Source organism: Psychrobacter sp. FME6 (assembly GCF_014861365.1).
GTDB lineage: Bacteria > Pseudomonadota > Gammaproteobacteria > Pseudomonadales > Moraxellaceae > Psychrobacter.
The window spans coordinates 1-57,671 of the sequence record NZ_RRYW01000006.1; the positions used below are offsets into that span (position 1 = coordinate 1).

Here is a 57,671-nt window from a genome sequence, read left to right on the forward strand (position 1 = left end):
TGTCATCCAAGATGTTGTCAGTGACTCTGGAAACCAAGCTGCTTGAGATGTCGACGTCGTAGATGTCCTTGATGGTTTCGACAATCTCAGTAGTGGTTTGACCTTTGGCGTAAAAGCTGATGATTTTGTCATCAAGACCTGAAATACGGGTTTGATGCTTACTGACAAGTACAGGCTCAAAGCTGCTATCACGGTCTCTGGGGGTGGAGATCTCAAGCTCGCCTGTGTCGCTACGGACTCTCTTTTTAGTGTGCCCATTGCGCTTATTAGGCCTGTCTGCCTTTTCATGCTTGGGGTAGCCGAGATGCTCTTCCATTTCTGCTTCTAAGGCAGTGTCGATGAAGGACTGCATGAGCTGCTTTTGAAAGTCTTTGATGTCATCGAAGCTTTTCATGCTGCTGGCCATTTGCTCAGCCAGTTTCTTGATGTCAGATTGAGTAGTCATTGCTTATTCTCCTGTTAGTGGATTATAAGCAGTTACACAGAGTTTGGGAAACTCCCCCCATGGCTCAGCTTTTTTTCTATACTATAAAATTAACCCAGATAAATTACTTAACTTAATGGCACACCAATACGCTTAGCGACTTCTTCATAGCCTTCGATCACATCACCTAATGACTGACGGAAACGGTCTTTATCCAGTTTTTTCTTAGTGACTTTGTCCCAAATACGGCAGCCATCTGGTGAGAACTCATCACCTAGGACGATACGATCGTGGAACACGCCAAACTCTAGTTTGAAATCGACCAATATTAAATCGCCTGCATCAAATAGTGCTTTTAGTACGTCATTGACTTGATAGCTCAGCTCTTTCATTCTCGCCAGCTGTGCCTCATTAGCCCAATCAAGAGAAATAGAAAGTGATTCATTGACCATCGGATCGCCAAGCGCATCATCTTTATAGAACAGCTCGTAGGTAGGCGGCGTCAAAGCCTGCCCTTCTTCTACACCCAAACGACGCACCAAACTACCAGCAGCAAAGTTACGTACCACGCACTCAACCGGAATCATCTCTAAACGTTTGACCAAAACTTCATCATCAGACAATTGCTTTTCAAAATGCGTCTCGATGCCAGCATCCGCCAATTTTTGCATGATAAACGCATTAAAGCGATTATTGACGACGCCTTTGCGTGCCAACTGCTCGATACGTTTGCCATCAAGCGCTGAGGTATCATCGCGAAAGTGTAGAATCAGCAGATCGTTGTCTTCTGTTTCATAAACGGATTTGGCTTTGCCTTTATACAGCAGTTGTTGCTTTTGCATTATCGGGATTCCTGTTCGTTCAAGCTTATGTGGTAAAAACGCGCAGATATCACTGGATCTGATAATACAGTATTAATGATATATGCATTAGTGACCGTGAAAACCAGCGATACAAATAGAGAAATGGATTTAATTTGAGGTAGGGCTTACCGTACGCTGAGGCTTCGGCAATTGATACTGGCTGCCTGATTCGTTTTGTAATTTGAGCGTATTTGCACCCGCGTTAGGGGTTTGATATAAAGGCACAAAAGGGGCTGTTTCTTTGGTAGCTGGCAGCTCTATAGGCGCCAATTTTTTGCTTTGTTGGTATTCTAGGCTACCGTTGTCACGCTTACCCAGTAAGTTTTTAGCAGTTTGGCAGCCGCTCAATACTAGGGTGCTGCCCAAAACTAAGGTTAGCATCGCGGGGAATATCTTTGTAGTCGGTGATGATGTTTTCATCATGTTATCTCTCTAAGTTAGCAATTAACACTCATTTGGGCAACTGGCGTATTATTTTACCAGACCTTATAGCAGCTACTAAGCCTATTTATTAATAACTGGCTTAGCCTCTATAACGCTTGGTTTTATAATAATCTTGCGCGCATCTATAGTAAGTTTGCACGCACCAAGGCTTCATCAATCGTCGCATGATGTTGTTCTGCTAGCCAAACCAATGGCAAGCGGATACCGTTATCTATCATGCCCATTTTATATAAAGCATATTTAACAGGAATAGGGCTGGACTCGATAAATAAGTCACGGTGTAAGTGTTTGATGACATCATGTGCTTTATTAGCCGTGTCAAAGTCGCCGCGCAAGGCTGCGGTAAAAGTTTCGCTCATGGCTTTTGGTGCCACGTTGGCAGTCACCGAAATATTACCTTTGCCGCCTACTTTCATCAGCTCAAGCGCGGTACCATCATCACCAGATAGAACAACCAATCTGTCACCAACAGCTTTAATTAATTGCTCACCGCGTCCGACCGACCCTGTTGCGTCTTTAATCGCTACGATATTGTCTATATCTGCTAAGCGCTCAACCGTTTCTTGGGCGATATCAACGACCGTACGTCCTGGTACGTTGTAGAGCATCTGCGGGATGTCCACTGCTTCAGCGATGGTTTTATAATGCTGGTATAAACCTTCTTGCGGCGGTTTATTATAATAAGGCGCGACCAATAACGCACAGTCTGCACCCGCATCGGCAGCGTCTTGGGTCAGCTTAATCGCTTCGGTCGTATTGTTGGCGCCTGTACCAGCAATCACTGGCACACGGCCTTTGACATGCTGCACAAAATAGCGAATCACCTCGCTGTGCTCTTGCATAGATAACGTCGCTGATTCACCAGTGGTGCCAACGGCGACTAGGCAATGTGTACCTTGTTCAATCTGCCAATCTATGAGGTCTGCCAGACGTTTATAATCGACCTTACCGTCAGGGTGCATGGGCGTTACCAAGGCTACCATTGAGCCTTGTAGTCGGGTTTTGATTTCGTCGTATGCTGTGCTCATAACCGTGCCTTACTGTATTATCCTAGCTTTTATTAAAGCTGTCACATGATAGGTCGTTTGCAAGTGCCTTTTAACTTAAAGCTCAACGTTTAATAAAAATAACGTAAAAGGCAATATCTTGCGTGATGTTAATACTATTTATTTATCTCTTCTAAAGTCATTAACGCTATTTTTATCGGCTGCCACTGTAATTGGCTGATAGCAATAAAAACGCCTGTTAGTGTAGCATATTTTACTTTAACCGCTATCAATCAATTGAGATGCAATATCTAAATTGAGCGCCAAAATACGCCTACTTTCTCTCGCCGCATCTCATCAACATTCGGCTCAAGCCTTATTGCCAAGTAGAATATTCGCTTAACAGTCAGTTTAGCGCAATGCATCAGCACTGATAAGTCTTTTAGATAGTATTAACGAATCGTCAACACATCGATAGTGGGACGATACAACCGAAAAGGCAATCCTCGAGTACCAATACCGCTACTAACAAATATCTGCGCACTACCGTGCTGATATAAACCGCGCTGCTGACCCATACGGCTGCTATTTAACAAGGTTGACTGCTCACGACTACGCTCGATATCTTTTTGTTTTTGTGCCAGCCATATATTTTTTTGCGTTGTTTTTGCCGCGCCAGTAATCAATAGTGGTCGCGGCTGCAAGGCTTTTGGTAAATCTCTAATACTATCGAATCGTGAAGCCAAAATAATGACTGGCTTGGTAGCAGTCGCAATTTCTGCCCCTAGAGCGGCCTTACCTGTTGCATTGGCATCCTTAATATCAGTGAATTGCTTCGGCACATCCTGCCAGCCGCAGAGCGCTGCGACAATGGAGTTGTCTTGCAAACTCTTATTGGCAGACCCAGCACATTTCAGTGGTAACGAGGTACATTGCTGTCCGATATAACTGATATCGAGCACATCAAAGGTACTGGCCAAGGTGTCTTCTAATAGGGGCTGTCCCTGCTTGGTGGTGTTAATCGATTGATAGCGTAAATCCGAGGTGCTCATCACCGTATAAACAGGTTTATTAACCCCTTTAAACAGCATCAATTGTCCCACCAAATCTGCGCTTGGATAATATAACCAATCACCCGTAATCAATACCGCATCTGCTTGTAGCGCATTAATAGTGGCAACAAGCTTGCGAATATGGCGCGGCTTTCCGCTATATATTCCTATGCGTAAATCAGCCAGTACAGCGACCGTGAGCGGTGTTGATAAGTCCAAATCAATCGCCTGATGCGCTAAGCGTAGACGGTTGGGCTGCACCACCACGGTATAAAAGTATAGCCCCATTACTAGTGAAATCATCAGCACAGATAATAAAGATAACTGCGCGAGCATCGGTGACACTGCTTGCAACCAACCGATGATTAATAGCACAACCCAAACAGGCATGGTATAAGCCGCGTAATATAACGCTAACTTAAACCAAATGCGCATAAAACGCTTGGTAGGATTGGCATTGAAGGTTTGTAATCCTGACCACAGTACGATATACGCGAGCAATGCTGCTGCCGTAGAGATACTTAGCGTATAAAAAGCGTGGTCATCAATCATAATTACCTGATAATTATATAAGGGTACAAACCAATTAAATGGCTCACCCTATGTTAGAACGTATTGAACAATAAATAAATCACTCAACGAATAAATTAAAAGATGCCCTACTAATAACAGTCATAAAAACGGGATAAACATCAGCCCATTCAGATAATGATCGTTTAAATTGAGAACATACCCTGATCATCGGATAACAACAACCACCTGATTAAAATAGACATCTGATAAAAAAATCAGCCATTATAGAGGTCGACCTCTATGATAAACAAGTACAATTATCACTAAGGCATATTGTGACGTACTTGTTTTTGAACGGGCTATTTGTGACTGGCTATCTATAACGGCTACTCAATACGTAAGCCGATAATACCAGGAATCCCCTGACGCATAATCTCAATGGTCACCACACCTTTTTCGGGTAATGATGAAACAGCACCAGAAAAGTCATTGACGGTTTTAATTGATTTTTGATGCAGGTTGGTAATAACGTCACCCGCCAATATGCCCGAGCGCGCCGCTAGCCCTGTCGGCTCGACAGCAGTGACTAATACGCCAGTCTTATTATCAGAAGCCAACTCTATTTGCTCCTCTGAAGTTAGATTACGCAGTGCCAACCCTAAGCTTATCTCGTTATCTTGCTGAGCACGTCCTTGTGATTGCATATTATTGGATGCGTTACGAAGCTTGCCAGTGATAATCGATTGCTTGCCATCACGCTGAATCTGCACACGAAACGCATCATCAGGACGTGCCCGATTAATCAGGTTCAATAAATCTGACGCCTCCATAATCTGCACATTGTTATATTGCAAAATAACATCCCCTGATTTTAATCCCGCTTTTTGAGCCGGCGAGTCGGGGGAAACACGAGTCAATAACGCCCCTTGCGGACGCGCTAAATTATAAGCCTCTGCCAGATTGCGATCGATATCTTGCGGATAAATACCTAAATAGGCGCGAGCCACTTCACCATTGGTTTTTAGCTGCTCGTAGATATCCATCGCTGCATCAATCGGAATAGAGAACGACAGTCCCATATAGCCGCCAGTACCACTAAAGATACGCGAGTTAATACCGATGACTTCACCACGCTGATTAAATAAGGGGCCACCTGAATTTCCAGGATTGAGTGCCACATCGGTTTGGATAAATGGCACACTGGTCTCACGTGAAAAATTACGCGATTTGGCGCTGACGATACCCGCCGATGCTGAATAATCAAAGCCAAATGGCGAGCCAATCGCCAGTACCGGCTCCCCTACTTTTAGGCTATTTGAATCGCCAATAGGCAACGCAGGAAACGTGGTACCTTTTATTTTTAGTACGGCCACATCTGAGCGCTCATCACTACCTACCAAGGTCGCATCCAGCTCTGTGCGGTCATTGAGGGTGACAGTAATGGTGTCAGCGCCTTCGACCACATGATGATTGGTGAGCATATAGCCATCTTTGGTGATAAAAAAAGCCGTCCCATAAGCGTGCTCAATCGCGGGTGTCGCTGCCTGCTCAGGGATACGCAAGCGATCACCAAAAAACTGCCTCAATAACTCAGCAGTTTGAGCCTTGGCAAGTTCCGCTTCGCTGACAGTTTTGGTGACATTGACGCGGGCGACTGCTGGGGTGACTTGTTGAACTAAGCCAGAAAAATCTGCCGTAGTGACTGCTGCTTCAGCGGTCGGCATGGTAGCGACATTAATACTGGCTACCATCGCTGTGCCAATGGCAAGCGCTAATGTACTATGCTGCAACCAATGCTGCATTTTAAAATTGGATTGTCCTCTAAACATATTAATAGGCATATTTCCCTCCATATAAGTGATAATTATTATTGTTGAGATAGTCGATACTACATAAATAAATACACAGTATTATGACGCAGGACTGGTACAAAGCTTGCTTGCTTGCTTACTTGCTGTGCCTGTGCCAACAACAGAGGCCATAAAAAATCTATACCAGTCCCATGTATCTCTTTTATATTGACCTGATAAATCTATTAGGTTACTGGCTTTTATAAATTTTTGCCATCGACCATTTATATTTATGGATTATACCCTTTAACACAGATTGTCATAGTCGTGACGTGCATGACAAACGCGGCTACTGTATGATAAATAAAAAAGCGCTAATTTGCTGTAGTAATAATCAAGGATAGGTCACGGCACAGTTATTGCTTACTTGCTTTGCAAAGCATTACTACTTATCGAGGCTATCTGAAAGAGGTAACATCGATAAGGACGAAATAAAACCATGCTATGATAGCAAGCCAAATAATTTCATAAGCAAACAAAAGTCATATTTTAATAATATTATTGACTATACGTTAGTCATATTGATTAACATCACCCTTATTTGCATTTCTAATGATTTAGGAATGCTTTTGTCTATACTTATTTGTAGTAGTTATATCATACCTAACTCATGTGGTGATTTATGCTGTGATACATAGCGGCTACTCTTAGCGACCAACACTATCGCTCAGCTGTTCATGTTGCTTGCATCAACCCATAAATATGCTGCCTATAGCAACTGCTCTATAGTGGCTATTGATAGGTATGAAATATGACAAGATTATAAAAGGATTAATTTATGGATACCGCCCTACTGCTATCCGGCGTGGTTGGGATTGGCATCGCCGCCCAATGGTTGGCTTGGTATTTAAAGCAACCGTCCATTTTATTTTTATTATTGATTGGTATTATCGTTGGCCCTGTGCTCGGCGTATTTGACCCCGACTTGGTATTAGGCGAGCTGATGTTCCCCTTTATCTCCTTGGGGGTGGCGATTATCCTATTCGAAGGCTCGCTAACGCTCGAGTTCGATGAAATCAAACAACACGGTACCGTCGTGCAGATGCTGGTGTCCGTCGGCGTCCTTATCACCATTGCCATCGTCGCGTTATCGACCTATCTATTATTCGATGTCGACCCGCTGATAGCTTTATTATTCGGTGCGCTGGTGTGCGTGACGGGCCCAACGGTGATTATGCCGCTACTGCGTAGTGTGCGTCCCAATAAAACCATATCCAACATCCTTAAATGGGAAGGGATTATCATTGACCCGATTGGCGCTATCGCCGTGGTTTTGGTCTATGAGTATATTATCTCAGGTGGCGAAGCCAGTAGCATTTTGCTATTTGCCAAAATCGTAGTATTGGCGACTGCGCTTGGCATGGCGGGTGCTTGGGTATTGGCATTCCTCATGCGCCGTCATATGATTCCTGAGTTTTTGCGCAATGTCTTTACCCTTGCTTTTGTCTTAGTCTTATTTTCAGTATCAAACCATTTAGAGCATGAATCGGGTCTATTGACGGTTACGGTATTGGGCGTTGCTCTTGCCAACTGGCCAAAATTCCCGCGTGAGACGATTTTAGAGTTTAATGAATCGTTAACCATTTTATTAGTCTCGGTATTGTTTATCATTCTTGCTGCCCGTGTTGAGCTTGAAAGTCTGCTTAGCGTGGGCTTTGCAGGATTGGTATTGCTAGCAATCGTGATGTTTGTCGCACGCCCCTTATCGGTGTGGGCATCTTCTATTGGCTCCAACTTAAAGACCAATGAAAAGCTGATGATTAGCTGGATTGGCCCGCGTGGTATCGTTGCGGCTGCTATCTCATCGCTGTTTGCTATTCGCTTGCAAGAATATGATATTCAAGGCGTTGAACTGCTAGTGCCATTAGTATTTTTGGTCATTATTGGTACAGTAATGATTCAAGGTTTGGGCGCAAAAATGGTTGGTAATTTCTTGGGCGTACGTGAGCCTGAAACCAACGGGATTCTTATCGTTGGCTCAAACCCTATTGCCCTGTTGGTAGCCACCTCGTTAAAGGAGCAGGGCTTCGATGTCATCGTCGCTCATAATAACTATACCAATATTGCCCGCGCACGCATGAGCGGTCTACGCACTTACTTTGGCAATCCCATCTCAGACCATGCCGACCATCATCTTGATCTTATCGGTATTGGCCGTTTATTTGCCATGAGTATGGACAAAGAGATGAACACCTTGTCTGAGATTCATTACCGTCATGAATTTGGCGAGCGCAAGTTATATCGTCTCAAATTCAGTGATGAAAAAGTTAAAAGTGAGCGTGATGATAAGCAATCAAACTTCCACTCACAATGGCTGTTTGATGATGCCACTTATACCAAGCTTGCCAGCATGCTATCGAAAAAAGCCCGTATCAAAATCACTAACATCACTGACAGTTATAGCTTTGAGCAATATAAAGCTGATAATAAACAGTTTGTTCCGCTCTACACTATCGACAAAGAAGGCAAGCTACACGTCATCACGAATAAGTTCGATGGGACAGTACCCCGTGATCGCAAGCTCATTTCACTGGTCGTGGAAGATGAAGTACAACCAAAGCCAGTCGATGTAACGCCTAAGCAAGAGCAGGCGCGTATGGCTGCCGATGCCAATTTTGAGTCCAAATCAAAAGCACCTGATAAGCGTAAAGAAAAGGAGTTAAGCGACGATAACGCTGACGTAGCAGAGCAAGACCCTGCAACAGCGACCGACAAAGATAATAACCCTGAAACAGACAATGAGCAAAAGGTCTCAAGTGACTCATCAACCAGCGCTAATGATAGTTCCTCGTCTGAATCAGCGCCAGCCAAGCCAACAACGGCTAACGATAAGGGTGCAGAATCAAAGTCTGAACCTGCTAACACTGTTGATAAAGGTGTAATGTCAGCCAATTCGACCGCAGAGTCAAAGACCACTTCTAAGAGTAAGCTATCTAGCAATACCAACGGTGATGGTAACGCCCCTAAAACTAAAAAAGGCTCACTTGATCCAAATCGTCTGCCAGACTCTGGTCAAAACAATGCGACTAGCACTGGCGCTGATGCTAGTTCTGATGCTGACGCCAGTAAAGACGTTGTGCAGAAAGATCTAGATAAGAAGAAGACAGGTAAAGAATAACTGCTGCTTTTTTAAAATTAGTCTATAAAATACAAAAGCCCCAACGGACAGTTGGGGCTTTTTTCTTCAGAGCTATAGGCTCTAAATAAAATCGATACGATTGTAATAAAGTAAATAGCCACGTGCTACTGTTATAAATTTTTCTTGCTTGCTGTTCACAAGCGTGACAGAGGCTGCGAAAAATTTACTCCAGTAGCACTCGTATCGGTTTTAAAGCGTATCAACTCAGCTCAAACCTGTCCTGAACCGCTTGCCATATACGTGCGCTAACCTCACTAGCCGTGCCAGTTGCATCAATACGCTGTATACGCTCGGGGTACTCGGTCGCCAGCGTGCTAAAACCTTTATGCACCCAAGTAAAAAACTCTGTTGCTTGTTGCTCAAAGCGGTCGGCTGCGCTACGTTTATTGGCGCGCGCCATACCTTCTAATACGGGCAAGTCTAACCACAAGGTCAGCTCAGGTAATTGCGTCAAAAACTGCTCGATAAGCAACTCAATCTTGGCACGTACTGCTTCATCACCATGCGCCCGCCCAAACCCTTGATAAGCAATGGTCGAATCAGTAAATCTATCACATATCACCCATGTGCCGCGTTGTAGCGCTGGCAATATCACTTGCTGCATATGGTCACAGCGTGCGGCAAACATTAATAGCAATTCTGTATCATCATTGATAATCGTCTCAGGGTCTAACAGGATAGCGCGCAAACGCTCCGCAAACGGACTACCGCCCGGCTCACGAGTACGCAGATAATCAATACCACGCGCCTGCAAATGTGCGCATAACTGCTCGATAGCGGTGGTTTTACCCACACCTTCAGTGCCCTCAAAACTGATAAAGCGCCCTTGAGTCGGTGTAGTGGTGTTTTGAAACAACGGTGTTTGGGTGGATGCTGACATGCTATGACCTTATGTCATTGATGAGCGTTATATTTATAATGATAACGCTCAATAAACGAAATGCTCAATAAACGATAGGCTTCTTATTTAACAACAAGCTAAAGAAACCACTTACTGCGCCGGTGTTTGGGCTTTCTTTTCACGCATGACGCTGAGATATTTTTTTACCGCTTGATTGTGCTCACTCAAGCTGCTGGTAAATTTATGTCCGCCGTTACCGGTCGCCACAAAGTATAGTGCCTCACTATCAGCAGGATGCAAGGTCGCTTCGATGGAAGCCGCAGACGGTAGGGCGATTGGTGTGGGCGGCAAGCCATCAATTTGATAGGTATTATAAGCAGTTTTTTCATCGATGTCTTTACGGCGGATATTACCGTCATAGCGACTGCCCATACCATAGATAATGGTCGGATCGGTTTGTAGGCGCATGCCTTTATTGAGGCGATTATTAAACACTGCTGATACCAAAGGACGCTCTTCTACCACGCTGGTTTCTTTTTCGATGATAGATGCCATCACCAGCGCTTCATAAGGTGTTTTATAAGGCAAATCAGGCGCACGGTTTTCCCACGCGTCGGTCAGCGCTTGCTGTTGACGCTTATACAAGTCAGTCAGCACTTTTTTATCACTGGTGCCTTCACCGTAATAATACGTATCTGGGGCAAACCAGCCTTCAAGGTTATGATTGACGATAGCATCATCACTGCTGGTCACCGCATCGGGCAATATACCTGCCAAATCCAATGTCTGAGCAATACTGGCATTGTCGTTATCATTGCCACTAGCGTCGGTCAGTGCCTCTTTTATGATATTGTCATTATCGCGTAACGTTTGATATAAATCCTTCGAGGTTTTGCCTTCGATGATTTGTACCTTGACCATCGCCGCTTTTGCCCCTTGCCCCAGCACTTGTAGTGCTTCAGCAATGGTGGGATTTTCTGGTAATTGATAGATACCCGCATGCAGTGGGCCATCGACTTGCGACTTGATATACAGCTTGGCGATACTGGCAGAAAACAGCGGAATCTGCTGTTGCCATTGCGGCAATAATCCATAATACGTCTGACCCTGCTCAATCGTGACCATCTGCTTTGGCTGCTCAACACGTCCAAATAATGTCTGATAAACCATCACTAGCAAAAATGCAGCTATGAGCCCCAGCACGAGTAGCACCTGATAGCCACGCTGCATAAAAAACGATTGATTGTCCGCTTTATACTCTCGCGGCTTACTGTCTCCACTGATGAGTGAGACATCCGTTGCTGGCGGCTGCTCTACCTCATCGACCTCTGGTTGTGTATCCGCCAGCGTGGTATCAACCGTATCGACACGCTCGTCAACAGTGCCATCTTGCTTATTCGATGGCGTATCATTAGGACGTTCAGGAGGCGTTTCAGGTGTGGGCTTGCTCATGGCAACTCGCGAGGCAGAAGTTTGCTAGAATTTAGCACTGAACTGTGTGATTTTCAATGGTATTTGCTTAGCTTATGCATTAACTTGGTGTTTATAACAAGTTATATCGCTATATCGCTTATTAATAATTTTAAATTTTAATTCTGATAAGAAAATGGGTTATGAATCTACATTTTAATCAAAGTCTTGCCAAAAACTATAAGTCTGAACCTCAAAGGATTAGGGTACTAAGTGAAGATTGGGTCGCTAATCAAGGCTATTGCCCAAATTGTAATGCCGAACCATTGGTTGAATTTGCTAATAACCAACCTGTCGCTGACTTTTATTGCGGATATTGCAGCGAGGAATATGAGCTAAAAAGTAAAAAGGCAAAGTTGAGTAACGTTATTAATGATGGTGCTTATAACACCATGATTGAACGTATCAGTAGCGAAGATAATCCCAGTTTTTTCTTTTTAACCTACTCTCAAGAATATACAGTCAATAACTTTTTAATCATTCCAAAACAGTTTTTTAAACCAGACATGATTATAAAACGCAAACCTTTATTAGCCACTGCCAAACGCGCAGGTTGGGTTGGCTGTAATATCGATTTGCGTAAAGTGCCCGAATCAGGGAAAGTATTTTTGGTCAAAGACCAGCAAGTTATACCACGCGATAATGTCACCGAACAATTTCAAAAAACCTTGTTTCTACGTAAGCAATCTACAGCTTCGCGTGGTTGGACGCTAGATGTGTGGCAATGTATCGATAGACTAGAAGACAGCTTTTCTCTCAATCAAGTTTATGCGTTTGCTGACTTATTAAAACTCAAATACCCTGAAAACAACCATGTTAAAGATAAAATCCGTTAGCAATTACAAGTATTACGCGATAGAGGCATTATTGAGTTTTTGGGTCGTGGACATTATCGAAAATTATATTAAGTTTGATTATCATCCCAAAGAGGCAAATAAGCGCTTGCCACCAATCGTTCATAGAACTTGTGCGGAGGATAGTCCATCTCCAACCCATCATTTACTTTAAAAAAAGTGTCCATATTATCCTTAATGCATTTAGAAGATTTATTTTTTACATGTTTATTCCAGCCTACTAATAGTCCTAATGGCGTACGAGAAGCTTTGGTAAAAGCTTGTCTTTTTACGGTAAGCGCACACATCACAGGTTCATCATGAAACAGTTTGTCTACGCCTTGCTCTATGACTTCTTGACGTATATGCGCATACTTAAATGTCCCACCAAATGCTGTATATTTTTTATCTTTTTCAGAATAAATAATATTGAATGCTATCTTTGAATAACCCGCTAAGTGAACGACTTCATCAGGATATTTTTTTGCTTTACGACATATTTCACTAAATAGCATTAATCGGCGGATTTGTAGTGGGATACGTTTTTCTTCATAGGTAGTACGCATTTATTATCTCCTGTTAAATAATATTTAATAAAATACGATCAATTTCTAAACACCTTAAATTATATTAAACGTTTCTCATTAAAGCGTTCAGGCCTCGGTTGTCCTTTATTATCACGGTATACGTCTGCGATTAACTCCTCTCTATCGTCCCATAAAGGTAAACGTGCCGTTGCAACGAGACGGTCATGAAACTTATGCGGTGGGTATTCTGATTCAATTTCATCATTGATTTTAAAAAAGTGTTCTTCACGATAATCGACGTAAGCGTGCATTCTATTTTTAACATAGTTATTCCAATACCAAACCAGCTGGATAGCTGTGCGCGCGGGCTGAGTAAACTGCTTTAAATTGACTGTTAGCGCCCTTGTTACTGGCTCATCGTTAGGGAAAACTCTAATACGTTGCTCGATAACTTCTTCTCTTGTTTCTGCATACTCAAACACACCACCAAACGCAATAAACTTTTTAAAGTCTTTCAGATACATAACACCGAGCGATAACTCAGTAAATCTTGATAAGTGAATAATTTCATCAGGTTGTTTCTTTGCTAATTTGCAAATCTCATCAAAAATTAATAGTCGACGGATTTGTAGAGGTATTCGTTCATCTTCGTAGATGTATTCCATAGATTTCCTTCCTTATCAAATCACTATAATTGATCGATTTTCCTTATCGCACAAGGCTACGTAACAAAAGACGATCACTTCTTTTTGAGCGCCCTTGCTAATCTAGCGGATATAACTACTAAAGAAATTTTGATAAGCGTATATCGGGGATAGTAAGGATGAAAACAGATAAGAAATTAAAGAAAGTCTTTCAGATAGAGATTGTCGAGACGTTGAGTAATATCGTAGAAGTTGGCGCAGAGAACGAGCAAGAAGCACTATTAAAGGCGCGGGTAGGTATCGCAATGAGGAAGTTATTTTATATGCTGATGATTTTATTGACACTAAATTTAATATTTTTAAATACGATTAAAATCACTTAAAAACCTACCACTTCACCCGATAATAACGTCAGACTATTCATCGGCATGACCCCGCGCAGCGCATTGCAAAAGAACAGTTGGCTTAACTGTGATAAATCTTCGTCTTTTAATGACCTGATAATGACAGGATTTTTGCTATTCGACAATGTATCGATAATGACTTGTCGCATCACGCCCGCGACGCCCGATTGTGCCATAGACGGCGTGTACCATTGTCCTTGAGTTAAATAATTCGAGTCATGTTTATTGAGGTCTAAAAGGCTGTCGGATTGTGAGGATTGCGGCTCTAGCAATTGTGAGTCTGATAATTGATAAAACACATTGCTCATCGTGCCTTCAACCCAGCGCCCGCTCATATCACGCAGCAAACCTTCGCCAACACTAGCACTGTCTAGCCCTGCATTAGACGCTAATCTATGAGCCTTGATGGCTTGAAGCTCGCCACTTGCCAGCACATTATCCAGACGATTAAGGCTTTTGAGTCCTGCTAATGGCGGCGGTAGGCAGGCGAGCTGTGAAGACAAGCAAACGGCAGTACTGACAGGCTGCATGGGGACTAAACGCTCACCAGATAAGCGCAACTGCTCAGCCGTGCCAACGAGCATCGTAGAAGATTTTAGCCAAATCTCGCAAGCGCTACCAGAGGCGCTGGGCGTATAACCATAACCACCAATATCTTGCGCGGCACGGGAGACGATGAGCTTGAGCATACCTTGTTGTAGCTGCTCGGCGTGCGTTTGCAAGGCCACTAATAAGAGCTGGCTATCTAAATCGAGATGCAAAGAGCTGGCGTGAGAGTCAAGCCGCTGCTGATGATAGTCCAACCACAATATCTGACCATCGATGACGCCCATGGTAGTAAAAAAGCCATCACCGTATGCCAAACCGCGATTGTCTAATGAGGTAGTTACTGCTGTAACATCTGTACTGTTGCCTTGTGAGTTTAGGCATAACCAGCGGTTAATCGGCGACATCATCGTTACTATGGTTCCTACAAAATAGTTATCACAAGCTTAGCTATCGTCTGGCTGGACAGCGGTTTTATTGATGATCAGCATACAGCTATAGAACTCACATTTTGCCAGTTCTACTTTGTGTCCACCGACGACTTTATTTTTAGCAATTTGACCATTAAGCATATCAGCGATTAGTCTACCACCCTCTTCACCCATCAATTGGCGCGACAGTTTATAAGCCTTTTTGGCATGATTTTGACTCAGCTCTTTTTCTTTGTCAGAATCAGTAGGATTAGCAAAGTACCAGCCAAGCTCGAGATATTTTTCAGAGTCAATCACATCCAAATAAGGCTCATCCGTATTCATAAAGCGATATTTGGCTGCTGGATTACTGGCATAGTCTAGGCTATTTTCATCAGTACTCCGCACCTTCCCAAAAGATGATTTAATACCCTCTAACTCAGTTATATTGAGCGACTTTACCTTATCAGTACCCCAAGCCGATACATCATATTTCACTTGTGTGCCTTGCTGAGCAGTCGCGCCATCCAAGTCAGCATTAGAGGCAGCATTGTCCTGCACTGGCGCATTATTCTCTGTTTGCTTGCTGTCGTCTACAATTGTTTCAGCATTGGTATCTGATTTTTGGAGATCGTCTTTGCTGCTGTCACAGCTACTCAACGATACTCCAACTGCCATAACCATACCAACCACAAAGGTTTGTAGCGTGCTATTCCACATGGGCGATTTACTCACAGTTTTAAGTTAGTCTCAGGATAATATCAACGTGCTGGCAAATATAGCGCTGATAATGAAAAATTTTATTAATAAAAAGCGTGGTTAATAAAAGCTATAACCCAGCAATCATTAGAGTAGATTGATAGAGTGTTTTACTATTATATAGTTTACCGAACTGCTTAACACTTGACCACCCTTTACGTTACGGATAACACTCCAAGAGGGTACAGATTTGTTAAAGACCTTTTTGGATAAAAAACCTGCTTAATGAAAGGCTTACTGTTCAAGCATCAAGTTTGTTAATCGCCATGTTATCCCTTATGATGATTGGGTTTTGATGATTGCATTATCGACTGTTTTATCGATTTTTTATTCTTAGTTTATTGCTTCCTTTAGCCAGTGGACCCTTTATGAACCAACACTTTATCGTTATCGGCAATCCGATTGCCCACAGCAAATCTCCTGAGATTCATCAGCAATTCGCCGCACAAGTCGGTATCGATATCTCGTACGAACGCCAATACTGCCCCGATGAGGCCACAAGCTTTACCGCCGTGATAGAAGCGTTTTTTCATGGTGGTGGCATCGGTGCCAATGTCACAGTGCCGTTTAAGCAAGTCGCTTATGATGACTGTGCGGCGCGCGGTGGTTTATCCGAGCATGCCAAAGTTGCTGGTGCGGTCAACACCCTGCTGTTAAATAGTGAAATGTTGAAAAATGGCGCATCAATAGCAGAAGCACTATACGGCGATAATACCGACGGACAAGGGCTGGTCAATCATATGACAAGCCTAAACTGGCCGCTGAATGGCGCACGTGTGGCTCTCATCGGTGCAGGCGGCGCAGCACGTGGGGTGATATTGCCCCTTATTCAAGCGGGTATTGGCCAGTTAACTATTGCCAACCGTACAGTAACTAAAGCAGAAGTATTGGTCGATGAGCTTAGCGCGGCTAGTCCTACTATCGCTGATAAGCAGATTAAAACCTGCCCTACAGCGGCATTAACTGGCGCGTTTGATATCATCATCAATGCGACCTCTATCGGACTGTCAGGTGAGACATTGCCATTGCACGATGGGCTCAGCTGCCAGTATGCTTACGACATGATGTATGGTCGCACGCTGCCATTTTTAGAGCACTTTGCTGCGCACAGTGCGCAAACCTCAGACGGCTATGGCATGCTGATTGGACAAGCTGCTTTGAGCTTTGAGCGTTGGACAGGTCATGCTGTCGATGTTGGACAGGCAAGTGAGGCATTAAAAGCCCCGTCAGTATAAATGATATTTCATCAATGATATTGTTTGCTAACCAAATCGTGTCAGTAGCCAATTCTCAATACGCCGTAGCGGTACGCGCAAATTGGTTGAATGCATAACGATGCCGCCACCAAGACCGACCATACAGCCGAGTAAGGTATCAAACAGACGCGCGCGCATCACCTCTTGATAAGCCGTTGGCATAAGCGACATACCGCTACCGTATTCGGCAATAAATATCGTCAATGGCGTAATAAATATAACAGCGAGACCATAATGCCTGTCCACTAATGACTCAATACACAGCATCATCACCAATATCGAAGCGGCCACGCCCCATATCGACAAACCCCAAGAGAGCATCCAACTCGCCAGCCCTACCCCTATCAATGTCCCAAGCAAACGATGAAACTGCTTAATCCACATCGTCCGCAAATGAATACCTTGAATGATAAGAAAACAGCTAACTGCTGCCCAATACGGGTTGGACATGTCCAGCGTCACTGCGATTAGTAACGACAAACTGACGAAGCCTGCGACAATAATGCTTTCGCTGATGGTATCTGGCTCATAACTATAAATCGGCGTCGGTGACGAAGGACGCGTCGCCAATAGAAACAGTGAATATAGCAGCCCCATGATTAAGGCAAAGCCACTGCCAAGCATCACCAGCCCCATTGCTGGCATGATTTGCTCCATGGGTACAGGGATAAATAAGGCAATGGCACCTGACATCATGATAAACAAACCCGCGGGCGGCGGCTGGCGATAGTGACGTCCAAAAACAATAATACCAAAGGCCATCAATGCAAATACGGGCAGCCTGAGCCATGGTATTTGCTGAGCTAATAGCCCAAGCGCAAAACACAGCGACATAGCAAAGCCCCATGCCATCATCGTGATTACACGGTGCGGCAGCGTACCGACTAGAGGCAGGTTTAAGATAACCATGGCCCCGAGCGATGCCTTGATACCCGAAGATAAATGACCAAAATAGGCGCCGACAAATACAGGAAAGCTAATCGCAATCGCGGCAATAACTGGCAAGTGCCATGGTCGCTTACTGCGATTTACTTTTAATAGATGGCTCAGCTCCCCATTAATTAAACGCTTTAGGCTAGCCAATACTTGATTCAGCCAAGATGCTCGCTCTTTTTGCTTCAATGCGCTCATCTGTGGTTTCTCTTATATAATAAATTCATATTTCTTTAATTTTTTGTCCGATTCTTCTTTATGGTATTTAAAACGCCCTAGTATAGTCATCGCTTAATTATGGTCATTGCTCGACTAAAATATAACTAAAATTTATACATAAAACACCAACTAATGAATATTAGTTATAAGTTGTATATTTGTCGTCCCAGAAGATTTATACTCGTATTAACACCATAACAGCTAACTTTTATCAAGGACGACTTAACGACTATTATAACGGATAAGCTGTTACTCATAAATCCACATGACAACCGATCATATGACAATCAAAACAGTGTCTACCGCTATTCAAAATAAGTAAATATCGCTGACATGAAATGGCTCGAATGCGATGCCATAAGTCTATGATAGCGAATCAACCAAAGAGAGCGATTATGTTAACTTACAAAGCACCCTTACGTGATATTAAATTCTTGATTAATGATGTTTTTGATTACCAAACGCATTATAAAGATCTAGACAATGGTGAGAACGCTGATCCTGAAACCGTCGATATGATTCTTCAGGGTATGGCAGATTTTGCTGAAAACGTTTTAGCGCCTTTATATCAGCCCGCTGATGCAGAAGGCTGTCATTTTGATAATGGCGTCGTGACCACGCCAAAAGGCTTTAAAGAAGCTTATAATCAATTTGTAGAAGGCGGCTGGCAAGGTATCTCATACCCTGAAGAATACGGTGGTATGAACTTACCGACTTCATTGAACCTCATTAAAGCTGAAATGATTGGTACCGCTAACTGGCCTTGGGCGATGTACCCTGGTCTATCAACCGGTTGTATCAATACCATCATGCAATATGGTACCGATGAGCAAAAAGAAACTTACCTGCATAAATTGGTCGAAGGCTCTTGGGCGGGCACCATGTGTCTGACTGAGCCACAATGTGGTACTGACTTGGGTCAAGTTAAGTCAAAAGCCATTCCACAAGAAGACGGCAGCTATAAGCTTAGCGGTACCAAAATCTTTATCTCAAGCGGTGAGCATGATTTAACCGAAAACATCGTCCATATCGTACTAGCGCGCCTACCAGGTGCGCCAGAAGGCACACGCGGTATCTCATTATTTATCGTGCCGAAATTCTTACCAAATGCTGAAGGCGAAATCGGTGAACGTAATGGCGTCACTTGTGGTTCGATTGAGCACAAAATGGGTATTAACTCATCAGCAACTTGTGTTCTGAACTTTGATGATGCAGTCGGTTACCTCATTGGTGAGCCGAACAAAGGCCTCAAAGCCATGTTCACCTTTATGAACACCGCGCGTATCGGTACTGGTATCGAAGGTCTTGCCCATACTGAGCTAGCATTCCAAAACGCCCTACCTTATGCCAAAGATCGTCGCTCAATGCGTACGTTATCAGGTACCAAAGATCCTGAAAAAGTAGCAGATGCCATCATTCATCACGCTGACGTACGTCGTATGCTATTGACCCAAAAAGCCTTTGCTGAAGGTGGTCGCTCAATGATTTATCATTCAGCACGCTATGCGGACAAAATGGCGCAAGGCATTATTAATGGCGATGATGAAGAATTTGAGAAATGGGATGATAAGTTAGGCTTCTACACGCCAATTCTTAAAGGCTTCCTAACTGAGCTTGGTATTGAAGCGGCCAAACATGGTCAGCAAGTATATGGTGGTCACGGTTATATCAAAGAATGGGGCATGGAGCTGATCGCTCGTGATGCTCGTATCGCCACTATGTACGAAGGCACCACTGGTATCCAAGCACTAGATTTACTAGGTCGTAAAGTTATCTTACAGTCTAAAGGTAAAATCATTCGCGACTATACCTCAAGCATCATGAAATGGTGTGGTGAATATGCCTTAGACAAAGACATGCGCAAATTCGTTTGGGCATTGACTAAGCTATGTGCTGAGTGGAACACGCTAACCGTACGCTTGATGCTAATGGCACGTAAAGACCGTGAAATTATCTCAGCAGCATCTGATGACTTCTTAATGTACTCAGGCTATGTGATGATGGGTTATCATTGGGCGCGTATGGCGGCAGTTGCCTATGACAAGCTAGAAAATGGTGGCACTGAAGCACCGGAATTCTACAAAGCCAAAATCCAAACCGCTGAATTCTACTTTGATAAGCTATTACCACGTACGTCTGGTCACGCCGAAAGCATGGTCGCACCAAGCGAAAGCATGACTTCAATGGACATTGATAGCTTTTCATTCTTAGACTAGGATTGCTTAAATACCAATCTTTAACATTTAGAATTTAAAAAGCGCCCAGTTAATAACTGGGCGCTTTTTTATGCTAGATTATACCAAACCCAAAAAGTACGATTAGCCGTGTCAAACTCGTTTAGCCTATAATGCGTAGCACTTGCACTCGTTTTCCTTGCTACTCTAACTTTTGTGAATGGTATTAGAAAGTAACCAATAATTATATTTTATAGGAGGTAACCATGACCCTATCCACTTTTATCCCTTCTTTAACCTCTGTGCTTATGATTGGCTTCATCAGTATTAGTGGCGCGCAAGCGAGCGACACCCCTATCCGTTTTGCCAAAGGTCAAATCAGCACCACGATTACTGGCAAATTAAAACCCAATGTAGATGAGCAATGGTATCGTTTTAATGCGGAAAAAGGTCAATATGCGCTGATAAATATCGCACCGCCATCAGGTAAAAATAAAGCGACGCCTGAGACTGCCAATGTCGGTGTGTTACATATGCCAGACGGCAGCCAAGATGGCACCAAAGGCGGTATCATTTATCAGAACTGCTTGCCAATGACAGGAGAATATCGACTGCGCATTGCCCGCAACCTAATGGCGACGCAAGGTAAAACAGCTGGATATCACGTTGAAGTTATTATGCTACCTAAATATGCTAGTAAAGAATTATGCGAAAATGAATAAGCTAGGTAATAAATCATTCTGGCTAGGTATTAGCTAAGCATTTTTTTATGATAAACCATGCTAATTTCCTCAACTTCAACACATATCTGTAACTCGACCCGCACTGATTGCTCTGACTTTATTGTTTCTTCTATGGTTGTAACCAATAGCTCAGCGAGCTGATTACGAATCAAAAGATCACGACCGCTCATTATTTTTAAATGAGCATAAACAAAACCATTGGCTTGCTCGTCATCTTCAACACCCACCAAAAATGTCTCTATAGGCACTATTCGTGCTTTGATATCAGTTGGTTTACCAAAATGACCACTGTCCCACAGCGCTTTATTTAACGCTTTAATAAATGATTCTTCATGAGCAATCATGACATTAGGGGTTACTTGAATGGTTAAATGCGGCATACGGCTACTATCCTTTTGCAATTTGAAAATTATAAAATTTAAATAAAAGATAAATATAGCTGAATCACTTTAAAACTGATACGAATACTACTGGAGTAAATTTTTCGCAGCCTCTGTCACGCTTGCGAACAGCAAGCAAGAAAAACTCACTCCAGTAGTACGTTTTTATTAATGCGGCGATTCTATTTCTAACTGACTATACCAGAGATTATCTTAGTCCAAGCTCAATGCCGAATTATTAAGGACACTTTTAATCATCAACAATACTGCCAAATCGAGCATCAAGAATGGCAGCCAGTTGTGCAGGGGGCAGCTCAATCTCTAAACCACGCCGACCACCACTCACATAAATAGTTGGCTGCACTTCAGCTGAACTATCGATAATAGTTGCCAAACGCTTTTTTTGCCCCAATGGACTGACGCCGCCGAGTACGTAGCCAGTACTGCGTTCGACTTGTTTTGGGTCTGCCATTTGGACTTTTTTGCAGGACAGTACTTTATTAGAAGACAGCTTATTAACAGACAGTGCTTTGGCCATTTTTTTAAAGTTTAAGGTTTTCTCTACGGGCAATACCGCAACTGCGAGCGCACCAGCATCGGTCAACACGACCAAGGTTTTAAACACTTGAGCGGCATCAACGCCGAGTTTTTCTACCGCCTCTAAACCAAAAGAGGCGGCGTTACTGTCATGGCTATATTCGTGCAATTGATAATTAAGAGCGCACTTTTTGGCAAGATTGATGGCTGGCGTCATAATATTTTAACTCAAATCAGTGAGGTTAAATGATAGGCTTACACATGGTTGGTCGCGGTTGTAGGCAAACTATTATTACGCTAAATAGGTTAATCTTCAAATACGAGACCTTATTAAAAGCGGCCTAACTCACTATATACTACCTCAAACCTGTGAATAGTGGCAGTATATACAGACACTATATATCGCTTTGATGGCTTTTATGGCATTATAAGCGCAACACATTTGACTAATTTTGATACTGATTATGATACCGAAGTTCTTAAAAAAACGGATTTTTAAAGCGCCAGTTGCGACTGACAGTTCTTCTGAAACTGATATCAATCCAATCGCCACCAAGCCTTACTCTAATGCACCAATCAATCAGCTCTACCGTAAACTCTCGGGGCAGATGCTCGACGTCGCTGTCAAACCTAAATTATTGGGTGAGTTACCCGAGTTCGACGCTGACGATCAAACCTTAAGATTTTATGTGTTGCAAGATTACTCACGTTCCAACAGCATTTTGATTGATTTGCAAACGCAAGAGCACAACCTACCACCAGCATTGGTTGGGGTAAATGATGTCGCTCATAATATTAAAGAAAATGCGGCCATCATATTTTTAAATCATCCAAATGCCAAAGACAGTCAGCTATCACCGCGCCTGTCACGCTTGGTTTCTGCTGTCCTGCAATATCCAGAGTTAAAGGTGCGTTTGGTTCCCGTATCTATCCTATGGGGACGCGCGCCAGAAAAAGAAGATTCGCTATTTAAACTGCTGACCGCTGACAACTGGGAAGATCCAAGCATCACCAAGCAATTATTTAATATTGGGGTGATGGGACGCGATACCTTTGTGCAGTTCCATCCACCGCAAGATTTACGTACCCTTATTAATGATAACGTTCAAGGGGATGGTGAAGGGTTTTCTATCTTTGATTCAGTAGCTACTGATAAAAAAGACAGTGATTCAAAAGATAGCAACCATACGACGGTGAAGGATGTTGACGAAGCACCAAGCTATGCATTGGTCGCGGCTGCCGATGGCAATCGTGAACTGGTGCGCTCGTTGCAACAGCAGCTAACGATTTATCTGGATAAACAGCGGGCCAGTATGCTCGGTCCCGATTTATCAGACAGGCGTAACTTGGTAGACAAGCTCGTTTATTCACCGGCCATTAAACATGCGATAGAAGCGGAAGCGGCAGAAACCGGTACCAGCACTCGTGAAACGCGTCTACTCGCAAAAAACTATGCCAATGAGATGGTCAATGATTATTCACACTCTATCGTGCGCGGTTTTTATAAGTTTTTAACCTGGTTGTGGACGCAGCTATATGACGGTGTAGAAGTGCATCATTTTGAGCGCGTACGAGAGCTAGCGGCTGATTATGAACTGATTTATGTGCCTTGCCATCGCAGTCATGTCGACTACCTTCTACTGTCTTACGTCATCTATAAGCGCGGCTTAAGTATTCCTTATGTGGCAGCCGGTGACAACTTAGATGTGCCAGTATTGGGTCCGCTATTACGCGGTGCCGTTGCCTTTTATATACGCCGTAGCTTCCGTGGTAACGCGCTTTACACCGCGGTATTACGTGAATATATGCACACGCTAATCACGCGCCATACACCGATTGAATACTTCATTGAAGGCGGTCGCTCACGTTCAGGACGTTTATTGCCACCGAAAATGGGCATGCTAGCAATGACCGTACATAGCCAATTGCGCCAGACCAATAAGCCCGTGGTATTTATTCCAACCTATATTGGTTATGAGCGCATCATGGAAGGTGGTACTTACGTTGGTGAGTTAAAGGGCAAACCCAAAGAGTCTGAGTCTTTGATTGGATTGCTTAAAGTCGGCCGTAAGATTGAGCGTATCTTTGGCAATGTGCACTTAAGCTTTGGCACACCGCTACATCTTAGCGACTTTATGACCAAATTCGATGTACCAGCTAATAGCTTACCGGCAGATCGCACTGACACGCCACTCGATGATAAAGCCAGTGCGATGGTCGATAATATTGGCGTGAAAGTCATGCAGCATATTAATAAAGCCGCGGTAGTCACGCCCGTATCACTATTGTCATTGGTGCTATTATCAGCACCCAAAGCCGCTCTAGATGAAAATATCTGCCGCGAGCAAATCGCCCTCTATCAAGGTCTTGCTCAACAGCTGGCATATTCGGATGACACGGTTATCACTGATATGAGTCCGCAACAAATCATCGATTATGGTATTAAGCTAAAGCTCATTGAGCGTACGCCGCACATCTTAGGCGATATCATTCAAATTGCAGGCAAGCAAGCGGCATTGCTCAGCTATTTCCGCAATAACATCTTGCATGTGTTTATTCTACTGTCTTTCTTATCAGCACTCGTGGCGCGTAATGGTCGTATCGAGCGCAGCCGTTTAGATAATATTGCCAAACAACTCTATCCATTCTTACAGAGCGAGCTGTTTTTACATTATCCAGCGCATGGCTTAGCGGAGACGCTAAATAAGAAAATTGATATCTTAATCGCGCACGGACTGATTATAGAATTGAGCGATGGCATACTTAGCGTACCTGAGACCAATAGTAAATGCTATCAGCAGCTGCAAGTTCTCGCCACTCCCGTTGGCCAAAGTCTTGAGCGTTACTTTATGACGCTTGCCCTACTCGCTCAGCAAGGCTCAGGCAATTTAACCGAAAACGAAGTCGTTGACTTGTGTCATCTGCTTGGTCAACGTTTATCTGTGTTATATGCAGATGATATTCCTGATTTCTTTGACCGCGCGTTATTCACCAGCTTTATCAGTGCCTTGACTCGTCTTGATTACTTGCAAAAAGATGATGAAACTGGGGTATTGACCTTTGACCAGCGTATCAACGATATTGCCCATCATGCCAAGTACGTCCTGACACCTGATATGATGCAAATTTTGCAGCAAGTGGCCAGCTTAGACGAAGCAGAAATCACCCATGCGATTACTGAGATTAGTAATAAAAAGCAGCGTAAATTTGGTCGTAAGCGTTAGGTTTTAGTCAGGTATCTTGAGCCAATTATAGGGGCTGTAAAAAAAACCATACCCGCAGTATCGTAGCGCTTTTAAAGTATTTTAACTATATCTTAACCAAGTGACGCACAAAAAAAGACCTCTAAATAATTGGAGGTCTTTTTTATGCTATTAAACTTGCTCTTTTTAAGCAGCTCTCTTAGTTAGTAATCTTTTTGTATTTCATACGCTTAGGAGTGGCATCATCACCCATGGTCTTTTTGCGATAAGTTTCAAACTCAGAATAGTTGCCGTCGAACCACACTGGGCCTTCTTCTTCGAACGCCAAGATATGGGTAGCGATACGGTCAAGGAACCAACGGTCATGCGACACCACCATGACGGTGCCTGGGAATACTTGAATCGCATCCTCTAGCGCACGCAAGGTCTCGATGTCCAAATCGTTTGAGGGTTCATCAAGGAGCAAGACGTTCGCGCCCTGCTTTAGCGTCTTCGCTAATTGCAAACGGTTACGCTCACCACCAGATAATTGACCGACGTGCTTTTGTTGGTCTGAGCCTTTGAAGTTAAAGCGACCGATATAGGCACGGCTTGGCGTGGTGTAATCACCAACGGTAATAATATCTAAGCCGTCAGACACTTCTTCCCAAACGGTTTTTTCATCATCTAAATTGTCACGTACCTGACCGACATAGGCAACCTTGACACTTTCACCCAAATCGACTGAACCCGTATCTGGCGTATCACGTTCGGTAATCATGTTAAATAGCGTGGTTTTACCTGCACCATTTGGACCAATAATACCAACGATAGCGCCAGCTGGCACGTTAAAGCTCAGGTTTTCATAGAGCAAACGGTCGCCAAATGATTTAGAAATATCATTGATTTCAATGACTTTATTACCCAAACGCGGACCAGGTGGAATATAAATCTCAGAGGTCTCGTTACGTTTCTGGAACTCTTGTGAGTTCAACTCTTCAAAACGCTGTACACGAGATTTAGACTTGGCTTGTTGGCCTTTTTGGTTTTTACGAATCCAATCCAGCTCTTTTTTCAGCGCTTTAGCAAACGATTCTTCTTGCTTATTTTGCTGCTCTAAACGGGTATTCTTTTGCTCGAGCCATTCAGTATAGTTGCCTTCGTACGGATAGCCATGACCACGGTCAAGCTCCAAGATCCACTGGGCGACATTATCCAAGAAATAACGGTCATGGGTAATGGCAACGATAGTACCGCTGTAGTTCTGCAAGAACTGCTCTAACCATGCTACGGACTCAGCGTCCAAATGGTTGGTTGGCTCATCTAGTAATAGCATATCAGGGCGTGATAATAACAGGCGGCATAGTGCCACACGACGTTTTTCACCACCCGATAACTTGCTAACGTCAGCATCCCACGGCGGCAGACGTAGCGCATCAGCTGCTTTCTCTAATTGGGTATCTAAGGTATGCGCGTCCCACGTTTGGATGATGTCTTCCATCTTGCCTTGTTCTTCGGCCAACTTATCAAAATCGGCATCCGGTTCCGCATATTCTGCATAGATAGCATCGAGACGTGCTAGTGCATCTAACGCCTCGCGCATACCGTCTTCGACGTTACCACGTACGTCTTTACTGTCATCAAGCTGTGGTTCCTGTGGTAGATAACCGATTTTGGTGCCAGTTTGCGCGCGGGCTTCACCGCTAAACTCGGTATCTACACCCGCCATGATACGGAGCAAAGTTGATTTACCTGAACCATTGATACCCAATACACCAATTTTGGCACCAGGGAAAAATGATAAATTGATATTTTTTAGAATCTCGCGTTTAGGCGGAACAAGTTTGGACACGTTGTTCATCGTGTAGATATATTGAGCCATTAACACTCCGATAGACTACATAGAAGAGGCGAGCAAATCATACTCAGCAATAATGCCAAGCGCGCTACACCTCAAAATCAGGGTTACAAATTATAAGCCATTATCGCATTGTGGCGCATACCCTGCAAGCCGACAGGTTGCTTTAGCACTGGTTTTACAGCTTTTGTCCTAGCGCGCTGTAATTTGTATAGCTGATACTGAATAAAATGGATACACGATACTATGCTGCGTGACTGGGCTGCGTGACTGGTACAAAATCAGCCAGTAAACGGCATCATTCTTAACATTTGCCCTATCTACTCTTACGGTAAAGGACTATAAATTTAAATTAAAAAGATCGATAATAGAATCAAGTTGGCTGCAAGCAGCACTATAAGTAGATTCACTGTAAAAAGAATACCGTGCTATTATTTTGAACGGACTATATAAACAAGTCACATCCGACGATAACAATGGAGAATACATATATGAGTAAACAAAATATAAATATCACTCACAATGAACAGGCCAAACGTTTTGAAACGACGGTTGAGGGACATACGGGCTATATCAGTTATAAAGAGCGTGATGACAAACTGGTTTATGATCACACGATCGTACCGCAAGAATTGGGTGGACAAGGCATCGGCTCGACACTAGTCAAACATGCATTAGATTATGCACGCGAGCACGATAAAAAAGTGGTCCCACAATGCTCATTTGTTTCGTCTTATATCGACAAACATCCTGAGTATCAAGATTTACTATAGTCTAAAGGAAATAATTAGGTTTTATAACCGCATGTCTTATGACGACATACAGTATGTAAATTCTATCGCTGTTACCTAACATATTATTACTACCTTCTAAACGTAGCTGTACCCCTGCCCTCCTATTTTTCTGATATCGCTCATTGTATGTTTGTAGCCAAATATATAATAAGACATCAGCAATAGGTGGGTTTTTTGTCCTATACTATTGATAGAGTTTATGATGCTATTTAGTCATCAATACAGACCTTAATACAGACCTTTAAGTTACCAGTTAAAACAAGCTAACCCACTATAATAATAAAGGATATCACCATGAGTAGTTTATCTGACAAACAAGTAAATTTGCAGCTAGAAGGGTTACCCGGCTGGCAGCGCAATGGTAATGCAATCGTAAAAACCTACCACTTTAGTGATTTTATCGAAGCCATGAGTTTTATGAACCAAGCAGCATTTCATGCTGAAGCACTCGAGCATCACCCTGAATGGCGCAATACATACAACATAGTCGAAGTACGCCTTACTACTGGTGATACAGGTGGCATCACCAGCCATGATATTCGTTTGGCTAAACGTATGGAGCATATTATTCAGCCAAAACGCTTATGATACTTCTCAAGGATATCCCACCCTTTCAAAAGCTGTTTTATTAATTGTACCACTCACAAAAAAGCGTCCTTTAAGGACGCTTTTTCTTATAGATTATTCTTACCGTTAAAGGGTTCAACCATTACATTTTTCTACCAACAAAGGCAACGATGAACAAGATAACCGCTACTACTAGGAAGATATAAGCTAAATTACTAGATAATCCAGCGACACCACCAAAACCTAGGAAACTTGCTAACAATGCGATTACCGCAAAAATAATAGCCCAGCGAAACATAAACTTCTCCTCAAATTATTGTTGAGATACCAGATATTTAGCTCATATTCAATAAAGAATAATAAGACCAGCATTATGGATATCCGTATTACCTTATCTAATATCTCTTTTATTTTTTGTTTTCTTAATACTTGTTAGAACTGCTTACAAACATAGATTAGCAATTTCTATCTCCAGAAAACGTACCTTTTAGTAATGATATCGGTAGGTTATGTAACCTTTGTAGCGAATCTTAATACTTTACCGCCTTTTACCGAATTTATAGAACTTATGTTTATAGATATTTAGCTATTATTCTATCTCTATCATTAGCATCATACAATCTACTATAAACAATAACTTACAAGTCATTTTTACGACCGATAAATACTTTACTATATAGTTATCAGCAAGATATAAATATTTATCACTGATTCAGTCATCAAATACCTATTAAGGATAATAAATATGGATACCTATACGGATACTTCAAAGACACCACAGAATAGTCATGAAAAACGCCCTTATGCTGTCGTTTTATATGGCGCCACAAGCTTTGTGGGACAAATAACAGCGCACTATTTAACCGAGTTTTTGTCTAATGCTAAAGATAAAAATGGCAACAATGTTACCTGGGCAATAGCCGGTCGTGACGAAGAAAAGTTGAATGAATTACAGTCTAAACTTGCCAGCAAAGTCGATACTATCATTGCTAACAGCAAGGATGCCGCCAGCCTCGATGAGATGACCAAACAAACCCAAGTCATTATTTCAACCGTCGGGCCTTACCTTAAATATGGCGAACCGCTGATTAAATCTTGTACCAGTAACGGTACTGACTATGTCGATCTAACTGGCGAAGCCATCTTTATCAAAGATATGATGGACAAATATCAGGACGCGGCAAAACAAAGCGGCGCTCGTATCGTCAACTCATGTGGGTTTGATTCTATTCCATCAGACTTAGGCGTTTACTTTACTCAGCAGCAAGCAGAAGATAAGTTTGGTGAGGCGTGTGATGTGATTCATATGCGGGTCAAAGCAGCAAAAGGTGGTCTATCTGGCGGTACGATAGCCTCGATGGCGACTATTTTTGAAGAAGTCGGCCAAGATAAATCACGTCGCAAACAAGTGGCAAACCCTTACTTGCTTAACGATGATAAAGACGCGCCAAATGTACGCCAAGCTAATGTTAGCAAACCTGAGTACGATAGCGAACACCAACGCTGGCTTGCACCTTTTGTAATGGCAAGCATCAATACTCGTATCGTCCATCGCAGTAACCAACTGCTTGGTTACGAATATGGTCGCGATTTTAAATATGACGAAGCAATGTGGATGAAAGATGGCGTCAAAGGTAAATTATCGAGCTATGCGATGAGTGCAGGTTTGTTTGGGTTTGCCACCGCAATGATGATTAAGCCAAGTCGTGAGCTACTTTCTAAACACGTATTGCCTAAATCAGGCTCTGGCCCGTCTAAAGAAGACCAAGACAATGGCTATTATGATATTCGCCTGTTCGGTACCACTGCTAATAAAGACACGATTAACACCAAAGTTACTGGTGACAAAGACCCCGGTTATGGCAGTACCTCACGGATGCTGTCACAAGCGGCATTGTGTTTGGCGCAGGACGTTAGTAAAGAAGAGGTAGGCGGTGGATTTTGGACACCTGCCTCTGCAATGGGTGACAAACTGCTAACCCGTCTAAAAGAGCACGCTGGTCTTAGCTTTGAAGTGATTGATGCTTAATATAAAGTTAATTTAATCATTCTTAAAATATCAATGACCGTATCTTGAAATAAGATGCGGTTTTTTATGGTCTATATTTTCTAGCATCATTCAAGCAAATGTTAATGAATAGGGGCTGTATAGAATTCAGCTAAGGAACTGACAGAGACTATTTTTTAGGCAATTCGACGCCAAAAATAGTAAGTTTAGTTATTCTAAGCGCGATAGTTTTGGCTATGAAGTGGCAAAAAATAGTCCTGTTCCTTCGGACTGATGCTAAAATCGCCCCAGACGTTGTTGTAAATCTAGCTAAGGTCTCGACATTACCTTCGATTTACGCCTAGTCTGGAATTATTTTAGCGATCAGCAGTCCTAATAGATGAATTCTATACAGCCCCTAATAATAACGTACTTCTTTAGTAAACGATGTTGCCGCTTTTCGATTTTTTAATACATTATGCTACACATTCCTAGCCTAATGTCACAGCCATATCGTAATGATTGACGTAGGATAAAACAGGTCATGGCATTATTTTTATGACTCAGCTTTTATCACTCAGCTTTACCATCTCATTTAACCGACTCTCTATACGGTCAGTTAACACATCAAAAATTCAGCTGCGCTAAATGCTACTAATCATTGCCATTAACCAGCTTTGTTAAAAAAAGCACGACTAAAAAATACCAATTAAAATTAACAGTCATAATTAAGAGGAAATAATCATGAAATTGAATGTATTGACCGCCGCTATACTGACATCAGGTCTGGCTATGTTTGCAAGCTCTGCTAATGCGGCAATGACCACTGACAGTCATGGTAACGTTGGCTATGATAGCTATGATGAGTGTGCCATGGCCGTGAAGGATGGCTCAGCCAAATTTTATACGCCTTATACTTATCAGAACCCAAAACGCCAAACGGGTGAAACGGCGGTCAAAAAAATGCGCTTGTCAGAAGTCATGATTCCACAAGATGTTGTTAATAATAATAACTTAGCGACCAGCAGTTATTCAGCAGGCGCCTGCGATTTAGGGGTTGGCCAATCAAATGGTCGCTACGGTGTTTCGGGTGCATTGGTTGGAAAATATGTGCCTATCGCTGCCGATATGCCTGTCAACGTTTACACTGACAAAGCTGGCAACCCAGTACGTCTAAGTATGCAGCAGTGTGATAACCACTTTGGGGCTAAATTCCCAACGCCTATCATGAGCGAAGCAAAAGAAGTTGAAGCGCCGGAAGCGCAAATCGCCATCGATGAAGAGCGCAGTGTAGAACCTGTCACCATTGAAACCAATCGTGTTATTCGCCCTGCTAAATATAGCGTTAAAGAAGTCTATATTGTCCCAGACGATCAAATCAAAAAAGTGAACACGGCTGAAGGGACAGCAGTCGCTATCGAAGATGGTACTGATCGCACGGTTGTCGTTGGTGAAGAAGCTGAGGCTGATGCCATTGACAAAACCGAGGTCAATCAGACTTTTCCAGTGACTCGCGTACCTAATAATGAAACGCCACAACGTGTCGTTGACCCGAACACTGGTAAATATATAGTCGTTGAATAAAAAACGATAGTGTATTTAATCTTAGGGGCTGTATAGAATTCAGCTAAGGAACTGACAGGGACTATTTTAAAGAAAGCAGGGGGTTGACAGTTTCATAACCTCACAATAAGACATAGAACAGTTAGAAATTTAATGCATTCACTACTGAAACATCAGTCGCTTAGTTGATACTCTCCTGCTTAGAGATTATAAGTGATTTAGATTAGCTTGTAAGTCTCCTTATACGAATCGATCATGATAGTCGTTTAACGATTATCATGATTTTATTTTATCTATGTATAATATGTTAGATATAGTAAATATATACATTTGAAATACTAAATAGATTCGTAATATAAGCAGAAGGCTAAATACAGGTCAAGTTTAAAACCCTTTAAACTGACACTATGAGAATGTAAACTAAGGAAGTAATTAATGAAAAACCGTACCCTACCTTTATCGTTACTAGTTGGCGCTGCGCTTACTATCCCAAGTCTAGCAATGGCAGCTCCTGCTGAAACTGCACCAGCAGATATGCAAAATACTGCTACTGCAACCACGCTTGAGGCTGAAAACGAATCAGGATCAAACCAAGCTAACCCATTTGAAATTAGCGAAACCCAGTCTGTATCAAGAGCGAGCACGAATAACAACGCCGATCAACAACAGGCAATGCAATTAGAACAAGAAGCAATGCAAAACCAACAAGAGCCTATACAGCAACAAGATCCACAAGAAGCCATGCTACAACAAGAAGCTTTATTAGAATCACAAGAGCTAGAATCACAAGAGAACCTACAACAGGCTCCTCAACAAGGCGAAGCCGTAGAAGCGCTATAAATTACGCAATATATACGCTTATTAAGTCATATAGCTTGGAAGTTACCTCCTAGCTACCTTAGTAATTATCAGCGATAAATAGTTATCAGCGAATTTCTGTCAAAACAACAGTAATCACTTGATATTTACTGATGAAATTCTTAAAATTTGTGCTTAATACTATATGTGTTTAATACTATGAGAGAAAAGAGAATCTCAGCTAGTTGAGTTACTAACTACGCTAAAACCCACTAGCTAGTGAGCCAGCTCTCAAATATATTCCAAACTAAAAAAGGCAGCCATTAGGCTGCCTTTTTCTTTACTCGCTATTATTCACATTAATACTATTACTTATTTCTTGGTTTTAGTCACGCCTGCCTCTTTTAACAAAGCGCCCAAGGTACCCATTTTGCTAGGAGCTTCCGCTTTATCTGCTCTTGGCGCCTTGCTACGATTATTACTGGCATTGTCTTTATCTTGGCGATTACCACGAGGCTTCGATGGACGCTTATCTGCGGCTGGATGGCTATTATTTGAACGGTTGCTGCGTGGACGACTGGCTTTCTCATCATTGCCCGTGCTTGTCGTCGTTGTTTTCGCTGCTGAGCGTACAGGCTTTTCTGCTTCAGGCTTCATACTAAACCCAATGCGACCACGTTTTTCATCGATAGATATGACGCGTACCGACACAATATCACCTGGTTTGACCCGGTTCATTGGATCAGCGACAAAGTCATTGGCCATCTGTGAAATATGTACCAAACCATCTTGATGCACGCCGACATCAATAAAACAACCAAAGGCGGTGACATTGGTCACTACGCCTTCTAAGGTCATGCCTTCACTCAAGTCTTTAATACTATTGACATCATCACGGAAGTTAGCCGTTTTAAACTCAGGACGTGGGTCACGTGCAGGCTTGGCAAGCTCTTCTAGGATGGCCTTCACACTCACGTTATCATCGTTAGCAGCTAGTGTCGTGGTATCGATACTGTTTAGCACACCATCATTACCGATGATTTCTGGCAATGCTTTACCTGTTTGCGCCAATAAACCATCGACCAGTGCATAACTCTCTGGATGTACGCCTGTAGCATCAAGTGGATTGCTACCATTATGGACACGTAAGAACCCAGCGGCTTGCTCAAAGGTTTTTACCCCTAAACGTGGGACGTTCTTTAGTGCCTCACGGCTATCAAAAGCACCATGTTCTTTACGGTAAGTGACGATTTGCTGAGCCACGTTACGGTTTAGACCAGCAATGTGCGCCAAAATAGCAGGACTGGCGGTATTTACATCGACACCAACGGCGTTGACGCTGTCTTGAGTCACTTTATCCAAGCTATCCGCCAACTGATTTTGGTTAACGTCATGCTGATATTGACCAACGCCAATGGCTTTTGGATCAACCTTGACCAACTCTGACAATGGGTCTTGCAAGCGGCGTGCAATAGAAACCGCACCGCGAACTGACACATCCAAATTGGCAAGCTCATCACTGGCCAACTCACTGGCAGAATAAACAGATGCACCAGACTCATTAACGATAACCGCTTTAGCTTTTAGTTCACTATTCGCGGCTAAAATCTCTTTAATCATTGCATCGGTTTCGCGGCTCGCCGTACCATTGCCGATAGCCACTAAATCAACGCTATAAGTGCTTAATAGCTTATCGATAACTGCTTTCGCTTCATCCATCTTATTATCAGGGGCAAACGGATAAACCGTGGCGACGACAGGCTTGTCTTCGCTATCTAGCATGACATGGCCTTGAGCATCGACGATGGCCATTTTTACACCATGGCGAATACCAGGATCAACACCTAAAATAACTTTGCGACCAGCAGGCGCTGACATCAATAAATGCTGTAAGTTATTAGCAAACACATCGATGGCATCGGCTTCAGCAGTCAGACGTTTTTCAGTCAATAAACGATGCTCAATGTGCGGACGCCATTTATCTTTCCACAAACTACTCGCTGCTTCTGTTAAAAACTCACGGCGCTCGGCTGGTGCCTTGGCATCGACATCGAAATGGCTGATGATTTTTTCGATAAAAGGTGCATCTTCGCCTTCAATTTTGATACCCAAGACATTTTCTTGACGGCCGCGCAGCATCGCTAGTAAGCGATGGTTTGGCAAACGTGCAAGGCTTTCGCTATGCTCGAAATAATCTTTGAATTTCTCACCGACTTCACGTTTCTCATCACTAGCAACTGCTGAAACGATACTGGCTGTTTTAGCAAAGCCGCTGCGTAAGTTGTCCAATAAGTCTAACGCTTGCGTCCACTCATCAACGATGATGGCTTGTACGCCCGCTAACTGTTTGTCAATATCACTAAAATCAACCTCAATCTCATTACCACTATCGTCGGTAATGCTAGATTGCACTTGATAGTCAGCTAGCGCCTCAGTCGGGGTAACCTCTTGAGTTAAGACCGCTTGAGCGGCAACGTCAAGACCAGCAGCACGTGCTTTGGCCGCTGGCGATCGACGACGCGGACGATATGGCAGGTAGATGTCTTCAAGCTCAAGTTTCGACGTCGCATTATCAATGCGTGTCTGTAGCTCGTCGGTCAGATTGCCCTGCGTGCTTAGCAGCTCAGTAATTTTGAGGCGACGAGTGGCCATGTCACGCTCATAATTGAGAGACTTCTCCAAAGCTCGCAACTGTGCATCGTCAAGATTTTGCGTCTTTTCTTTGCGGTAACGGGCAATAAACGGAACAGTCGCGCCTTCATCGTAAAGCTTCACAAACGCATTGACTTGAGCAGTCTTAATGCCAAGCGCGCGAGCAAGCTTGTCGTGAATATTCGCGTGTGTGGTTGCATCCAAAACCTGTGCTTTTGTCGAGGTTTGAGATGGCGTTAAGGTATCAGTGCTACTCATATACGTATCAATCGTTGAGAAATGTAGTTCTGCATTATAGCAAAAGCTGCATGAATAAAAATCCTTTTTATACTTTCCTTATTTATGACGTTATTTATAGCAAAAATCATCGCACAAGCTCAGTTATTGTGTCTTATTAAACAAACGCATACAGCATTTATCCTTATGGGTGATGCAATTATGACCGCAATCTTATACACTAAAGTATCAATAGCACAAATATTGGGATGTGCTGATATATTGAACAATAGTTTTATAAAATATTTGATAATCGACGGAATGACGCTTAAACAGCAACCATAACAGTGATAATTTTTTATTCCCAAAGATTTTTGCTGGCAAAGAAATATTTTATTTACCAAGATATTCTTATTCGTGCTTTTTAACTATAATTTATTGCTAATAATAATTTTTATAAGAGGATGCCTGTATGACAGATAATAACAGCCCCGATACTTTAACCCAGCGTATTTTAGTCGTCGATGATGATGCCCGTCTGCGCTCTTTATTACAACGTTTTCTAGAAGACGATGGCTTTGTCGTACGTACCGCACACGATGGCAGTCAGATGGATAAATTGATGCAGCGTGAGCTTTTCTCGTTAGTGGTGTTAGATTTGATGCTACCTGGCGAAGACGGTATCAGCATCTGTAAGCGGCTTCGTGAAGAAAACGCTGATATTCCTATCATTATGCTCACGGCTAAAGGTGGTGATGCGGATCGTATTGCAGGGCTTGAAGCTGGCGCAGATGATTATTTGCCCAAGCCATTTAATCCAAAAGAGCTATTGGCTCGTATCAAAGCCGTATTACGTCGTCAAAATCGTGAGCTACCTGGCGCGCCAAGCCATCAGCTTGAAGTGGTTGAATTTGGCCCTTGGACCCTTGATTTGTCGACTCGCACGCTCAAACGTGACGGCAATGTAGTCACCTTAACGACTGGTGAATTCTCAGTGTTAAAAGCATTGGTTCAGCATCCACGTGAGCCACTAACCCGTGATAAATTGATGAACCTAGCGCGTGGTCGTGAATGGGGTGCGATGGAACGCTCTATCGACGTGCAAGTATCACGTCTGCGTCGCCTGATTGAAGACAACCCTTCACAAGCGCGCTATATTCAGACGGTCTGGGGTGTGGGCTATGTATTCGTACCCGACGAAGCAGAAGTAGAAGCTGCTAAGAGTGAATAGTTTTAACCATTTATAATACTTACTGATACAAAAAAGCCCTGCATAATAATGCAGGGTTTTGTTTTATTAACTGATAAAGCTATAGTCAGTGAGAAGTAATATCGCTACATCACGTACTGCAGGTACCGTTTTTTCTAGCTTGCTGTGCCTACGCAGACAGAGGCTGCAAAAAAACTATACCCGCAGTATCGTAGCGTTTTTAAAGTATTTTAACTATAGTTGATAAAGCACAATATTTGAAGTTAACGTAGTTGGCTGTCTTTACTGCCGCGACGATTAAACAGCTCAGCGGCCTTTGCTTCTTGCTCCAGCTCATTTTGGCAACCTATACAATGTTGAACCCCTGGCACAGCGACCCGCCGTGCTTCTGGTATCGGCTCGCCGCATTCATCACAAAACTCTGCGCTAACGCCTGTCGGCAACGCACGTCGTGCGCGTTCTAGCGCATCATTAACGGTCGCATCCATTTGCTCATGCTCCGCCCCATCTCTTGACCAGCCACCTGCCATAACTTTATCCTATTTATTATTAACTATAATTAGACCCTATAAAAGTCTTTAATAACAAATAGATGGGGTTATATCCCATTATTTTCAATGTGGCAGTAGTTATAAATTGACAACTAGTCCTTGGGTTGTAACGCCACCACTTGCCCGCGCACCCCTATACTTTCATCACTCATTAAACAAACATAACCTCCCATGATATCTTCTGGGGTTTTAAGAGACATCGGGTTTTCACCTGGAAAAGCATGGGCGCGCATATTAGTACGCGTACCACCGGGATTGATACAGTTAAAACGCAAATTGGTGGTGTTCTGCGTCTCTTGGGTAAAGATATCGCTCATACCCTCAACCGCTTGCTTAGAGAGCGCATAAGCACCCCAAAACGCGCGTGGATGAGTACCAACACTGCTGGACGTAAAGACAACTGAACCATTATCAGCATCTTTTAATAACGGTAGTAGCGCTTGGGTGAGCATAAAAGTCGCGGTAAAATTGACCTTCATTACTTGAGCAAACGTATCGACATCATACATCTCAAGCGGGGTTAATTGCCCCAGCATGCCTGCATTGTGCAATAAGCCATCTAATTGGCCAACTTCTTTGTGAATCAACCCTTCTAATTGCTGCATCTCAGCATAGGTTGCCCCTTCTAAATTCATCGGAAGCATGGCAGGCTGCTTACCACCAAAGCTCTCAATTTCATCATAAACATATTCAAGTTTACTGCTGGTACGCCCTAATAACAGTACCGTGGCGCCATATCGTGCATAAGTCAGTGCAGCAACGCGACCAATACCGTCACCCGCGCCTGTTACCAAAATAGTTTTACCGTCTAAGCAGTTTTTAGCTGGTAAAAAATTACGAATATCGTCATGGCTTAAAGGTTGTTCAGACTGTGGCGCGGCTTGTTGATTAGAATTGTCACTCATGGTATCGCTCACTACTTATCGTTTAATAATTGAAAGGCTAAAAAGGCTAAATAGGTATCTTGCTACGTTAAAATAAAAATCGATCATAAATCCGATTTATAAATAATCGAATTTACCAGACTTTAGCAGCAGTTTACTCAATTGCTGCGGGGTTTCGGTAATATAATCAGCGCCCCATTTTTTGAGGTTTTTTTGATCTTCAGGTGGAATATAACCATAAGCAGCCAAAACCGTTATCATGCCAGCGGCATTGCCAGCTTCGATATCACGAATATGGTCGCCGATATAAATTACGCTTTCTGCTGCGCCACGTGGAATAGCCAGCTTCTCCAACGCGACATACATAGGCTCTGGATCTGGTTTTGGCCGTGATACATCATCAGGACAGACCAAAACGGCACAGCGCTCATCTAACTGCATTTTTTCTAATAACAGCTCTGCCAAATAGCGCGGCTTATTGGTCACAATACCCCAAGGTACGTTTTGTTGTTCAAGCGATCGCAACACTGTTTCCAACTCGTCAAACACGCAGCTATCGACACATATTTCTGCTTCATAGTCGTCTAAAAACTGCTGACGAAACTCCAATAATGCCTCTTCACTCACTTCTAGCTGGTTATTATGTCGTAACATCAGTTGAACCATCGCTGACGCCCCCGCAGAAACCTGTTCGCGAATTTGGTCTTCTAGCGGTGCTTGCCACGCATTTTCGCGGCTCATATTGCCGATAATACGGACAAAGTCGGCAGCAGTATCGATTAGTGTTCCATCAAGGTCGAATAAAACTGCTTTTACAAACTGACTCATAGTGAATGCTCTTAATATTGAAAAGGTATTTAGCAAAAAATAGCGCAGTAAAAATAACGGCGTACTATTTTTAATATGCGATTTTAACGTGCGATTTTAGGGTTTGTTATTGATGTTTGATGATATTAGCGCATCGGTTTTTTAACCGCAGTCATATAATTAACATCGACGTTCTGTGCTAGCCAGTAGCGCTTGGTGATGGGGTTGTAATGCAGGCCAATGATGTCTTGACGCGTGAAGCCTGCATTACCAGCCATTTTATCCAGCTCAGCTGGGGTGATAAATTTGGCATAGTCATGGGTGCCGCGATCGAGCAAGCGCAATACATACTCGGCACCAACGATAGCAAATAAGTAGGATTTAGGGTTACGATTAATCGTAGAAAGCACACAAACGCCGCCCGGCGCTAATAGCTCAAAACAAGCCCGAACGATTGAGCTGGGATCAGGAACATGCTCCAGCATCTCCATACAGGTCACCACATCAAACTGCCCTGCGTGCGTTTTTGCCAGTTCTTCTACTGGAATATGTTGATAGCGTAAGGTCTCATTTAGACCGCTTTGTTCGGCGTGCAGTGCAGCCGCTTTTAGGTTTTCGGTGCCCAAGTCTACACCAGTCACATCAGCACCGCGGCGTGCCATAGACTCCGATAATATACCGCCACCGCAACCGACATCGATCACCTTCTTGCCAGCCAGTCCTGTCTCAGCTGTTTTGTGCGCATCATTACCACTATCGCTCTGATAGCCACGCTTGACGTTTTCTTCTGTCCAATTTAAACGTAGCGGATTGATTTCGTGCAAAGTCGCAAATGCGCCCGTCGTACTCCACCATTCACTCGCCAGTTTATTGAACTTTTCAACTTCGCTGGGATCCACATTGATATTGGCAGACTTAGTATTATCGAGATTACTGCTGAGTTGTTCATTCTCAGAAGGTGGAGAAGATAAAGTTGAGCTCATCGCATTTTTCCTTTATTGTCATTATAGTTTTTGTCGTATACAGGGTACGATTATGCTTTTAATGTTAGCATGATAGCAGCGGCTTTGTCGTGAGTACATCGTCACCGATTGTGAACTGGTTTGCCAATAGCCGATCGTTGTTAACCTCTTAAACTTTCACAATCATAAGCCCAAATATGACAAGCGAAAGGATACGTAAGCTCCCTTTACTAATAACTCACCGCTTTACCATGATTCTTTAAGAATCGGGTTCACAACTACGCGTGCTTTACGTTATTATAGTCGTTATTGTATGATAGGTCGATGTAAGCGGCGTATGGTCGTTTAGTCATTCTAAAACTCATAAGAACACCTCTGAAATTCGATACCTCAAGGATAAAGTATGAAACGTGTCATCACACTGACTGGTCTGGCCATGGCTATTGGGTTTGCCTCTATGGGCGCACAAGCTGCCGATTATGTCGCTGGAAAAGATTACCGCGTGCTGGACAATCCAGAAAAGATCAGCGGTGATGCTATCATTGTTCGTGAGTTTTTCTGGTATGGCTGCCCGCATTGCTACACCCTCAATCCGCATATGGAAAAATGGGCAAAAAGTAAAAGCAAAGATGTGGCATTTTTCAAAACCCCAGCAGCGCTAAACCCTGTTTGGGAAGCCAGTGCCCGTGGTTTTTATGCCGCGCAGTTGCTAGGATTTGAAAACAAGACCCATGACGCATTATTTGAAGCGATTCACAAAGACGGCAAAAAAATCTTTGACCAATCATCATTAAGTAAATGGTATGCGTCAAAAGGGGTTAATGAAAAGAAATTTAATAGCCTTTATAACTCATTCGCCGTCGGCACAAAAATTGGCCGCTCACAAGCGGGTGCTAAACGCTATCAGCTCTCTGGTGTGCCCGCAGTAGTGGTACAGGGCAAATACGTGGTGACTGGCGAAAGCGCCACTGTGCCTAAAGTTGTTGATTACTTGGTGGATAAGGTCCGTACTGAGAAAAAATAATACCAAACTCAAAAAAATAAAATACATAAGCTGGACACATAAAAAAGCCAATCCATAAATGATTGGCTTTTTTGCAGCTTAGTATTCTACTTTTAGCACTTTATACCTATCTATAGTCAGTGAAACGTAAAATCGATAAATCACGTACTACAGGTACCGTAGCGTTTTTAAAGTATTTTAACTATCTATATATCTATCAACTGAACCAAATGTCCATCGACTGAACCAAGCTCACTTAACTGTGTATTTTTTCTCACTGTTTTTTTAACTGCGACAAAATAGCCACTTCACGAATATAGCTTGCCAAATCTTCTTTTGATTCTGCCATCAGCTCATCATCGTTCATATGCTTAGCATACTCAATCCAGAGCAATAATTGATACATACTATTGTGTTCAGAGGCTTTGTATTGCTTGACGAACTGTTTCAGCGTGCCTTCGTCATTGATATTTAAACGCTCATACCAGCTTTCTATTTTAGAGACTTGCTCTTTGGGAAAAAATGCATCGAACAATGCTTTTACCAACTCGTGGCGATTCTCTTCGCTGATGAGTTTACCGACGCGCTTGGTCTGTCGATTACGGGCATTGGCGCTGGTGATATCAGCCAGTGCCATCAGTTCTGCCATAAAGTAATCGCTGGCTGGCAAAGACTTTAGCTGTTTTTTCGATAAGCTGGCAAGCGGTATCGACAACTGCTGTAAGCGCTCATGGGCTTTTTTGAGCTCTGTGCGCGAAACGCGCATATCCTGTTCTGACCAATCAATCATAAAAGCTCTCTGAGAATAAGGGTAATAAAATAGACACTATTTGGGCGATAACGATGATAATAATAATGACGTCAAGGTAATAATGACTTAACGATTACCAACGGCCTTTTTCGCGGTGTTTAGCCACAACCGTCAAGGCTTCTGGCAAATGTTCAGTGAGATGACGTTGTAACTTTTCAGTGATAAAAACCGAACGATGCTTACCACCTGTACAGCCGATAGCAACGGTTACGGTATGGCGATTATTATGCAAAAAGTCTGGCAACCACCGCGTCAAAAACTTGGCGATATCATCACTCATCTCGCTCACTTCAGGATAATCTGCAAAAAATGCCTCGACTTCGCTATCTAATCCTGTGGCGCTGCGCAAAGCGGCATTCCAATGCGGATTGGGTAAAATTCTAACGTCAAAGACAAAATCGGCGTCAATAGGGCTGCCATACTTGAAGCCAAAAGATAACAGGTTAATCACAATCTTATTATCTGCCCCGACTTGATCGCGTAGGCGTTCTTTTAGCTGATGAATATTGAGCTTGCTAGTATCGATAGTAACGTCAGCGCAACGGGCTATCGGCTCTAATAATTCAATTTCTCTCTTTATCGCCGCTGGTAAATTATATTTGGTGTTTTCAATACCATCAGCATCTTGCGCCATTAACGGATGGACACGACGCGTAGCGTTGAAGCGCGCGACTAAGATTTCCTCTTGCGCAGTGACATAAATGACCTGCACCTTTAATTCGCCATAGACCTGATGCAACTCTTTTTGAATCGCAGCAAAGTTGGAGAGGTCGGCGCGCGGTGAGCGAATATCAACGCCCAACGCCACGCGTTTGATACTACTCTCGTGGATCAACTTATGCGCCGCTTCCGGGACTAGCGATAAGGGCAAATTATCAATGGAGTAGTAACCTAAGTCCTCTAAAGTATTGAGTACAGAAGTCTTACCCGAGCCTGAACGTCCGGAGACAATGAGCACGCTCAGCTTGTCATCGCTCGGTGATGGCGTCTGAGGATTTACAGTGTCACTATCTACTACCATACTATTACCTTGATCCATTACCCGATTGATTGATAGGCTTGCCATACCCTAAACGACTAAAATCTTAAACGGTCTTTATATCTATAGTACGCTATTTATTCGAAACTGATTATGCTATTTAACAATGACCAATTGATTATCTAATAATCGCGCTTTGCCCAGTTTTGCCGCTATTAAAACGATTAACGCTTGTGTTTTATCTGCTAAACGAGGGCCGTCAAAACTAATAGGCTGCAGGTCAGTGGTCTTAACCTCTAAATAATCCATCTCAAATCCAACATCAACAATACGCTGACGAGCGTGCGTTACTAGTGACTGAAATACTAACTCAGTAAGGTTTTCTTCTTTTAGTTTCTGCGCTAACTGCTGGGCTAAATCTTGTAAGACTTGATGCAATACTGGCGCGACTTGTCGTTCAGCTACTGTCAAATACTGATTGCGCGATGACAGCGCTAACCCATCAGCAGCACGAACGATGGGCGCGCCAATAATTTCAATGGGATAACTTAAGTCACGTACCAATTGCTTGATAATCGCTAATTGCTGATAATCTTTTTGGCCAAATATTGCCACATCTGGTTGTACAATATTAAATAGCTTAGAGACGACAATACCAACACCATCAAAGTGACCAGGTCGCGATTGACCACATAACTGAGTAGTAATCGCACCAGCAAGAACCAATGTCGGCGGCGGTAGTACGGGGTACATCTCATCAATACTGGGCACAAACACATGGTCTGCGCCAACCGTCGCTAGTTTAGCCACATCCTCATCCAGCGTACGAGGATAACTGTCAAAATCCTCTCCCTCGCCAAACTGAGTAGGATTGACAAAGATGCTCACTACCACCACATCCGCATGCTGTTTGGCAATTTTGACCAGTTCAAGATGACCATCATGCAGGTTGCCCATCGTTGGCACTAACGCGATACGTTGTTGACCACGATAAGGCTTTAATACGTCGCGCAGTGCTGAGATATGGTGATGAATAATTGGCATTATTGACATTTCTTCTACTGATAATCGTAAAATATATCGACGGAACGGGGTGAGCTACATGCAATGAAAGAAACTGATTAACTAGCTAAATTGATGTTGTTCGCTTGGGAAGCTACCTTCGCGTACTGACTGCTGATAGAGTGCAAAGGCGCCTTCGACACTATGTGCCTGGTTACGCTCATCGGTCAAAAAGTCATGTACAAAACGTGGGACACGGCCGTGAGCCATACCTAGCATGTCATGCATCACCAAAACCTGACCGTCGGTATCTGCGCCAGCACCAATACCGATGACTGGCACTGCAACAGCCTCGGTTATCGCTTTAGCAAGTTCAGCAGGTACGCACTCTAGTACTAACAGCGCCGCACCAGCAGCGACGACGGCTTTGGCATCAGTAAGTAGCTTGTCAGCAGCAGCATCGCCGCGACCTTGGATTTTATAACCGCCAAACACATTGACCGATTGCGGGGTCAAGCCTAAATGCACACAAGTTGGCGTGCCCGATTGCGCTAACGTTGTGACCAAATCACCAAGCTCGCTACCGCCTTCAATCTTGATCACATGGGCACCAGCCTGCATCAACTTGCGGCTATTCGTCACCGCTTCTGGCAGCGTCACATAGCTCATAAATGGCAAGTCCGCTAGAATGAGCGCCTGCTTATTACTACGGGCGATATTGGCAGTATGATAAGCCATATCATCAACGGTCACTGGCAATGTTGAGTCATGGCCTTGTACCACCATACCCAAACTATCTCCAATCAAAATAGTATCAATTTGCGCTTTTTCCATCATGCGTGCGAACATCGCGTCGTAGCACGTCAAGCAAGTAAATTTGGTACCGTCTTTTTTGAATTGTTTTAAAGTAGATAATGTCGTCATATGTCCCTCAATGAATCTGCAATACTTTTTATCTGTCTTCACCCATCATTCTACTGCTGGTTAAAAACTTCATCAATCATTCGATAATAAGGTTAAGCCTGACCAGTCTGCGCTTTGTGGATATTCCTCTATTGGTTTATCGGCAATCACTACTGTTGGAGCAAGCTCGCGCAGCGGTACCAAGACAAAATTACGCTTAGCCAATCCTGCATGCGGAATGGTTAGTTGCGGCTCAGTAATCTGCACTTCACCGTATAATAAAATATCGACATCGAGGCTACGCTCACCCCAATGTCGTAAACGTGCCCGCATAGCCTGTTTTTCTAACTGCTGGCAAAAGGCGAGCAACTCCGAAGGCGGCAATGTCGTCTCAAAACCAGCGACTGCATTGACAAAGTCTGGCTGATCTTGTGGTCCCATAGGCGCCGAGGCATAAAATGAAGACACAGTAACCTCACGTATGTCCTCGTGTTCGCGCATAGTTGCAATTGCTTGCTGCAAATGCTCAACAGGTGAACCAAGCTCATTCGCTAGATTGCTACCCAAACCCACATAGCAGGTTATCCAATTAACGTTGTCCGCATTGTTATCGATATTAAACATTATCGGTACTGGGCTGACGGCGGCGACGCTTCGATGGTACAGGGCCTTTATTGTCGCTTATATGCTTACTTGTAGTGTCATTTACTTTGCGTGCAGCAGGCTGTTTTTTAGCCGCTTGACTAGTTTTATTCGGCTTAGCGTCTGTTACTTTAGCTGATTTATTAGCTTTAGTATCCGTTTTATCAGTAGACTGTGCACTAGATTTGGGGGCTTTTTTTGCATACTTAGCAGCAGGTTTAGATGCGCGCTTAGCTTCTTGTATCTCTACTTGTGCCTCTACGCTATCTGCATTATTCGTGCTAGCTACAGTAGGCTGACGACGGCGACGCTTATACGGAACCGGCTCGTTATTCATACTGACTAACGCAGGTGATCTTGCTATAGAACGAGTAGAAGTTGCTGTCGAAGATGAAGGTTTAGCCTCAGTTTGTTTAGCACTAGACGGCTTAGCTTTAGACGACTGCACACGACTTGATTGCTCAGTTTTCTTGTCAGATTTTGGCTGTATGTCTTCAGTCGAGGTATGCTTAGGGGCTGGTTTTTTCTGCACAGACTCTTTACTGTGCTTAGGGCTTTCATCATCTGTCAATTGCTTTTGGAAGGGCGGCACGACTTTTTCGTGTTCGATGACAAACAATGGCGCAGGCTTAGAGTGATGGCGCTTATTTGCCGCTTGGTGACTGTTATTGGCAAGCGATAATTGCTGTAACTGTGCAAGCTCATGGCTGTCTTGTGTTGCTTGCTGCGACTCATTATCCTTATTAGCACTATTGTTATTGGCACTACCCTGATTTTTATTGCTACCAGACTGCTGAGCAGGGGCCGACTGACTCGCCGCTCGGCGACGGCGTGATGGAATATTTGACGAATCATTTACCATAGTTTGGCTATTCGTACCCTTCTCAACATTATCATTGGCTTTATTTTGCTTAGCAGTATTTTGATGAGAAGTTGAATCATCCGCCGTGCTTGTCTCTGGCTTTTGGCGATTACGTCCACGACCACGTTGCGCTTGTTGTCCTTTTTTATAGGCACCGCGACGAATATTTTCATCAAACTCATCGATGGCTTGCTCTTGATCTTGCTCAGATAAGGTTTGGTAGGTCTGCCACCAGTCGCCCATGCCATTGGTCGACTCTGATAGCGGATGCTCGGCATCACCGCATTGCTCACGCAATAATAAAAAGTCAAAACCTGCACGGAAACGTGGGTGCTCAGAAAGCTGAACGATTTGCTTACTACGCGGGGCGGCCAATTTTGGCTGCAATATCCAAATATCACGGATAAACTGCTCGGCAAATTTTGGAATTGCGGTCTTGATACGCTGACGGTCGATAACTTTACTAGCAGCATGCATTTGCGCTTCAGCAAATGGCATGTTACGTTTTTTGGCTTTTGCCAATTGATGCAGATAATTTTCCCACAGCAATGCAGCGTAAAAGAACGCAGGGTTGATACTTTTGCCAGCCGCAATACGTTTGTCGGTATTGATAGCCACTTGAGTGACCAGTGCACTTGGCTCAGACGGCGGGTAGATAATTAAGCTATCAATCGCGCCCGACTCAAACAATAGTGGCAATAGTGGCACCAAATAACCGCCCGTGAACATCTTTTGTGTCTCATCATAGAGACGATGCGGTGATATTTGCTCGAGTAGCGCCCAGTTACCATCATGAAACTGCTGAGACAACTCTTCATCAAACTCAAAGCCTAATTTGGCTTTGAAACGTAAGGCACGCAATAATCGTACCGGATCTTCTTCGATACGTACCGGCGCATGGCCCAATAGGCGAATGATTTTATTATCGATGTCTTCAAGCGCACCGCAAAAATCATGAACCACACCTTTTAATGGCTGATAATAAAGCGCATTGATAGAGAAATCACGACGAGAGAAGTCTTGTTTGATATCACCCCAAACATTGTCACGTAGGATCATGCCGTCTTGATTGGTGGTGCCACTGCTGGTTGGTGGACCACGAAAGGTAGCAACTTCAATGAGCTCACGCCCTGAGTAGACATGCGCCAATTGGAAGCGCCGACCGATAATACGGCAGCGCTTACCAAAGACGTCTTTTATCTCATGCGGCTTGGCATCAGTAACGGCATCAAAGTCTTTTGGGCGCAGACCCAACAAGGTATCGCGCACGCCACCACCGACGATATAGGCATCAAACCCAGCTCGGGTTAATGTGGCAATCACTTCAGTAATGGAATTGGGTAATTCAGATTTATTCAGTTCTAACTGCTTGGCGGCACGCTCGGCCATGCATCTACTCCTCGCCGGTATTCTTTAACCACCTCTGACAGACACAGCGTTTATCAGGCGGATGTATCTGCTAGTTTAACAAATTTTACGCTTGCTGGGTGTGTAATGACCGTTACTTACGTGCTATTTTGTCAATATTGGGATTAATTAATGCAAAATACGCTTATTAGTCTTGCACGCTTAAACGCTGGCGATTTTTCTCAACGGTTTTTGCACCGATGCCTTTTACCTTAGTCAATTCATCAACCGTTTTAAAACCACCAAACATCTCACGATATAGGATAATCGCCTGCGCCTTGCTGCTGCCAATACCATGTAGCGAGACCAGTTGCGCTTCCGTCGCCCGATTGATATTAATACTTGCTTGCGTATGCGCTTGATTCTGCGCCGTTTCTTGCGCCAATAGATACTCATACGCCCTTTGCGGACTATCAAAACAAGGCGCCGCGTTAGCATAATTGAAGGTCCTAATAGCCAATGCTAGACAACAAGCTAGGCCAAGAGTAGCCTTCTTTATTAAGCTGGTTAACGTGGTTAAGCTGGCAAAAGCGGCTTTATGATGAGCGTTCATGCTGTTTCGCCGCTTCCCATAATGCGTCCATTTCTGTTATATCGCTATCCTCTAAATACTTGCCAGCAGCGGCTAGCTGTTCTTCAATATAGCCAAAACGCGATTTAAACTTATGCACACAAGTCAGGGTGGCGGTTTCCGCATCCAGATTAAGCTTACGTGCGACATTAACTAAGGCAAACATACAATCGCCTAACTCCTTCTCAATATCGCTAATATTAGCTTTAACCTCCGCTTTGGATTTGTCGGTCAGCTCCACCTTCAATTCATCGATCTCTTCTTCTAACTTCTCGAAAGCTCCTGCTACGCCTTCCCAATCAAAACCCAGTTTTGACGCCTGCTTTTGTAACTCTTGCGCTTGCATCAGTGCGCTACCTGCTTTGATATTGTCCAAACGACGCGGTGGCTTGCCACGCGCTTCGCGAGCTTGCCGCTCTTCCACCTTGATTTCATCCCAACGTAATTTAACAGCGGCATCATCTTTTAGGGTTTCTGCCTCAAACACATGCGGATGACGACGAATCAGTTTTTCTTGTAAGGTAGTAATGACGTCACTGATATCGAAACGCCCTTGTTCAGCGTACATCTGACAATGGAAGACCACTTGCAATAGCACATCGCCAAGCTCGCCTTTGATATCTTCGTCATCATCGCTTTGTACCGCTTCCCCTAGTTCATAGGCTTCTTCAATGGCGTAAGGAATCAGGCTATGATTGCTTTGTTTTTTATCCCAAGGGCAATCACTACGCAGCCGCGCCATTAATGACAGTAAATCGTCTAACTCACCGCTCGCTACAGGTGTTCCTTGTACAGGCTGAGGCGCTATTATTGCATTGTCTAAAGTAGTCATAAAGGATGCTCTTATTCTTGAATATTGCTGCATTTAATAGTTATAGTAGATTGACTATAGTGTAGCATTGAACGCGATTGGCTTATAATCGTGTTATTACTAAATATTTTTCTCATTGCTTATGCGTAAGGAACCTTATCATCATGTCCACTTCTGCGACTACTGGCTATCAACCAGCCACTGAATTTAATCCTATTACTATCCATTCATTTAAGGCCTATGATATCCGCGGTGAGCTTGGCGTCAATTTAGATGAAGACATCGCTTACCGTATCGGTCGTGCCTTTGCCCAGATTTTATGTCAGCATTATATGGCAGTTGATGCCACCACTGAACTAAAAAACTTAAATCCAGCTGTCGTTATCGGTAGCGATATCCGTCATTCAAGCGAACAATTAAAACAAGCCAGCATCAAAGGTATGCTAGATGCGGGGATCGATGTGATCGACTTGGGGATGGCTGGAACCGAAGAGGTCTATTTCGCCACTAGCCATTATCAAGCGTTGGGCGGTATTGAAGTGACCGCCAGCCATAACCCTATCAATTATAACGGCTTAAAACTGGTGAAAGAATACTCAAAACCAATTAGCGCCGATGATGGTTTGGCAGAGATTCAAGCGCTGGCAGAATCAGGGCAGTTTACCACTGATAAGCCATCTGGGAAGTTGCAGCTATTGACTGATAAGAGTGCCTATATCGACCATGTGATGACTTTCATTGATACTGATAAGTTAAAACCTCTTAAGCTGGTTATCAATTCAGGCAATGGCAGTGCGGGGCCCGTGGTTGACTTATTAATCGATAAACTCGTGCAAGCTGGCGCGCCAATTGAGGTGATTAAACTCCATCATAGCCCTGATGGCAGCTTCCCAAATGGTATTCCTAACCCAATGATTTTGGCCAATAGAACCGCCACCCAGCAAGCAGTTTTAGAAAACAAAGCCGATATTGGCATCGCCTTTGATGGTGATTTTGACCGTTGTTTTTTATTCGACGAACACGGTGAATTTATCGATGGTAGTTATGTCGTTGGTATGCTGGCGCAAGCGTTTTTGAATAAGGAGCAAGATCAGGAGCACGATCAAGAGCAAGGCGAGTCGATTGTTTATGATCCGCGGGTAATCTATAACACCGAAGCTGTTATCAAAGAACATAACGGCAAGGCGGTCATTAGCAAATCTGGTCACTCTTTTATTAAACAAGTGATGCGCGATTCTGGTGCTGTTTATGGTGGCGAGATGTCGGCGCATCATTATTTTCGCGATTTCTTTTATTGCGACAGCGGTATGATTCCGTGGCTACTGACCATCGAGTTACTATCCGTCACGGGTAAAACGCTATCCGAACTGGTCAGCGGTTATATCAAAGCCTATCCAAGCTCAGGTGAGCTCAATTTTCGCCTGACTAGCCATGATGCACCAACCATCATTAGCGCGATTGAAGAGAGGTTCAGCGCTCTACATCCAACCAAATCAACGCTTGATGGCTTAAGCTTAAACTTTGGGGAGTGGCGCTTTAACTTACGCGCCTCGAATACCGAACCGCTGATTAGATTAAATATTGAAAGTCGCGGCGATGAGCAGTTATTAGCAGACAAAACCCAAGATATTCAGCAATGGCTGGCTGCCCAAGGTGCTGTACCTGCATAAGCACTTATGATTGTTAAAAAACAGATAGTTTATAAAAAAAGCGCCGGTTAACTTTTAGATTAACGGGCGCTTTTTTATAGATTTAGTTTAGGGCATGTCCTCAATCTGAACGAAAGCAACTAAATGGGCTAAAAACGGCTAAATCTTGCCAAACTGTGTCAAATAGCTAGCCAATATCCTGATATTATCAGCACTATTTTCCTTGTTTGGCGACAATTTATCTCATTCTTATCACCATTTTCAAAATGAGGACACGCCCTAGTGCCTGTTGTCTGCAGCGCTAGTTTTGTACTTGATAAAAAGCCTTATTTTGCGCGACCAATGCCCATGTAGTCTCCCAGCAGACTATCAATTTGCGAGCGTGTTAAGGCGTTTTGTGCGTCGAATATAGGTATCGCTTGCTGATTTAATTGTGCCACATCCAGCTGATCGTCTGCCGACCAACTGATGATAAAAATTGCTTGCGCTTCATTAAGCTGTTGGTAAGGACTAGTAATCAAGTGTAGTAATGGTTGCTGTCCATAAAGTGCGGCAAGCTCAGACTGCGCTTTATCGCTATAGACCAAAGTGCGAATATTATAAGACCATAGCAAGGCTAATAATGGATGAATGGCCGAATCTGCCGTACGCCCTGAGCCCGCTTTATAACTACCGCCCCAAATCATCACCGCCTTATTATCGATAAAACCATCAAAATACTGCCAAAACTTACGAAATATCAGCTCTTTTTGGTCTTCGTTGATATGCATGACTGACTGCAACAACGGCATATCTAAGCTATGTTTTTGGCTTGCCTGTTGTAGCTCAATAAGCTCAGTCGGCAAGGTATTACCACCAAAGCCCCAACCAGCTTGCAAGTAGCTGCTACCAACCCGCTGATCAAGTCCCATAATATGACTTACTTGCTGGATATCCACTTGTTGGCTGTCCGCCAAACGTGACATCTCATTCATAAAGCTAACACGCGTTGCCAGCATTGCCATAATGCTGCTGCGGGCAAACTCTATCGTCGCAATATCTGCATGATGAGCCGCGCGGGCATGCTGCATTAAAGGCTTTAACAGCTCTAAATGCTGGCTACTGTCTGAGGTTTTTTCACCTAATAACCATAACGATGGATTCAACATCGAGCTATAGGCATCACCGTCTTGTAAGAACACAAACGGCACATAATATACCCAAGCCCGCTGCAAACGCTTCGATAAGGCTGAAACCGCACCTAATTGTTCGATACCACTCATAATCAGCGGTAAGTTCTGCTGGTGGCTGTGGTTAAAAGCGGTAATCCAGTTATCTTCTACCCATACTGGCTTGATACTGTCTAAAAACAGCCAATACAGCGACACTGTCTTTTTTTCATCAATAGGACTCATCGCCTCATAGCGCTGTATAAGCGCATCAGCACTTTCAGGCAGTGCGTGACTGATAATCTGTTGTTGCTGCCCATACATCTGCCATAACGCCTGCAAATGATGCTCAAAACCATATTGCTGTAGTTGCTGTGACAGCACCTCTTCGTCTGCATACAGATGAACATAATGACCGAGACTTGCCAGCACCACGGCACTGGTAATCGCCTCAATGCTATGACCTATAAGGACACAAACCTCATTGTTTTTGACATCTTGTGATTGAGGTTCATAGTTTTGGTTATGTAACGTATCAGCGCTCATGAGCTTACCTTTTATTATTTAGGGCGTGGCTTTATTTTAAAAATGGTTATAAAAATGAGATAAATTGCAGTCAAACGAGGAAAATAGCGCAAATAATATCGGGATATTAATCAGCTATTTGACGATGTTTGCCAAAATTTAGCCATTTTTAGCCCATTTAGATACAATCGCTTGAATTGAGGACACGCTCTAGTAGAGAGCTAAAAAGACAGCTGTTGAATATGCTGTAATAGCTGATTGGTAGAGGCATCAAAATGTTCGTTACTGTCGTGCTGCATGGCACCATGAACTGACTCTGCCATCTGCTTACCCATCTCAACGCCCCATTGATCAAACGGGTTGATATCCCAAATACTGGCCATGACATAAACTTTATGTTCATAGAGCGCAATCAGTTCGCCCAAGCTGTGCGGGGTCAGCTCGTCGATCAACAAGGTTGTAGATGGCTGATTGCCTCGGTAGTATTTATATTTATCAGCGTCGCAAGCAACTTGCCCATCAATTTCAGCGATTGCGTTATTACCTAAAGCCAATACTCGACTTTGTGCCAGACAATTAGCTAACGATAGCTCATGCTGCTGCTGCAATGACGCATTTTGTACCTCGCCACTATAACGGCGTACACAAGCGATAAAGTCGCAAGAAACCTGCTGCGTGCCTTGATGTAGTAGCTGATAAAAGGCATGTTGAGCATTGGAGCCAATTTCACCCCACAAAATCGGACAAGTATCATAATCAATATGCCCGCCATGCTGCGTGACCGATTTGCCGTTACTCTCCATTTCAAGCTGGGTTAAGTAGCTCGGCAAATAACTTAAACGCCCATCATAAGGTAATACGGTATGCGCATTCACTTTTAAAAAGGTACTGTTCCATACCGCAAGCAAGCCTAACAATACGGGTAAGTTTTCTGCAAAATCTGCCTGGGCAAAATGCTCATCCATACGATGAGCACCGGCCAATAATTGTTTAAACCCAGCCATACCAATGCGAATCGCAATAGCCAACCCAATCGCTGACCACAAAGAAAAACGCCCGCCAACCCACTCCCAAAGCTGTAATTGATGCTCGGGATGAATACCCCAAGCGCTCATTTTTTTGCTATTGGCAGATATCCCGATAAAGTGGCGACGTAATACACTGCCTTCGGTGCCAGCGCGCAGCTTGGCAGTGGCAAGCAACCATGACAATGCCGTTTTAGCATTCGATAGCGTATCAACGGTACCAAAGGATTTGGATGAGATAATAAATAAGGTAGTCTCAGGGTTTAAATGCTTGAGCAAGTTATCGAGCTGGGTGCCATCCATGTTAGAAACAAAATGCACCTCAATATCTGTATCTGCCCATTCATCGAGCGCGGTCGTCGCCATTAGCGGACCAAGATCTGAGCCACCAACACCGATATTGACCACATCGGTAATCGCTTGTCCCGAAAACCCGCGCCAGGTGCCATTACGCACCCGATCAGATAATCTGGCAACCTGCGCCAAACTGTGATGCACATCCTTAACCACATTTTGGTCGCTAGTTTTCAACTCTGCCGTCTCTGGCAAGCGCAGCGCTGTATGCAAAGCGGCGCGCTCCTCACTGGCATTAACCATCGCTCCTTGCATCAAACTCTTGATTCGCGCTGTTAAATCACAGCTATCAGCCAGACTTAGCAGGCTAGATAACACTCTCTCATCAATACACTGCTTGCTATAGTCCATATATAGCGCACCAGCTTGCGTACTAAAATGCTTAGCACGATCATCATCGTGTGCAAATAAATTGGCAAGTGACCATGGCTGCTCAGCAAGTATCTGTAACTGCTGCCAGTGTTTAGAGCTGCGAGCGCTGCTATACGCTTTATTATCTTCTATACCGTTCATCAACTACTCTTTGTTTGCTAATTGCTGCTGAGCGAAATAAATAAAGGCCTGCATATAAGAGCGCATATCCCCAGCATCATAGCTATCGCCGCGCATGGTCGTCACATCGACCCCGTGCTGGCTAATTAGCGCATCAATAGCGTCAGTCAGTTGAATTTCACCACCAACAGAGGCTGTAGTATTGGCCAAATAATCAAAAATATTATTACTAAACACATAACGCCCTACTACCGCTAAACGTGATGGCGCGTCTGCTAAATTTGGCTTCTCTACAAAACCGGCGACTTTAAAGCTAGCATTCAGATCAGCTTCATCAACATCACTGGTATCACTAAACGCTTCATTCAATTGGGCGATGCCGTATTTATGCACGTCCTCATCAGCGACTTGCTCAACCAGTATTTGTGAATGAGCATCATCAGCGAAGGCATTGAGCATAAAGGCTAAGTTATCAGCAGTCATATCGCCAGTAAAAGGATCAAGCACCACGTCAGGCAATAATACGGCAAAATCATGCTCACCAATAATCGGGCGCGCAGCGAGTACTGCATGGCCCAAACCTAATGGCTGACCTTGACGTATCATTGATACTGTTACATCCTCAGGCAACCAGTTTAAACTATCGGCTAGCGCATCTTTGCCTTTATGACGCAACTGGTTATCCAGCTCTGCATTGATGTCGAAGTAGTTCTCAATGGCACTTTTTTGCGCATGACCGACCAAGACAATATGCTTGATACCGGCAGCAATCGCCTCTTCGACGACATAATGAATAGCCGGTCGATTACCAAGCGGCAATAGCTCTTTTGGTACGGATTTAGACAATGGCAACATACGCGTGCCAAAGCCTGCGACGGGAATGACGGCGTGGGTAATTTTTTTCATAATTTTTAGACTGTATTAAAAGAAGGATGAAGTAATAGTTGTTTTTTATAAAAGCTAAGCTAGATTATAGCCGTTAGGGTTCATCTTTTGCCAACGCCAAGTATCTTGGCACATATCAGAGATAGAGAGTTTTGCTTGCCAATTTAATAAATCTCGCGCTTTATCAGCACTGGCATAACAACTCGCGATATCACCAGCGCGGCGGCTAACAAACTGATAAGGAATATCTTGTTCCGACACTTTAGAAAACGCCGTTACTAGCTCTAAAACAGAAGTACCGGTACCCGTACCTAAATTAATCGGTAGAAATCCTATTGAGCTTTTCTTATTTGAGCTGTGTTCTTCTATGCTGGTTTGCTGCTCTAAGTAACTCAGCAAGTAATCAAGCGCGGCAACATGACCTTGTGCCAGATCAGTGACATGAATAAAATCACGGACACCAGTACCGTCAATAGTCGGATAGTCATTACCAAAGATACTGAGCTTGGACAGTTTACCGACGGCTACTTGAGAGATATAAGGCATTAAATTATTCGGAATGTCATTCGGGTCTTCGCCAATCTGCCCTGATGGATGTGCCCCTACTGGATTAAAATACCTCAAAGGAATGAGGTTCCAGCTTTCATCTGATACAGCAAGATCTTCTAAGATATGCTCGACCGTTAGTTTGCTTTGTCCATAAGGATTGGTACAAGAACGCGGTGAACTTTCATCAATAGGTAAGACTTCAGGATCACCGTAAACCGTTGCTGACGATGAGAACACCAGATTTTTAACGTCATATTCTGCCATGACTTCCAATAAGCTAATCGTACCACTAACGTTATTATTATAATACATCAATGGTTTGGCAACCGACTCACCAACCGCTTTAAGACCTGCAAAATGAATGACACCAAAGAATTGATTGTCAGAAAACACCTGTCTTAGTAAATCCGTATCACGGATATCACCTTCCACAAAGTCAATTGGCTGACCGATAAGACTAGCAACACGATTGACCGCTTCGCGGCTACTATTGGATAGATTGTCGTATACTACTATCTCGTAGCCTGCCTGATGCAGCGCAATACAAGTATGCGAGCCGATATAACCTGCACCGCCAGTGACCAATATCTTGTTTTTCATAAAAAACACCATTACTCTTTTAATTTCATCATTCGTTTTTATTTATAAATGCCACTATACTGGTAACCCTATAATATTACCAACGTAAATACGCCCATATTGCTATAGCAAGCTGCTTTACGCCATCATATTTGTCTTATTATCGTTAAAGCAGGCTTTATCCATCCTGATACGCTACCAACCATAGCTGTTAATTATCTTATGAAATTTGAAGCTTACATTAAGCCGTTATTATCAGGCTACTATAAACACTATCGTCAGCCAAAACAGCGCTTAGCCTTGGTCGTCGGTATGCAGCCATGGCGTGACATGGTGGCCGACTGGGTGTTTGAAGCGTCTCATATTCAGACCCAACGCCACTTTGATCAACACTATTTTGATAAATGGCTGAAGCCTTTTATTCAGCGTATTAATCCGGTTATTTATATCTGGGGTTATAAAGCACCACCATTTTTTATCGATTATATCCGCGAGCAAGGTCTAGATATCTTCTTTTTAGAAGATGGTTTTATTCGTTCAGGGCCTGATGATGAGAGTGGTGCGCCGCCATTATCTATCGTAATAGACAGCCAAGCGCCCTACTTTGATACCAGTCGTCCAAACGATTTGACCGATTTAATCGCCAATTTTGACTTTGAGCAGGACGGCTATGATGAAACACTAGCACAAGAGATGCTCGATTATTACGTTGCGCGTCGCGTGAGCAAGTATAATCATCAACCTTATGTCGATGTCGTACCGATATATGGAATTAAGAATAAAAAACGTATTTTAGTATTAGGTCAAGTACCACATGATGATTCGTTAAAATACGGTGGCGGTATTGGTATTACCCTACTTGATGTGGTTAATCGAGCTATTAACGAGAACCCTAATGCACAAATCATCGTCAAACCGCATCCGATGACCCTCAATGATTCTTCTATCGTTAACACCCTAACTGAGTTAGATTGCCTTATTCTCACTCAGTCTATTCATTTGGTCGATGCTTTAGAGACCATCGATCATGTTTATACGATTACGTCATTAGGTGGATTTGAGGCGTTGTTAAGAGGCAAAAAGGTCACCGTATTAGGGCGACCTTTTTATGAAGCTATCTGTGAAAGAGAGGATAATAAGTGTCAATACTTCCTAATATGCTATCTATACAGTCAATATAATCACTGTGTTATATCTGCATGAATTTTTAGAAAAGCAGCAGGATCTTCTATTAATTTAGACTGACCTTGTTCAATCAAGATTTTATCAGCCAATTCACGTAAAGCGCCAAAGCCACCCTTGGTATTTGTCACTAAATCACACTTAACCTTGACATAATCTGGCGCATCAGCAACAGCCACGGCAACACCACAACTAATGAAGGCTGGTAAATCAATGGTGTCGTCACCGATATATACCGTATTGGCTTTGATAGTATTTGCACGCTGAATAATTTCTTGACAAGCCATTTCTTTATTTTTGATACCTAGCATAAA

The 57,671-nt window shown here is 43.4% G+C and carries 50 protein-coding genes and 1 pseudogene (1 of these 51 running past the window's edge); 16 read left to right on the top strand and 35 right to left on the bottom strand.

Annotated elements, in window-relative coordinates; all coding sequences use genetic code 11:
• From EI162_RS01635 to EI162_RS01660, 6 genes are all read right to left on the bottom strand, one after another.
• Positions 1 to 445 (bottom strand): transposase (locus tag EI162_RS01635; protein ID WP_192522691.1); only part of this gene is annotated, 445 nt, incomplete at its 3' end.
• Between the two features lie 107 nt (positions 446 to 552).
• Complete coding sequence (gene purC / locus EI162_RS01640; protein ID WP_192522692.1) at positions 553 to 1,266, bottom strand: phosphoribosylaminoimidazolesuccinocarboxamide synthase; 714 nt, start codon at positions 1,264 to 1,266, stop codon at positions 553 to 555.
• 129 nt (positions 1,267 to 1,395) lie between these two features.
• Positions 1,396 to 1,710 carry a hypothetical protein gene (locus EI162_RS01645; protein ID WP_192522693.1) on the bottom strand — a complete coding sequence of 105 codons (315 nt, stop codon included), beginning with the start codon at positions 1,708 to 1,710 and terminating at the stop codon, positions 1,396 to 1,398.
• Between the two features lie 143 nt (positions 1,711 to 1,853).
• The gene (gene dapA, locus EI162_RS01650; protein ID WP_192522694.1) at positions 1,854 to 2,759 is read right to left on the bottom strand and encodes a 4-hydroxy-tetrahydrodipicolinate synthase; all 906 of its coding nucleotides are present in this window, start codon (positions 2,757 to 2,759) and stop codon (positions 1,854 to 1,856) included.
• A 410-nt stretch (positions 2,760 to 3,169) separates the two neighbouring features.
• On the bottom strand, positions 3,170 to 4,321 hold the full coding sequence (locus tag EI162_RS01655) for a hypothetical protein (protein ID WP_192522695.1): 1,152 nt from the start codon (positions 4,319 to 4,321) through the stop codon (positions 3,170 to 3,172).
• 347 nt (positions 4,322 to 4,668) lie between these two features.
• Positions 4,669 to 6,033 carry a Do family serine endopeptidase gene (locus tag EI162_RS01660; RefSeq protein WP_225735372.1) on the bottom strand — a complete coding sequence of 455 codons (1,365 nt, stop codon included), beginning with the start codon at positions 6,031 to 6,033 and terminating at the stop codon, positions 4,669 to 4,671.
• An 877-nt stretch (positions 6,034 to 6,910) separates the two neighbouring features.
• On the opposite strand from EI162_RS01660, the gene EI162_RS01665 reads away from it, so the two are divergent.
• Positions 6,911 to 9,250 (top strand): cation:proton antiporter, encoded by a 2,340-nt coding sequence (locus EI162_RS01665; protein WP_192522697.1) that lies wholly within the window; start codon positions 6,911 to 6,913, stop codon positions 9,248 to 9,250.
• A gap of 220 nt (positions 9,251 to 9,470) precedes the next feature.
• Here EI162_RS01665 and tmk read toward each other — a convergent pair whose 3' ends face one another.
• Together tmk and mltG are read right to left on the bottom strand one after the other, a co-directional pair.
• On the bottom strand, positions 9,471 to 10,151 hold the full coding sequence (gene tmk, locus EI162_RS01670) for a dTMP kinase (RefSeq protein ID WP_192522698.1): 681 nt from the start codon (positions 10,149 to 10,151) through the stop codon (positions 9,471 to 9,473).
• A 111-nt stretch (positions 10,152 to 10,262) separates the two neighbouring features.
• Positions 10,263 to 11,564 carry an endolytic transglycosylase MltG gene (gene mltG, locus EI162_RS01675; RefSeq protein WP_192522699.1) on the bottom strand — a complete coding sequence of 434 codons (1,302 nt, stop codon included), beginning with the start codon at positions 11,562 to 11,564 and terminating at the stop codon, positions 10,263 to 10,265.
• 161 nt (positions 11,565 to 11,725) lie between these two features.
• Between mltG and EI162_RS01680 the strand changes: the two are divergent.
• Positions 11,726 to 12,490, top strand: a pseudogene (locus EI162_RS01680) (DpnI domain-containing protein).
• On the opposite strand, the gene EI162_RS01685 reads toward EI162_RS01680, so the two are convergent.
• Both EI162_RS01685 and EI162_RS01690 read right to left on the bottom strand, forming a co-directional pair.
• Positions 12,487 to 12,981, bottom strand: a complete 495-nt coding sequence (locus tag EI162_RS01685; RefSeq protein ID WP_192522700.1) for a hypothetical protein — start codon at positions 12,979 to 12,981, stop codon at positions 12,487 to 12,489. The pseudogene EI162_RS01680 and the gene EI162_RS01685 sit on opposite strands and share 4 nt — an antisense overlap.
• 59 nt (positions 12,982 to 13,040) lie before the next feature.
• Positions 13,041 to 13,607 carry a hypothetical protein gene (locus EI162_RS01690; RefSeq protein WP_192522701.1) on the bottom strand — a complete coding sequence of 189 codons (567 nt, stop codon included), beginning with the start codon at positions 13,605 to 13,607 and terminating at the stop codon, positions 13,041 to 13,043.
• Positions 13,608 to 13,765: 158 nt separating this feature from the next.
• On the opposite strand from EI162_RS01690, the gene EI162_RS01695 reads away from it, so the two are divergent.
• The gene (locus EI162_RS01695) at positions 13,766 to 13,969 is read left to right on the top strand and encodes a DpnD/PcfM family protein (RefSeq protein ID WP_225736884.1); all 204 of its coding nucleotides are present in this window, start codon (positions 13,766 to 13,768) and stop codon (positions 13,967 to 13,969) included.
• Here EI162_RS01695 and EI162_RS01700 read toward each other — a convergent pair.
• Positions 13,966 to 14,946, bottom strand: coding sequence for an aminotransferase class IV (locus EI162_RS01700; protein WP_225736885.1), 981 nt, complete (start codon positions 14,944 to 14,946; stop codon positions 13,966 to 13,968). The two genes, EI162_RS01695 and EI162_RS01700, sit on opposite strands and share 4 nt — an antisense overlap.
• A gap of 36 nt (positions 14,947 to 14,982) precedes the next feature.
• On the bottom strand, positions 14,983 to 15,666 hold the full coding sequence (locus EI162_RS01705) for a hypothetical protein (RefSeq protein ID WP_192522702.1): 684 nt from the start codon (positions 15,664 to 15,666) through the stop codon (positions 14,983 to 14,985).
• 407 nt (positions 15,667 to 16,073) lie between these two features.
• Between EI162_RS01705 and aroE the strand changes: the two genes are divergently transcribed.
• Positions 16,074 to 16,940: a shikimate dehydrogenase gene (aroE, locus tag EI162_RS01710; protein ID WP_192522703.1), complete on the top strand. Its 867-nt coding sequence runs from the start codon at positions 16,074 to 16,076 to the stop codon at positions 16,938 to 16,940.
• Positions 16,941 to 16,967: 27 nt separating this feature from the next.
• Here aroE and EI162_RS01715 read toward each other — a convergent pair whose 3' ends face one another.
• Positions 16,968 to 18,092, bottom strand: a complete 1,125-nt coding sequence (locus tag EI162_RS01715; protein WP_192522704.1) for an FUSC family protein — start codon at positions 18,090 to 18,092, stop codon at positions 16,968 to 16,970.
• Between the two features lie 416 nt (positions 18,093 to 18,508).
• Here EI162_RS01715 and EI162_RS01720 point away from each other — a divergent pair, with 416 nt between their 5' ends.
• Both EI162_RS01720 and EI162_RS01725 read left to right on the top strand, forming a co-directional pair.
• Positions 18,509 to 20,329, top strand: coding sequence for an acyl-CoA dehydrogenase C-terminal domain-containing protein (locus EI162_RS01720; protein WP_192522705.1), 1,821 nt, complete (start codon positions 18,509 to 18,511; stop codon positions 20,327 to 20,329).
• A 224-nt stretch (positions 20,330 to 20,553) separates the two neighbouring features.
• The gene (locus EI162_RS01725; protein WP_192522706.1) at positions 20,554 to 21,009 is read left to right on the top strand and encodes a hypothetical protein; all 456 of its coding nucleotides are present in this window, start codon (positions 20,554 to 20,556) and stop codon (positions 21,007 to 21,009) included.
• 29 nt (positions 21,010 to 21,038) lie between these two features.
• On the opposite strand, the gene EI162_RS01730 is transcribed toward EI162_RS01725, so the two are convergent.
• Both EI162_RS01730 and ybaK read right to left on the bottom strand, forming a co-directional pair.
• Entirely contained in the window at positions 21,039 to 21,410 is a 372-nt protein-coding gene (locus tag EI162_RS01730; RefSeq protein ID WP_192522707.1) for a 5-carboxymethyl-2-hydroxymuconate Delta-isomerase, read from the bottom strand.
• A gap of 250 nt (positions 21,411 to 21,660) precedes the next feature.
• Positions 21,661 to 22,164, bottom strand: coding sequence for a Cys-tRNA(Pro) deacylase (ybaK, locus tag EI162_RS01735; protein WP_192522708.1), 504 nt, complete (start codon positions 22,162 to 22,164; stop codon positions 21,661 to 21,663).
• 247 nt (positions 22,165 to 22,411) lie between these two features.
• Between ybaK and plsB the strand changes: the two genes are divergently transcribed.
• The gene (gene plsB / locus EI162_RS01740) at positions 22,412 to 25,171 is read left to right on the top strand and encodes a glycerol-3-phosphate 1-O-acyltransferase PlsB (protein WP_192522709.1); all 2,760 of its coding nucleotides are present in this window, start codon (positions 22,412 to 22,414) and stop codon (positions 25,169 to 25,171) included.
• 178 nt (positions 25,172 to 25,349) lie between these two features.
• Here plsB and ettA read toward each other — a convergent pair whose 3' ends face one another.
• Positions 25,350 to 27,011 (bottom strand): energy-dependent translational throttle protein EttA, encoded by a 1,662-nt coding sequence (ettA, locus tag EI162_RS01745; RefSeq protein ID WP_192522710.1) that lies wholly within the window; start codon positions 27,009 to 27,011, stop codon positions 25,350 to 25,352.
• 467 nt (positions 27,012 to 27,478) lie between these two features.
• Here ettA and EI162_RS01750 point away from each other — a divergent pair, with 467 nt between their 5' ends.
• Entirely contained in the window at positions 27,479 to 27,760 is a 282-nt protein-coding gene (locus EI162_RS01750; RefSeq protein ID WP_192522711.1) for a GNAT family N-acetyltransferase, read from the top strand.
• A 315-nt stretch (positions 27,761 to 28,075) separates the two neighbouring features.
• Positions 28,076 to 28,369, top strand: a complete 294-nt coding sequence (locus EI162_RS01755) for a 4a-hydroxytetrahydrobiopterin dehydratase (RefSeq protein ID WP_192522712.1) — start codon at positions 28,076 to 28,078, stop codon at positions 28,367 to 28,369.
• A 121-nt stretch (positions 28,370 to 28,490) separates the two neighbouring features.
• On the opposite strand, the gene EI162_RS01760 is transcribed toward EI162_RS01755, so the two are convergent.
• The gene (locus EI162_RS01760; protein WP_192522713.1) at positions 28,491 to 28,646 is read right to left on the bottom strand and encodes a DUF1328 domain-containing protein; all 156 of its coding nucleotides are present in this window, start codon (positions 28,644 to 28,646) and stop codon (positions 28,491 to 28,493) included.
• 447 nt (positions 28,647 to 29,093) lie between these two features.
• Between EI162_RS01760 and EI162_RS01765 the strand changes: the two genes are divergently transcribed.
• From EI162_RS01765 to EI162_RS01775, 3 genes are all read left to right on the top strand, one after another.
• On the top strand, positions 29,094 to 30,377 hold the full coding sequence (locus EI162_RS01765; RefSeq protein ID WP_192522714.1) for a saccharopine dehydrogenase family protein: 1,284 nt from the start codon (positions 29,094 to 29,096) through the stop codon (positions 30,375 to 30,377).
• 702 nt (positions 30,378 to 31,079) lie between these two features.
• Complete coding sequence (locus EI162_RS01770) at positions 31,080 to 31,919, top strand: hypothetical protein (RefSeq protein WP_192522715.1); 840 nt, start codon at positions 31,080 to 31,082, stop codon at positions 31,917 to 31,919.
• 414 nt (positions 31,920 to 32,333) lie between these two features.
• A complete protein-coding gene (locus EI162_RS01775) occupies positions 32,334 to 32,738 on the top strand; it encodes a hypothetical protein (protein WP_192522716.1) in 405 nt (134 codons plus the stop codon).
• Positions 32,739 to 33,068: 330 nt separating this feature from the next.
• Here the strand turns inward: EI162_RS01775 and EI162_RS01780 are convergent, their stop codons facing one another.
• Positions 33,069 to 35,606, bottom strand: a complete 2,538-nt coding sequence (locus tag EI162_RS01780; protein WP_192522717.1) for a Tex family protein — start codon at positions 35,604 to 35,606, stop codon at positions 33,069 to 33,071.
• Between the two features lie 430 nt (positions 35,607 to 36,036).
• Here EI162_RS01780 and ompR point away from each other — a divergent pair, with 430 nt between their 5' ends.
• Positions 36,037 to 36,795: a two-component system response regulator OmpR gene (gene ompR / locus EI162_RS01785; protein ID WP_192522718.1), complete on the top strand. Its 759-nt coding sequence runs from the start codon at positions 36,037 to 36,039 to the stop codon at positions 36,793 to 36,795.
• A 242-nt stretch (positions 36,796 to 37,037) separates the two neighbouring features.
• On the opposite strand, the gene EI162_RS01790 is transcribed toward ompR, so the two are convergent.
• The 4 genes from EI162_RS01790 to ubiG form a co-directional block, all read right to left on the bottom strand.
• Complete coding sequence (locus EI162_RS01790; protein WP_192522719.1) at positions 37,038 to 37,304, bottom strand: DksA/TraR family C4-type zinc finger protein; 267 nt, start codon at positions 37,302 to 37,304, stop codon at positions 37,038 to 37,040.
• Positions 37,305 to 37,417: 113 nt separating this feature from the next.
• Positions 37,418 to 38,230, bottom strand: coding sequence for a YciK family oxidoreductase (locus tag EI162_RS01795; protein ID WP_192522720.1), 813 nt, complete (start codon positions 38,228 to 38,230; stop codon positions 37,418 to 37,420).
• Positions 38,231 to 38,326: 96 nt separating this feature from the next.
• Positions 38,327 to 39,037, bottom strand: coding sequence for an HAD family hydrolase (locus EI162_RS01800; RefSeq protein WP_192522721.1), 711 nt, complete (start codon positions 39,035 to 39,037; stop codon positions 38,327 to 38,329).
• Positions 39,038 to 39,162: 125 nt separating this feature from the next.
• A complete protein-coding gene (ubiG, locus tag EI162_RS01805) occupies positions 39,163 to 39,999 on the bottom strand; it encodes a bifunctional 2-polyprenyl-6-hydroxyphenol methylase/3-demethylubiquinol 3-O-methyltransferase UbiG (protein ID WP_192522722.1) in 837 nt (278 codons plus the stop codon).
• A 382-nt stretch (positions 40,000 to 40,381) separates the two neighbouring features.
• Between ubiG and EI162_RS01810 the strand changes: the two genes are divergently transcribed.
• Positions 40,382 to 41,002, top strand: coding sequence for a thiol:disulfide interchange protein DsbA/DsbL (locus EI162_RS01810; RefSeq protein WP_192522723.1), 621 nt, complete (start codon positions 40,382 to 40,384; stop codon positions 41,000 to 41,002).
• Between the two features lie 253 nt (positions 41,003 to 41,255).
• Here EI162_RS01810 and yjgA read toward each other — a convergent pair whose 3' ends face one another.
• The 8 genes from yjgA to mazG all read right to left on the bottom strand — a co-directional run bounded on the left by yjgA (position 41,256) and on the right by mazG (position 48,990).
• Positions 41,256 to 41,771, bottom strand: a complete 516-nt coding sequence (gene yjgA / locus EI162_RS01815; protein WP_192522724.1) for a ribosome biogenesis factor YjgA — start codon at positions 41,769 to 41,771, stop codon at positions 41,256 to 41,258.
• Positions 41,772 to 41,865: 94 nt separating this feature from the next.
• Positions 41,866 to 42,813, bottom strand: a complete 948-nt coding sequence (gene rapZ / locus EI162_RS01820) for an RNase adapter RapZ (RefSeq protein WP_192522744.1) — start codon at positions 42,811 to 42,813, stop codon at positions 41,866 to 41,868.
• Between the two features lie 114 nt (positions 42,814 to 42,927).
• Entirely contained in the window at positions 42,928 to 43,815 is an 888-nt protein-coding gene (gene panC, locus EI162_RS01825) for a pantoate--beta-alanine ligase (protein ID WP_192522745.1), read from the bottom strand.
• Positions 43,816 to 43,896: 81 nt separating this feature from the next.
• Positions 43,897 to 44,697, bottom strand: a complete 801-nt coding sequence (gene panB / locus EI162_RS01830; RefSeq protein WP_192522725.1) for a 3-methyl-2-oxobutanoate hydroxymethyltransferase — start codon at positions 44,695 to 44,697, stop codon at positions 43,897 to 43,899.
• 72 nt (positions 44,698 to 44,769) lie between these two features.
• Positions 44,770 to 45,300: a 2-amino-4-hydroxy-6-hydroxymethyldihydropteridine diphosphokinase gene (gene folK / locus EI162_RS01835; RefSeq protein WP_192522726.1), complete on the bottom strand. Its 531-nt coding sequence runs from the start codon at positions 45,298 to 45,300 to the stop codon at positions 44,770 to 44,772.
• Positions 45,293 to 47,569 (bottom strand): polynucleotide adenylyltransferase PcnB, encoded by a 2,277-nt coding sequence (pcnB, locus tag EI162_RS01840; protein WP_192522727.1) that lies wholly within the window; start codon positions 47,567 to 47,569, stop codon positions 45,293 to 45,295. The genes folK and pcnB overlap by 8 nt, the downstream gene beginning before the upstream one ends.
• A gap of 166 nt (positions 47,570 to 47,735) precedes the next feature.
• Positions 47,736 to 48,140 (bottom strand): ComEA family DNA-binding protein, encoded by a 405-nt coding sequence (locus EI162_RS01845; protein WP_192522728.1) that lies wholly within the window; start codon positions 48,138 to 48,140, stop codon positions 47,736 to 47,738.
• Positions 48,124 to 48,990, bottom strand: coding sequence for a nucleoside triphosphate pyrophosphohydrolase (mazG, locus tag EI162_RS01850; protein ID WP_192522729.1), 867 nt, complete (start codon positions 48,988 to 48,990; stop codon positions 48,124 to 48,126). The genes EI162_RS01845 and mazG overlap by 17 nt, the downstream gene beginning before the upstream one ends.
• A gap of 143 nt (positions 48,991 to 49,133) precedes the next feature.
• Between mazG and EI162_RS01855 the strand changes: the two genes are divergently transcribed.
• A complete protein-coding gene (locus EI162_RS01855) occupies positions 49,134 to 50,639 on the top strand; it encodes a phosphomannomutase CpsG (RefSeq protein ID WP_192522730.1) in 1,506 nt (501 codons plus the stop codon).
• 305 nt (positions 50,640 to 50,944) lie between these two features.
• Here the strand turns inward: EI162_RS01855 and EI162_RS01860 are convergent, their stop codons facing one another.
• The 4 genes from EI162_RS01860 to galE all read right to left on the bottom strand — a co-directional run bounded on the left by EI162_RS01860 (position 50,945) and on the right by galE (position 56,196).
• On the bottom strand, positions 50,945 to 52,312 hold the full coding sequence (locus EI162_RS01860) for a UDP-glucose/GDP-mannose dehydrogenase family protein (protein WP_192522731.1): 1,368 nt from the start codon (positions 52,310 to 52,312) through the stop codon (positions 50,945 to 50,947).
• 200 nt (positions 52,313 to 52,512) lie between these two features.
• A complete protein-coding gene (pgi, locus tag EI162_RS01865; RefSeq protein WP_192522732.1) occupies positions 52,513 to 54,183 on the bottom strand; it encodes a glucose-6-phosphate isomerase in 1,671 nt (556 codons plus the stop codon).
• Between the two features lie 3 nt (positions 54,184 to 54,186).
• On the bottom strand, positions 54,187 to 55,068 hold the full coding sequence (locus EI162_RS01870; protein ID WP_192522733.1) for a UTP--glucose-1-phosphate uridylyltransferase: 882 nt from the start codon (positions 55,066 to 55,068) through the stop codon (positions 54,187 to 54,189).
• Between the two features lie 54 nt (positions 55,069 to 55,122).
• Positions 55,123 to 56,196: a UDP-glucose 4-epimerase GalE gene (gene galE / locus EI162_RS01875; RefSeq protein ID WP_192522734.1), complete on the bottom strand. Its 1,074-nt coding sequence runs from the start codon at positions 56,194 to 56,196 to the stop codon at positions 55,123 to 55,125.
• Positions 56,197 to 56,397: 201 nt separating this feature from the next.
• On the opposite strand from galE, the gene EI162_RS01880 reads away from it, so the two are divergent.
• A complete protein-coding gene (locus EI162_RS01880) occupies positions 56,398 to 57,378 on the top strand; it encodes a capsular polysaccharide biosynthesis protein (RefSeq protein WP_192522735.1) in 981 nt (326 codons plus the stop codon).
• Here EI162_RS01880 and kdsB read toward each other — a convergent pair.
• Positions 57,357 to 57,671, bottom strand: the 3' end of a protein-coding gene (gene kdsB / locus EI162_RS01885) for a 3-deoxy-manno-octulosonate cytidylyltransferase (RefSeq protein ID WP_192522736.1). Its footprint extends 963 nt past the window's final position; only the last 315 of its 1,278 coding nucleotides appear in the window; its start codon lies off the right edge, out of view — the gene reads right to left on this strand; its stop codon occupies positions 57,357 to 57,359. The two genes, EI162_RS01880 and kdsB, sit on opposite strands and share 22 nt — an antisense overlap.

Excerpts from the sequence above, each read along its gene's own strand:
- folK (WP_192522726.1), bottom strand. The coding sequence starts at position 45,300 with ATGTTTAATATCGATAACAATGCGGACAACGTTAATTGGATAACCTGC.
- EI162_RS01715 (WP_192522704.1), bottom strand. The coding sequence starts at position 18,092 with ATGAGCGCATTGAAGCAAAAAGAGCGAGCATCTTGGCTGAATCAAGTA.
- mltG (WP_192522699.1), bottom strand. The coding sequence starts at position 11,564 with ATGAGCAAGCCCACACCTGAAACGCCTCCTGAACGTCCTAATGATACG.
- pgi (WP_192522732.1), bottom strand. The coding sequence starts at position 54,183 with ATGAACGGTATAGAAGATAATAAAGCGTATAGCAGCGCTCGCAGCTCT.
- EI162_RS01810 (WP_192522723.1), top strand. The coding sequence starts at position 40,382 with ATGAAACGTGTCATCACACTGACTGGTCTGGCCATGGCTATTGGGTTT.
- ettA (WP_192522710.1), bottom strand. The coding sequence starts at position 27,011 with ATGGCTCAATATATCTACACGATGAACAACGTGTCCAAACTTGTTCCG.
- plsB (WP_192522709.1), top strand. The coding sequence starts at position 22,412 with ATGATACCGAAGTTCTTAAAAAAACGGATTTTTAAAGCGCCAGTTGCG.
- EI162_RS01655 (WP_192522695.1), bottom strand. The coding sequence starts at position 4,321 with ATGATTGATGACCACGCTTTTTATACGCTAAGTATCTCTACGGCAGCA.
- EI162_RS01845 (WP_192522728.1), bottom strand. The coding sequence starts at position 48,140 with ATGAACGCTCATCATAAAGCCGCTTTTGCCAGCTTAACCACGTTAACC.
- dapA (WP_192522694.1), bottom strand. The coding sequence starts at position 2,759 with ATGAGCACAGCATACGACGAAATCAAAACCCGACTACAAGGCTCAATG.
- EI162_RS01765 (WP_192522714.1), top strand. The coding sequence starts at position 29,094 with ATGGATACCTATACGGATACTTCAAAGACACCACAGAATAGTCATGAA.
- EI162_RS01855 (WP_192522730.1), top strand. The coding sequence starts at position 49,134 with ATGTCCACTTCTGCGACTACTGGCTATCAACCAGCCACTGAATTTAAT.
- ybaK (WP_192522708.1), bottom strand. The coding sequence starts at position 22,164 with ATGACGCCAGCCATCAATCTTGCCAAAAAGTGCGCTCTTAATTATCAA.
- EI162_RS01770 (WP_192522715.1), top strand. The coding sequence starts at position 31,080 with ATGAAATTGAATGTATTGACCGCCGCTATACTGACATCAGGTCTGGCT.
- EI162_RS01795 (WP_192522720.1), bottom strand. The coding sequence starts at position 38,230 with ATGAGTGACAATTCTAATCAACAAGCCGCGCCACAGTCTGAACAACCT.
- EI162_RS01700 (WP_225736885.1), bottom strand. The coding sequence starts at position 14,946 with ATGATGTCGCCGATTAACCGCTGGTTATGCCTAAACTCACAAGGCAAC.
- EI162_RS01665 (WP_192522697.1), top strand. The coding sequence starts at position 6,911 with ATGGATACCGCCCTACTGCTATCCGGCGTGGTTGGGATTGGCATCGCC.
- rapZ (WP_192522744.1), bottom strand. The coding sequence starts at position 42,813 with ATGGTAGTAGATAGTGACACTGTAAATCCTCAGACGCCATCACCGAGC.
- EI162_RS01755 (WP_192522712.1), top strand. The coding sequence starts at position 28,076 with ATGAGTAGTTTATCTGACAAACAAGTAAATTTGCAGCTAGAAGGGTTA.
- EI162_RS01730 (WP_192522707.1), bottom strand. The coding sequence starts at position 21,410 with ATGCCGCATTTAACCATTCAAGTAACCCCTAATGTCATGATTGCTCAT.
- EI162_RS01705 (WP_192522702.1), bottom strand. The coding sequence starts at position 15,666 with ATGTGGAATAGCACGCTACAAACCTTTGTGGTTGGTATGGTTATGGCA.
- EI162_RS01750 (WP_192522711.1), top strand. The coding sequence starts at position 27,479 with ATGAGTAAACAAAATATAAATATCACTCACAATGAACAGGCCAAACGT.
- ompR (WP_192522718.1), top strand. The coding sequence starts at position 36,037 with ATGACAGATAATAACAGCCCCGATACTTTAACCCAGCGTATTTTAGTC.
- EI162_RS01685 (WP_192522700.1), bottom strand. The coding sequence starts at position 12,981 with ATGCGTACTACCTATGAAGAAAAACGTATCCCACTACAAATCCGCCGA.
- EI162_RS01690 (WP_192522701.1), bottom strand. The coding sequence starts at position 13,607 with ATGGAATACATCTACGAAGATGAACGAATACCTCTACAAATCCGTCGA.
- galE (WP_192522734.1), bottom strand. The coding sequence starts at position 56,196 with ATGAAAAACAAGATATTGGTCACTGGCGGTGCAGGTTATATCGGCTCG.
- mazG (WP_192522729.1), bottom strand. The coding sequence starts at position 48,990 with ATGACTACTTTAGACAATGCAATAATAGCGCCTCAGCCTGTACAAGGA.
- EI162_RS01860 (WP_192522731.1), bottom strand. The coding sequence starts at position 52,312 with ATGAGCGCTGATACGTTACATAACCAAAACTATGAACCTCAATCACAA.
- EI162_RS01880 (WP_192522735.1), top strand. The coding sequence starts at position 56,398 with ATGAAATTTGAAGCTTACATTAAGCCGTTATTATCAGGCTACTATAAA.
- EI162_RS01760 (WP_192522713.1), bottom strand. The coding sequence starts at position 28,646 with ATGTTTCGCTGGGCTATTATTTTTGCGGTAATCGCATTGTTAGCAAGT.
- EI162_RS01695 (WP_225736884.1), top strand. The coding sequence starts at position 13,766 with ATGAAAACAGATAAGAAATTAAAGAAAGTCTTTCAGATAGAGATTGTC.
- EI162_RS01870 (WP_192522733.1), bottom strand. The coding sequence starts at position 55,068 with ATGAAAAAAATTACCCACGCCGTCATTCCCGTCGCAGGCTTTGGCACG.
- EI162_RS01645 (WP_192522693.1), bottom strand. The coding sequence starts at position 1,710 with ATGATGAAAACATCATCACCGACTACAAAGATATTCCCCGCGATGCTA.
- EI162_RS01780 (WP_192522717.1), bottom strand. The coding sequence starts at position 35,606 with ATGAGTAGCACTGATACCTTAACGCCATCTCAAACCTCGACAAAAGCA.
- EI162_RS01720 (WP_192522705.1), top strand. The coding sequence starts at position 18,509 with ATGTTAACTTACAAAGCACCCTTACGTGATATTAAATTCTTGATTAAT.
- panC (WP_192522745.1), bottom strand. The coding sequence starts at position 43,815 with ATGCCAATTATTCATCACCATATCTCAGCACTGCGCGACGTATTAAAG.
- yjgA (WP_192522724.1), bottom strand. The coding sequence starts at position 41,771 with ATGATTGATTGGTCAGAACAGGATATGCGCGTTTCGCGCACAGAGCTC.
- EI162_RS01725 (WP_192522706.1), top strand. The coding sequence starts at position 20,554 with ATGACCCTATCCACTTTTATCCCTTCTTTAACCTCTGTGCTTATGATT.
- aroE (WP_192522703.1), top strand. The coding sequence starts at position 16,074 with ATGAACCAACACTTTATCGTTATCGGCAATCCGATTGCCCACAGCAAA.
- ubiG (WP_192522722.1), bottom strand. The coding sequence starts at position 39,999 with ATGAGCTCAACTTTATCTTCTCCACCTTCTGAGAATGAACAACTCAGC.
- panB (WP_192522725.1), bottom strand. The coding sequence starts at position 44,697 with ATGACGACATTATCTACTTTAAAACAATTCAAAAAAGACGGTACCAAA.
- pcnB (WP_192522727.1), bottom strand. The coding sequence starts at position 47,569 with ATGGCCGAGCGTGCCGCCAAGCAGTTAGAACTGAATAAATCTGAATTA.
- purC (WP_192522692.1), bottom strand. The coding sequence starts at position 1,266 with ATGCAAAAGCAACAACTGCTGTATAAAGGCAAAGCCAAATCCGTTTAT.
- EI162_RS01775 (WP_192522716.1), top strand. The coding sequence starts at position 32,334 with ATGAAAAACCGTACCCTACCTTTATCGTTACTAGTTGGCGCTGCGCTT.
- EI162_RS01790 (WP_192522719.1), bottom strand. The coding sequence starts at position 37,304 with ATGGCAGGTGGCTGGTCAAGAGATGGGGCGGAGCATGAGCAAATGGAT.
- EI162_RS01800 (WP_192522721.1), bottom strand. The coding sequence starts at position 39,037 with ATGAGTCAGTTTGTAAAAGCAGTTTTATTCGACCTTGATGGAACACTA.
- EI162_RS01660 (WP_225735372.1), bottom strand. The coding sequence starts at position 6,033 with ATGGTAGCCAGTATTAATGTCGCTACCATGCCGACCGCTGAAGCAGCA.
- tmk (WP_192522698.1), bottom strand. The coding sequence starts at position 10,151 with ATGTCAGCATCCACCCAAACACCGTTGTTTCAAAACACCACTACACCG.